This is a genomic window from Ornithinibacillus halophilus (assembly GCF_900129485.1).
Lineage (GTDB): Bacteria > Bacillota > Bacilli > Bacillales > Amphibacillaceae > Ornithinibacillus > Ornithinibacillus halophilus.
On record NZ_FQVW01000026.1, the window covers coordinates 1 to 43,546 of the forward strand.

Consider the following 43,546-nt stretch of genomic DNA (forward strand, 5'->3'; position numbering starts at 1 on the left):
CTCACAAACAGAAAAGTGGCTGGGCTACCAGGATTCGAACCTGGGAATCACGGGACCAAAACCCGTTGCCTTACCGCTTGGCTATAGCCCAACTTAATGGCGGTCCGGACGGGACTCGAACCCGCGACCTCCTGCGTGACAGGCAGGCATTCTAACCAACTGAACTACCGGACCTAACTATTCATTTTGTAAGTATATGACCCGTACGGGATTCGAACCCGTGTTACCGCCGTGAAAGGGCGGTGTCTTAACCGCTTGACCAACGGGCCATGTGAATGGCGGAGAAGGAGGGATTTGAACCCTCGCGCCGCTTACGCGACCTACACCCTTAGCAGGGGCGCCTCTTCAGCCACTTGAGTACTTCTCCGAATGGCTCCACAGGTAGGATTCGAACCTACGACCGATCGGTTAACAGCCGATTGCTCTACCACTGAGCTACTGTGGAATATTTTATGATAAATTACTTACCATTTATAAAACTTATCCGACGATAGTTACCCCTGCGTCTTCTAGCTTATTCGAGGATGTCCATTCCTCGGGGTTACTCGTAGCATATTCGGTGGGAGTAGTGCTCGTTGCTCTACCACTGAGCTACTGTGGAATAATAACTTGTCTTTCTTAGCGACAAGAAATATCATACAATAAATTAAAGACACTGTCAACAGCATTTTTAATTTATCTTTTAAATCTCTTTATGACTTACTTCATATGACTTTTTATAATTTACCACGAAACAATTAATTCGTCAATTCATTTTCAATGTCTCTTATTTCATTATCAAAATAAAAGAAAGCGTACTTTTGCAGAAACAAGACAAGAAACTTTTTTAAATTCTCAAGGTATTTTTGTCACTTCACTTAAATACGTACAGTTTAGGTAAAGGACTCTGGAATTAAACTATCTAATATGAACTAACTTCCCTTTACATTTACCACATCGGTATCGATTAATGTTAACCCTTTTTATTCTTTCATATATATAGTTACACTTTTCACACCTGTATATATGTTTGGTTCTATTAATAGAAGGAAGTGGTTTACAATGCCTTGGAGAACCCGTTTCTACTAATAGCTGTTTAAATTCCAAATCTCCATGTTTATAACCTTTTCCTTCTATATGAAGATGATAGTGGCATAATTCATGTTTTATAATTCCTTTAAATTCTTCTATGTCCATTTCGGTAACATATTTTGGATTTAGTTCTATCACATTTGTTTGCGGGAGATAGCGCCCTCCAGTCGTTCTCAATCTATGATTAAATTTAACATAATGTTTAAATGGTTTATGGAAGAATTCAATAGATAGCTGATTCACTAATTGAAATAATTCTTTTTCATTTATAGGATCCATTCTCAAAAACTCCTAATCTTTATTAATTCATTATTATATCATAGCAATTTAATTCATTAGAAATATAGGCTTATTTATTACCGAAATTAAAATAATTATAATTAAACATTGATTTTTATCTATGATGTTATATAATATATTTAGGTCATTTAATGACATTCTTTCCGTGCTTAATGGCATTAACTTATAGTTATACTTGTTATCAATGCTAGAGGTTAAATGAGAAGATAATCTATTACCTTAGCATAATTTGTTGTGTATAAGTTATTCATATTAGCCTTAGCTACGTTCGAAAGTCTAATACTATAGTAATCTCACAATTACTATTGTTATACAAAAATTAGGAGGGTTATTTTTATGAGTGAAGAAAACAAAAAGAAAATGACTACTGCCTTTGGTGCTCCAGTACCTAATGATGATGATTCAAAAACTGCTGGCCCAAGAGGTCCATTATTAATGGAAGATTTCTGGTTCCTAGAAAAACTTGCACACTTCGATAGAGAAGTAATCCCTGAGCGTCGTATGCACGCGAAAGGCTCTGGTGCTTATGGAACATTTACTGTAACAAACGATATTACTAAATATACAAAAGCAAGCCTATTCTCAGAAGTTGGTAAGAAAACTGATATGTTTATCCGTTTCTCTACTGTTGCTGGTGAACGTGGTGCTGCTGATGCAGAACGCGATATTCGTGGTACTGCAATGAAGTTCTATACTGAAGAAGGTAACTGGGATCTTGTTGGTAACAACACTCCTGTATTCTTCTTTAGAGATCCTAAGAGATTCCCAGATTTAAACCACGTTGTTAAACGTGATCCTAAAACAAACATGCATAGTGCCCAAGCTAACTGGGATTTCTGGTCTTCAATTCCTGAAGCACTTCATCAAGTAACAATCGTTATGAGTGATCGTGGTATTCCAGCTAGCTATCGTCACATGCATATGTTCGGAAGCCATACTTATAGCATGTTTAACGCTGACAATGAACGCGTTTGGGTTAAATTCCACTTCAGAACTCAACAAGGTATTAAAAACCTAACAGAGCAAGAAGCAGAACAAGTTATCGGTTCAGATCGTGAAAGTCATCAAAAGGATCTTTATGAAGCAATTGAGCGTGGAGATAATCCTAAATGGAAAATGTACATTCAGGTGATGACTGAAGAACAAGCAAGAAATTCTAAACACAACCCATTTGATTTAACAAAAGTTTGGTATAAAGAAGACTATCCACTTATCGAAGTTGGAGAAGTTGAATTAAATAGAAACCCTGAAAACTACTTTGAAGAAGTAGAACAATCAGCATTCGCTCCTACTAACATTGTTCCTGGTATTGGTTTCTCACCAGATAAAATGTTACAAGGACGTCTATTCTCTTATGGTGATACACAGCGTTACCGTTTAGGTGTTAACCACTGGCAAATCCCAGTTAACTACCCTAAAAACGCTAAAAACTTTAACCCTTATCACAGAGATGGTGGTATGAGAGTAATCCCACATGGTAGTCAAGTATCTTATTCTCCTAACAGTTATGGTGAATGGGAAGATAGCAAAGAACACCAAGAGCCTGCATTACAACTTGGTGCTGATGTAGACTACTTTGACTTCGATGCTGATGATGACTATTACTATGAACAACCAGGTAAGTTATTTAACTTAATGACTGCTGAAGAACAACAACGCCTTTTTGAAAATACTGCAGCTAATATGCAAGGTACTACTAAAGAAGTACAACTAAGACATATTAACAACTGCTATAAAGCGGATCCAGCTTATGGTGAAGGTGTAGCAAAAGCTCTAGGTATTGCATTGAGTGAAGTTGAAGCAGCAAGTGATAGCGAATAATTAGTTTGCTATATCATAAATTCAGAGCCATGTTCACAATTTGGAACATGGCTCTTTTTCTATATACGAATTATTATAAAGAGGTCGTGTCTGTATTAATTCGCGCTTTTCTACTAACTTTACAAACCACTCTCATCAAAGACCGGTGCAATGGGGGGATGATTATAAAAATAAGGTCCATAGTATTACGCAACGGTATTGGGCAAATAATTGGTTTATTTTTATGAACTCCTTTTAGAGTAAGTTTTGCCAAATGTTGAGGTGTCATCATTTTCTGTTTGCTTACTTGTTTTGAAATAACCTTCTTATCAATGTTGATGGCTTTTGCCCTGTCAAAAATAGGGGTATCGACAAAGGTCGGACAAAGAGTAGAAACTTTTACTCCGAATTGTTCAGCTTCGTAATGGAGAGATGTTGTTAAGCCAACGATTGCATGCTTAGTAGATGAATATGCTGAAGAAACAGGCGTTGGTCCTAATCCTGCTGCTGATGCCGTATTTATAATATGTCCGAAACCTTGTTCTTTCATTATCTTATACCCAACATTCGTACCATATATTACACTCCATATGTTAATATTAACTATTTCCTCCCAGTCATCTATCGACATATCAAATAACTCTCCATACATCGCAATTCCTGCATTATTAAACAGATAATCAATTCTACCAAATTCTTTATGAACATCAGTTATTAACGTTTCTACTCTCTCGAATTCTGTTACATCCGTATAAACGAATCTTGCAGTTACATTATCTTGATTTAATTCATTAGCTAAACCTACTCCATCTGCTTCGTTAATGTCAGCAATTATTACAAACACATCACTCCTAATCAATTCACAACATATCGCCTTTCCAATACCTGATGCTCCACCAGTTACAATAGCAATTTTCTTTTCCATCACCATCCCTCCTAGACTCAATTCAAACTTAATTATACGCTATCTATCATTCAATCTATATAATTGTTGAAAATATTCATGCTTTTGTAATAATTGTTATACTGGATACTAAACAACGAAAAGGACTATCACCTTAATTACAGATGATAGCCCCTTTAAAGTTATATAAGACAATGATTATTTATTATCATTAACCATTGATAGTGCAATTCTTCCTTTATTCACATCTACCTGTTCCACCCAAACTGTAACTACATCTCCAACAGAAGCAATATCCATCGGATGCTTCACAAACTTGTTAGACATTTTAGATATATGCACTAAACCATCTTGTTTTACTCCAATATCTACAAAGACACCAAAATCAACAACATTTCTAACGGTACCTTGCAATTCCATACCAGGTGTTAAATCCTCTAATGAAAGAACATTCTTTTTCAACAACGGTTGAGGAAAATCATCACGTGGATCTCTTTCCGGTCGACTAAGAGCAGACATAATATCCTCTAATGTCGGTAACCCAATTTCCAACTCACTTGCCGTTTCTGGTTTACTTAACTTACTTAATGATTCATTGAGCTTGTCCGTTCCAATGTCTCCTAATTTGCAATTAATCATCTTTAGCAATTTCTCTGTATGGCCATAACTTTCTGGGTGGATTGGTGTGCGATCTAATGGATGTTCCCCATCAATAATACGCAAAAATCCTATAGACTGTTCATATGTCTTTGCACCCAATCTTGGAATTTTCTTTAATTGTTTTCTATTAACAAACTTTCCATTCTCGTCTCTTTCTTTAACAATATTATTTGCTACTGTTTTACTTAAACCAGATACATATTGTAAAAGAGAACTTGAAGCAGTATTTACATTAACACCAACCTGGTTTACAGCAGTTTCAACCACAAATGTTAGTGATTCATTTAGAGCTTTCTGACTAACATCGTGTTGGTATTGACCTACTCCGATAGATTTTGGGTCAATCTTTACTAATTCTGCTAAAGGATCCTGTACACGCCTTGCAATGGATGCTGCGCTACGCTCCTCAACTTGCAGGTCTGGAAATTCCTCTCTTGCCAATTTTGAAGCAGAATAGACACTTGCACCCGCTTCATTTACGATGATATACGGAATATCAAGTTCATGTTTGGCAATTACATCGGAGATAAATTGTTCCGTTTCACGAGAAGCAGTTCCATTTCCAATGGCAATTAACTCTACATCATATTTACGGATAAATTCCATTACCGATTTCTCTGCTCCAACTACATCATTTTTCGGAGCAGTAGGATAAATGACACCAACTTGGTGCACTTTTCCTGTTTCATCAACCAACGCTAACTTACATCCCGTACGATATGCTGGATCTACTCCAAGTACAGTCTTCCCTTTTAATGGTGGTTGTAGTAATAGATTTTTCAGATTTGTAGAGAAAACCTCTATTGCTTGTTGTTCAGCCTTTTCAGTAAGAGAATTTCTTAATTCACGTTCAATGGACGGTTGAATCAAGCGTTTATAACTATCCTCTATAGCAGCTAATAAAACATCTTGATGATTTGCATTCCTTATTATTTTCTTTGTAAGGTAGTCCACAATTCGTTCGTAAGGGGATTCAATTGAAACTTTTAGAATCCCTTCTTTTTCGCCACGATTAACAGCCAAGATACGATGAGATACCATCGAACGTACGGATTCATTGTAATCATAGTACATTTCATAAACACTTTTCTCGTCTTTATCGGAATCTTTTACTTCCGTATGAACCGTTCCACGCTTATACGTCTCGTCCCGTATAAATTCACGATAAGTCGGATCGTCTGATACCCATTCTGCAATTATGTCATTTACACCACTCAGTACTTCTTCCACTGTATGTAGCTCATGTTCTTCCGATAAATATTTCGTTGCCTCTTGTTCTATATTCACAGGCTCTTGTTTCCACACCGATTCAGCTAAAGGCTCTAAGCCTTTTTCTTTTGCAATCGTAGCCTTCGTTCTTCGTTTTTGTTTATAAGGACGATACAGATCTTCTACTCGTTGAAGTTGTGTTGCCTGTTGAATCTCATTTCTTAATTCCTCAGTTAACTTCCCTTGTTCATCTATAAGACGAAGAACTTCTTCTTTTCTTTCTGCAAGATTTTTTGCGTATTCCCATTTATCTTGGATTAGTTTAATTTGTACTTCATCAAGGCCACCTGTCATCTCTTTACGATAACGTGCTATAAAAGGCACGGTATTCCCTTCATTCAATAACGTAATCACCTTTGTTACGATAGACGGTTTTACTTTTGCTTCTTTAGAAACCCATGTCACTAAATCTTGTTCTAATTCATTTGCCACAATACTTCCTCCTTCTATACTCCTCTATTCTACCAAAAATCAAATATCATTTCCTATAATAGAAAAATGCAGACACCAAACCAAAACTTATGAGTACATCTCTTAATTTGAACATAAAAAAACCCCGTACACCATACCCGTGTAACGGGATTAAATTATATTATTTTTTTTATATGAAAGACCTTTAGGTTTTTCTTTATATCGAAATGCAATAAGGGTTGTATCATCTTTTCTAGGAGTTTTATTCTGAAGGATAAATGATTGAATGACATCATTTACATCTTGATGTTGATAAAATTTGTTGGATAAATCAGTACTTGTTACACCATCGGAGAACATGATAAAGTTCATTTCTTTTTCTAGTACCTCTTCAACTACTTTAATGTCTTTCTTTCCACCAGACAAGTACCCTGAATTTGGAATTGTTCTTTTTTTACTTAAATCTTTTGAAATGGCAATCATGCCAATATTGCCTACTGATACAAAAGAGTATTTCTTAGTATGATAATCAATTTTAATAATTCCTAATACGACTCCACGCTTTCCTTGAAGCTGTTGATTGCATACTTTGACCATCTCTTTCATTGGTTTATTATAATTGCGTTTAATACTTTCTATTACAGCATCAGAAGACTCTCTTGCAAACGTACCACTGCCAAGTCCATCTGCAATCACACAAATAAACTTATCGTCGGTTTCAATGTAGTAATAACTATCCCCGCATAATTTATTCCCATCTTTAGCTTTTTGGTATACAGCTACTTCTACTCGATTCATTACACTCAATCTAAAACCTCCGTACTATCAGATTGGATTGCTTCACGGAGTTTCCTTAGTGCCCTACGCAACAGTCTAGACACATGCATTTGTGAAATATCTAAACGTTCCCCTATTTCTTTTTGGCTTAAATTCTCAAAGTACGTGTAACGGAGTATTTGTTGTTCCCGTTTTGTTAAAATAGGTAATATTTTTTCAAGTAATATTCTGTGATCCGTTTGTTGATATCCATTCTCTTGGTTCCCTATTAAATCTAATATAGTGATTGATTTCCCATCTGTGTTTGTATCTACTTTTCTATCTACCGACAAAGCATTATAACTTTGTCCCATCTCCATGGCCTCTAATACATCCTCTTCCGAAACATTTAGTTCATCGGCAATTTCCTTTACATTAGGGGCTTTCTGATTTTTACTAGTTAGTTCATCAACTGCTTTTTTAATTTTTGGCCCTAATTCTTTAATGCGTCTTGGGACATGTACACTCCACGTTTTATCTCTGATAAATCGTTTAATTTCTCCTATAATTGTCGGTATGGCAAAGGACTCAAATGTTTTACCAAATGAAGAATCGAAGCGATTAACGGAAGCTAATAAACCAATCATACCAACCTGAACCAGGTCTTCATGAATATCACTGTTCTTAGAATACTTCCTAGCAATGGTTTCTACCATGTCTTTGTACGCAATGACGATTTGTTGTTGTACTACTTCATCTTCAGGATTCTTTTGTAGTTGCTCTATCCATTGATAAATTTCGTCTCTCCCTTTATTATTTGGTTGAGACGCGGTCTTCATCAAAAGCCACCTCAATTCCATCCCTATATTTTGTCATTAGTACAACTACACCTGAATTATTATTAATTTCTACCTTATCCATTAACGCATTGATCAAGTGTAAACCAAAACCACCCGCACGTAAGTTATCGATAGAACTATCATCTTTATAAGGTCCAATGTCTGCTTTAACCTCATTTAAATTAAAACTCCCACCGTGATCTGCAACCATTACTTCTAATCGGTCCTCATACACTCCAAAACCTAATGTGATTTCCCCATTTTCATTTTCACGGTATGCATGTGTCACAGCATTAGTAATTGCTTCTGAAACAGCTACTTTTAAATCCTCAATATCTTCATATGAAAATCCCATACGGTTCGCAATACCAGATATACTTAATCTAACGACCCCTACATATTCTGCTTTTGCAGGAACCTTCATCTCTATAAAATCAAATGTTTCCATTACTTTATTCCACCTCTCATCACAGGATTAATATCCATAACTTCATCTAAGCCTGTAATGGTAAATATTCTATACACACGATCCTGCAAGTTGATAATCTTTATATGACTATTATTTACCTTTGTCGCTTTATAAGCGTTGATCAAAACTCCTAATCCTGTACTATCCATATAATTGACATCTTTAAAGTCAACAATTACTTCTGCATTCTCCGCGCTCACCAGTGGAATTATCTTTTCTTTTAATTGTGGTGCTGTAAAGACATCAATTTCTCCAGAAACATTTATAACAACTTTCTCATTTTCTTCCTTAACATTAATACTAATCTCCATATCTTAACTTTCCCCCTACTTATACTTATGTTTTGTTACTATGACACAGCATTGTAACTGTTCCATAAGAGAGAAATAAATAACCACTTTTAGAAAGTAATTTAGTTAAATATTCCTAGCCACGGCTATTTAAATGTCAAAAAAAAGCACAGATGTTACTCTGCTTCAAAAATGATTCTATTCTGCTATACCCCTTTTATAGAACGATTAAACTTTTTTCTCTAAAATTATTAATGTGAAATCGTCCTTTAAGTTAAAATCCTGAAGGTTTTCAAAATGTTTATATATCATCTCTGCTGCTTCTTGGGGAGGTAAATGTATGTACTGACGGATGATGTCTAGTGCTTCCTCTCTCTCTATAAATTTCTTTCCACCTCGGCACTCCGTAACTCCATCCGTTAACATAATCACTATGTCACCTTTATTCAATTGAAGTTCATATTGTTTATATGTAGAGTCTGAATTTATTCCAAGAACAAGCCCTCTAGCCTCAATATCCTGAAACTCCTTTGTTACTGCATTGTATAGAAAACCAGGCTCATGCCCAGCAGAAGAATAAAACAATTTTCCACTGTCTGGATCGAATTGAGCATAAAACATCGTTATAAACATACTCGGGTCTACGTTTCTTTCTACCACTCGATTCAAGTTTTCTAAAATAGAATTCGGTCGCATAAGCTGCTCTGGAAAACTGTCCATCGCATATTTAATCATGGACATACAAAGAGCTGCAGGAATTCCTTTCCCAATTACATCTGCAATCGCAATTCCAATACTTCCATCTTTCCCTTGAATGAAGTGATGATAATCTCCATTCATTTGATGCGCCGGAACGCTGATTACTCCGATATCGAGTTCATCTATTTGCGGTACTGTTGTTTTTAATAGAGTATCTTGAACATTTGCAGCAACAGATATTTCAGATTTAATTTGACTTTGTTTTTCACGCAAGTACTGATATTCTTGATGTGCTAATCCATAGGAAATCATCGTCTCTAATAAAAAGTTCATAGAATGCTTAAATTCTATAAGTAAATCTGGATATAGTTCTGTTAACGCCTGGATATGTAAATTTACAATTTCTTCAGGTAGAATATTATTCTTTATAAAAGTTTTAGTAATCTGTTCCGCGCCATATAATGATTGTTCATTTTGGGATTCAATATAACTTTTTAATAACATTTTATATTTCGAAGCGTCTATTTTAGTTGTATCCATGGGTTTCTCTCCAATCTTTCAGAGTTAGTATTTTTCTTTTTTTCTTTACCTCACCCATTTGATTGTATTTATTATTGTACCTTTACCTTCCTCAGAAGTAATATTAAACTCATCCATAAGTCGTTTGACACCTGGCAAGCCTGCTCCTAATCCTCCCGACGTTGAATATCCGTCTTCCATCACAAGACTAATATCAGGTATTCCTGGGCCATTGTCTTCTGCCACAATCCTTATTCCTCTACGTTCCATCTTTTCGATTGCCTCTATATAAATCTTCCCGTCAATTGCGTAAAGATAAATATTACGCGCTAATTCAGATACTGCTGTAGCTATTCTTGCCTGGTCAACCGTCCCTGCACCTAGCTTTTTTGACATATCCCTTGCTAGTTGTCGAGCAGCAACAATGTCCCATTCTTTATTTATATTTATATAAGATGGGGATGAATTCATCGATTATTCCCCCAATTCCTGGCGGAGTTTTACTAAGCCTTGCTCAAGATCTAAAGCAGTTGGTACATTTTTTAAGTGAATTCCCAACTCTATCAATGTCATAGCAACAGCAGGCTGTATTCCCGTAAGTACAACTTTCGCCCCCATTAAATCTGACATCGTAACTACATCACCTAGCACCTTGGCAATAAAAGAATCTATGATTTCAACTGATGTTAAGTCAATTACTACACCAGAGGAACCTGTTTTATGAATTTCATTTAATAAATCTTCTTGAAATTGAATAGCCGTTTGATCGTCCAATTCAGTTTGAACAGAGATTAAAAGATAATTATATAGTTTAAGAATAGGAATTCGCATATCTTCACTCTCCTTTTAAAGACTCAATGATATTTTTTGTGTGTTCTACTTTGGAATCTAGGTCAATTATTTTTCGATTTGTAATTTCAAGCGCTGTCATGAAGCCTTTCTTTAACGAGCTTTTTGTTGGAAAGTCTCCTAAATCAATTCCTAGGTTAACGATGGTTTGGGCAATCTCAGGACGAATTCCCACAACAATACATTTTGCCCCAATTAACCGCACAGCTTCTGCAGCTTGAATGATATGATGTGCTACCATTGTATCTACCACTGGAACTCCAGTTATATCTATTAGCACTACCTCCGAATTATGCTGCATAACTCCATCTAATAGGTTTTCCATAATTAACTTGGCACGTTCAGTATCTATTGTACCGATTAAAGGCATGACAGTTATTCCTTCCATTACTGGAATTAGAGGAGCCGATAGTTCTTGTAAAGCTACACGTTGTAAGGAAACAATATGTTCCCAACTCCCGGAATATTCATTTACTAACTCACGAATAATTGGTTCTATCCATAAGTCTACACTCTCTAGTATTGTTGAAAATTGATCCGTATCTACCTGCTCTGTATTTTTAAGAATAAAATCTATTGTAACTCGCCTAAACACTTGCAGGCCATCCGTGATATAACTTAATGGCCATCCCAATTTAATAATCTTCTCTGAGAATTTTTGAACCGTTTCCATAGATCCCTGATTTTTTAAACTAATAAAAATCACTTCTACAAATTCTCTATTGGTAACTTCAAAGGACTCTTTAGAAATACCTGCTGTGTGATTGTATTCTTTTAATAGGCTAATTTCCTTCAACCACATACTAACGATCGATTCGCTATTATCAATAACGATTCTCTTAAGGTTATTATCCAATTTATAGTACCCCCCAAATTTTAATTCACTTATGTCCATTTTCACATGAATGCTAATATTGCGCAAATAATCCGTATAATAACTATAAAATAATAATAAGCATTATTTTAACTGTTTCGTAAAGATTAATAGGCAAAATAAAAAACCCTCTGATTTCACGGTGTCCCAGGGGTTTTTCATTGACCATACATTTCTTTAAGTCCTAAACTTATTTCAAGTGCATGGTTTATCTTTTTCATCATTTCATTATCTAGTTTTGTGATTTTGTCCGTTAAACGCTGCTTATCTAATGTTCTTATTTGCTCTAATAAGATAACAGAGTCTCGGTCAAAACCATATTGTTTTGCATCAATCTCAACGTGAGTTGGTAGTTTTGCCTTTTGAATTTGTGCCGTTATCGCAGCAACAATAACTGTCGGACTAAATCGATTGCCTATATCATTTTGAAGGATCAATACTGGACGTATACCTCCCTGTTCTGATCCAACAACAGGGGATAAGTCAGCGAAATATACTTCGCCTCTTTGTACGATCAAATCGCTACACCCCGATCACAGTGCGCTCTAGAGTGATTTCAGCCTCCTCCTCAGCTTGAAAAGCTTCAGAAGCAATCGATAAGTTGATTCTTGCCATTTCTTGATAGCCTTTTTGCATGGATTCATAGAACTTCTGAATGTGTTCTTCTTTCTTCGTTTCCAAATAGGTTCTAGTAGCTTGACAAATAAAATCACTTAGATCTTTATTTTCATATTGCATTATTCCATCCACCTCATTTAACAGGTTTTTTGGTAGTCGCACCATAATCTCTTGTAAACTCTCTGACAAAACCATGCACCTCCGCCAACTGTTGAACGACCATATTAAAATTCATTCTAATAATATCATTGAAAAGACTATAATGCAAAGGTTTCTCGTAACTTTTTCGTAAATATATCGTCATTTTGTATTATATTTATCTATATTCACCAACTATTCCATTATTATCCTAATTTTTCATGATTCGTCCAATTCTACTACCCGGTTATTCTCATAATACACTCGAGGTACACGCTCATTAATCATGCATGGAATCTCATAATTGATTGTTTCTAGATAATCAGCAATCTCATCCACTTCGATGATTTCACCATTTTGTTCACCTATTAACGTAACCTTTGTTCCTATATCGTATTCTTTGTCCAAACGAATCATAAGTTGGTCCATACAAATTCGACCTATAATTGGCATTCTTTTTCCATCTACAAGAACACTAGCTCCTTGTAGTTTACGACTCCATCCATCTCCATAGCCAATAGGTACTGTTCCTATCCATTCTGTATCACTAGTAAAATACGTGTTCCCATAACTAATCGAGGCATTTGGTTCTACCTTTTTCACATGAATTAACCGACTATGCAAGGAAAACGACGACTTCAGTGACAAATGGTTTTCTTCTTTAACAGTTAGCGAGGGATACAACCCATACATGGATATGCCGAATCGAATATAATTATGCATTTTCTTAGGAAAACGTATGGAAGCAGCACTATTACCAGCATGAATCATGATTGGCTCTTCCAGTTGATCGTTTATTATCCCTAAGTACTCATTAAACCTTGAATTCTGATAATCATAATAATCCATAGTATCAGCATCAGCTGTAGCGAAGTGGGTATATGCTCCAGTTAAATATATGTTCTTTTTTCTGTTTAATTCCTGTAAAATGCTCTTTAGCTCTTCTTCGGAACGAACCCCAATTCTTCCCATTCCAGTATCTAGTTTCAAATGAATATTTAATTTTGATTTCAACGCACTATCATCTATTTTTTTTAACCACGATTGTTGAAAAACAGTTAAAGTAACATGATGTTGTGCCGCTAGATGTGCAAATGTTGAATCGACCCATCCTAAAACAAGTATAGGCACATCTATTCCAGCATCCCTTAATTCAATCGCTTCTTCCAACAAGGCAACTGCAAGTGCTTTTGCACCAGCCTGCAGTGCTTTCTTAGCAATCCGAATACTGCCATGTCCGTAGCCATTCGCTTTAACTACTGCCATAATATTACTAGTAGATGGGAGTATTTTCTGTATCTGGGTAATATTATATTCTACTGCATCTAAATTAACCTCTACCCATGTTGGCCGATAAAAGTCCACTAGCATGTCACCATTCCCTTTCTTCAATCACTAACAATCCGAACAATTCATATTACATATTATTAACTTTCTATAAACTGCTGTCAATAATGGTATATTTAATTCAACCAGATACAAGTATGAGTTCAAAAATAAAAGCAGACCCTTAAGTTTTGAGTCTGCCTGCATATATTTCAACTTATTTCCCTTCAACTGCTACTTCAATAGATTGTGCAACTTCGATTAATTCTGCCCTAGTTAATTCATCACTTGCTAGGAGAAAACTCATCCCTTCATAATCCCATTCAAGAGATCCTTCCGATAATACCCCGTGAGTATGACCTAAATTAACAATGTCACCTTCTACTACTTTTGGCGAAGATAGGGTTGGTACAACATCTAACTTCTCCTGAACCAAAGTGAAATTCTTTTCACCAGTATAAGTAGAAATAATTCTTTTCCCATTTTCTAACTCTTGCTCAATTCTCTCATTTAATTGAGCTCCAACAGTGTTCACTGGACTTAATACTGGCACTGCTGTTTCGGTTACATCACCTGATGCAGGCACATCATCTGGTCTTGCGTTTGCCATATTTTCTTCCATATCAAAATCTTTCTCACCAAAGCTAGGATTCATCTCAAATTTTGTGAAGCTTACCGTTACTCGTGTATTATCATCTTTATCAAGTACATTTATTAACACAGGTGCAAGAGATTGTTTATCTATATAAATTTCTTGATATGGAAGGTTACTATTACTTTGATAATTTGTTTTCGTTTTGAAGATATAATTATTATCGTCAGAAGTAAAAGTTGCTTCACTATCCTCTACAATGTCACCTACAAGTGATTCATATAAATATGGCTGACTACTGTTTTCAGGCCATTCTGATTGAAACTTGAAACTCTTGTTTAATTCAGGAGTTAAAACAAACACACCGTCTTCATTTTTTAAAATAATTTGACTTTCTTTTTCTGCTGATTCATTTGACAATGCAACACGGTAGAAATCTTCTTTTTTATGCCATACTTCAATACTAAATGCTTGTTCTTCTTGACCAGTATTCATTTTCATTTCCGCATTCGCTTTATAGCCACTAATTTCTTGAATGTTCTCCTGCAGCTCTTCTAATACATCCTCTTGAGACTTTTCTCCACAAGCAGAAAGTAAAAGTACTAAGCCGAAGACAATTATCATCCGTATACCAACTTTTTTAAACATGGACATATCTCCCTTGTCTTTGGTTCATTTACAAACCTAACAAAATTTAGGTTAAGTTTTATTCAGAAAGGGAACTACTAATCACCATGACGTTTTAGAACCGTATCTATTCAGTCCTAAATTGCACTTAAGCAAATGAGAAAATACTCCTTTTTCTATTTGCCTAGAAATGTACGATACACATCCGAGGTTCCTTGTATGACAACGGTTGCCATAAGGCCGTAATAAGAATAGCTTTTATCTATCAAGGTATCGGCAGCCATAGCATGGTGAATAAATTGGAATATCTTGCATGGCCTTGCAAAGGTTGTACCAGTCCATACATCGCCACTCCCAGATCTAGCAAGCTCAAGATTCCCTGTTTGATTGACAGTTTGCTTTCCTGAAGGGGCACGATATATATCTTCCTTTTAATACGAGTTAACTTGGTATCTTGCAGCTAATTCACTGGAAAAATAGAATGGTTTACGCATTAATTCTGAACTAGAAACACCTAAAATATTGTGATTTAAAAGATGTGGAGTGTTTACTTTTCATTCTACTCGCTCGTAAAAGGTACAACTGATTCTTAAGGTGATATAGGCCATCTGCATCGATGATAACTGGACACCTTGCATAATTAATAATTGAGAGAACTAGATCTTTAATTTCACTATTCCTATCTAAAACAACTCTCAATGCAATTTCATCATAGATATCCATCTCAATAGCCTGATTACCGACTAAGAATCCCTTCTTAGCTTCTAGACAGTTTGATGCTATTGAATGGATTACTTGTTTAGTATTCCTTGCAGTAATGTGACCTGCTGATTTAGTGCAGTTTTAGCACTCATTCCTACTGCTCCAAGCATTAAGTCATTACCGCCAATTACTAAACCTATTCCAAATTTTTCCTTATGGTCATCAAGGCCTCTTTCTGGGATTGATCGTTGAAAACTGTTAATTGATGATGTCCTCCGATTAGAAAATTGAGCGCACGGTAGGCTAGTCCAATAGGAACTAATCCCCATTCACCATAGTATGCTGATATATGTGTTAGAAAGACGCTCATCTTTGCAGCACCAATGGACTACTGTGTAATCAGCTTGTACAGCTTGAAAGCTTATGAATCCTTCATCTGCTTGTAAGCCTGAAGGAATATCAACCGAAATAACATAGGAGGCCGCTTTCTTAATCAATGAAACAATAGAGGTGATCGGTTCTCGAAGTTCATCCTTCACCCGATCCCTGAAATTGCATCAATAAGAAGAATTAAGAAAAATCTGCTAGTAATATTTGGCATCACCTTTGATTTTCTCATTGGGTACTACTTAAGTGATATACACATAGTGACCATCATTGAGCAATGTTCGGGCAATTACAAAACCATCTCCACCGTTATTTTCTGCACCTACAAATACTATGATTCGGCCACTTTTTGTAAGCTTATGATCGATTTTACACACACAGCCCTACCTGCATTTTCCATCAAGACCAACTTCGTTTATTGAATAACGATCAATATCGTACATTTCTTGTGCGGTGACAATATACACTTTGTTCCCTCCTACCCGCATTAAAAATATATGAGACAAGTTCTTTAAATATGCAGAGCTTCTAGTAAACTTATATCATTTTCTAGTTTAACAAGAAGACATTGAAATTATTTTAATATCCATTCCTATGTATTTTTGTTTATTTTTGTTCTAAAATCACTTGAGCAACTGCAAATTCTTTGCTATGGCTAATTGATACATGGATTTCATCATCCTTGTATTTTTCTACTATCATTATTGGTGCACCGTGTTCAGCATTTAGCACTTCAATATCTTGAAAACTAAGTTCACCTATCCCAGTACCTGTAGCTTTTGAGAATGCTTCTTTTGCAGCAAACCTTCCAGCAACAAATTCAACCTGTCTACTTTCTTGACGTAATAAGTAAAATTGTTCCCTTTCCTTTTCTGTTAAAATACGAATTAGAAAAGCCTCTTTCTTCATGCTTTTCTTGATACGCTCTAATTCAATGATATCTATTCCTATTCCTTTAATCATAATTTCTACTCCTATCGTTAGACACAACAAGCATTTAGTTGTAAAATAAACCACACTTTTAGTAATCTATTGATATTAATACTCTTATCATAACCGACAATAGTAATTGATAAAAACAAAGCATACCACAATCATTATAAAAATATTCTATAGAAGGGAGGATTTTTAATGTTTATTCGTACAGAAAAAAGTATAAAAGAATTTATGCACTATTATCCAATCGTTTCAGGATTAATCATTATACACTTAGCCCTTTGGTTACTAGATTTTTTCCTACCCGTTAATATATGGGGTGGTGGAAATACCTATTTAGTTAGCGAAGGCCAGTATTGGAGATTGGTAACCCCTATTTTCTTACACGTCGACTTAATGCATGCATTATTCAACTCATTTGCATTGGTATTGTTTGGACCTGCTCTCGAGCAGATGCTTGGAAAAGGGAAATTTCTATTCGCATACCTTGGTGCTGGAATTATTGGTAACCTGGGGACGCAATTAATTGAAGGAAGTACCTGGTATGGGCACGTTGGGGCCTCTGGAGCAATCTACGGATTGTTTGGAATTTATGTGTTTATGGTTGTTTTCCGGAAAGATTTAATTGATCAAGCAAATGCCCAAATTGTTGTTACCATCTTTATCATTGGGCTAATCATGACCTTTTTAACAGACAGAATTAATCAGTCTGGCCATGTTTTCGGATTCATTGGTGGTTTTGCTTTAGCACCAATCGTCCTGAGCAAGGCTCGAGCATTCTCGCATTGGCGTAACAGAAGACGAGTAGATGATGACCAAATATCATTTGATCCCAATCGTTGGAATAAAAGAAGAGTACCTAAAAACTTTAAGAAAAACATACTTTGGATAGTTCTTGGGGGGTTAGTACTCATTGGACTTTTGGCAAGGTTTCTTTGAGGGATTGTTGATTGATGTAGAAGGATGAACCACTAACTATCTTACAGTGGTTCATCCTTCTGTTAATTCTTCATTTTTTTAGTATCCATGATTATCTTAGAAGTGGATTTCCTCGTAAAATTGCTCAATCCTAGTTTGAATTCGCTCCTCGATATGATGATTGTGCTCCTCAACAAGGGAATCTTGCTCATCCATAATAGGAATTCGCTCCACTCCAGAGGGTTCTCACTCGTCTCCCTTGTGAATTCGCTCCACTCCATGAGGACCCGCTCCTAACCACGGCAAGCTCGCTCGGCTTCATTGAGTTTTCACTCCACAACAATGGACACCTAATCACACTGCATTGATTTCAATCCTTTTCTTACCTAGAATACACGCTACTCACGATACGAATACCAGCTAGATACTGAATTAGAATCTTCCTCATCGAGTTCTTTTAGTGTGAAGTGCTTTCCTGCCCCCATTATCCCAATAATCGATAACCTTATCGTAGCTAACTTCTCTTTTTTGTGTAGCTTGTGTTGTTTTCTATTAAATGATTGAATCCGCTTGTGATGCATTACCATAGTCACTTTACTCAACATCCGGTAGCGAATTGTTAATAATTTATCATCGATACGGTAACCTGCATCTTTTTGTCTTAATATCCCTAAATACATACTTCCAATTAATAAGACAATCGGAATCCAAATAAATTGAGGAATAAAGAAACCTACTCCCGCTAACATCACTATAAATGGAAGGACTGAGCGTACTAGATAATACTTTTTAGACCGTTTTGGAAGCTTATTCAGTTCCTGTCTTTCTGTTATAAACTCTGGTAAGAACTTTTGTAAGAAATCCTCTACCTCATTGGCCTTCATGATTGGGAATAATACAGTAGATAATTCTTCCCCTTTATCAATTGAACCTCCGGCAACTTCTGCAAAAACAGACACATATCCAAAAGGTTGTCTAATAATACTTTCCTCTACTCCAATTGCCTGAATTCTCTTAAGCGGAATGGTTAATTGCTTCTTCTCTAATAGACCTCTAGTAATAAGTAATTCTTCCTCATTTCTTGATATCGTAAAGTTACCATATTTGATCATCGTACCAGCTATTCCTAATACCCATAAAATCAGCAGACCCATGATTCCCAACACAATTAAAATTACTATACTCAAACTAACAATTAGTTCTAATGTTTCATCATAAAAATCATCAGGAATAAACTGTTCCAATTCTGAGAACCCAACTGCAGCTATTGCAGCAATAACCCCAATACTTCCTGATGTTGTTCCAGCCAAAAATAGACGCTTAACCGTTATTTTTTGGGAGATGACCGGAATTTCATTTTGTAATTCTTCTTCTAAATTCTCACCAGCCGAATCGTCCACTTGTTTCACATTTTTTAACTCGTTTCGAAGGGCTTCTCCATCTTTTAGTGATACAGCCTTCAATGAGGCCTCGGCTCCTGAACCACTACTTGCTGTCTCGATTTCTACTTTTACAAGCTTAAATATCCGGTGAAGCACACCAGCCGTTAAATCAATGGATTGAATTCTATTTTTGGATATGTACCTCTTTTTACGAATGAATATTCCATATTCGATACGAAGTTCATTATCCTCTATCCGGTACGTATATCGATACCATGATAAAATACTAAATACAATGATTAATATAAGAATGACACCTACCCCTAATAGGTACCATCCTAAGTAATCATCTTTAAAGGAAATAAATGTAATAATAATTAAAAACAATGACTCTCTTAATGTTTTAATAAAATTGAAAATAATCGCAGCTGGATGTAAACGACGGTGATCAGACATCATCTTCATCCACCCTTGCCAATGCTGAAATTCGGTCTCTTAATTCAGATGCATCCTCTTCTAGTAATGCTGGAATTTCATGTGTTGTTGCTGCAGTTGAAATCGTTACACTAGCCAATTGATATTTCTTTAAGATTGGCCCTTGCTTAGTATCAACATGCTGCACACGAATCATTGGCACTAAAGTTCTTGAAACGATAAAAATACCATGTTGTATGTAAATCTCTTGTTCAAAGACTTCATACCTCCATCTTCTCCATCTTAATTTTGGTAATATAAAAACAAAAATAATGGTCGTTAATAAGCTAATAATTGCTGCAACAATTGGTATCCATATAGAAAAATCAAAGATAACAGCTAAAACAAATAGCGTTATCGTAATCACCCATGCAATCGCCTCAGAAAGGATAGCAGAAATCCTCCAGGCTTTTATTGCATCAAGTGCAATCGTGTTACTAGGTGGTTGTCTCATGTTATATTCCCTCTCTTTCTATGTCTATAATAAAGTACGTTGAAAAACTAATAAAGTTTCAATAATATATGGTGTTGGGATTTGGGTTTAGAAATTAGTTCAGTTAATTTCTTTTATTAAAAAAGAAGGACCTAGAGATTTGTTCTCTAAGCCCTTACTTCTTATATTAGTCACGGTTTTTGCGGTTGAAGTTGCCTTTACGGTTTCTTCCACCTTGGTTTCTAGAACCTTGGCCTCCACGACCGCCCTGGCCACCACGGCCACCTTGGTTTCGCTTCCCATAAAAACGCTTATTATTAGAACGTCTCTTACCATCATTACTACGCTGTGCTTTTTTCACACTAATTGGCGCTACTGAAGATATGCTAACAGGCACATCTCTTCTTTCTTTCGTTAACATCTTCAGTGCTGCAGAAATAACAGTGATTGAATCATGTTCTTGCAATAACTCATTAGCTGTTTCATGGTAGGAACTAAGTTCACTCTTCTCAATGGTTTTCAAGATTTTTTCAACAGTCACTTGTTGCTGACCACGTTTTGCATCTTGATTTGATGGCGGCATCATACGTTTCATTTTACTTTTCGTTACTTTTTCAATTAATTTTAGATGAGCCATTTCTCTTGGTGTAACAAATGAGATAGCTTCACCTGCTCTTCCAGCTCTTCCTGTACGTCCGATACGGTGTACATAGCTTTCTGGGTCCTGTGGGATATCAAAGTTATATACATGAGTTACTCCTGAAATATCTAAACCACGAGCAGCCACATCTGTTGCAACTAAGACATCAACACGACCGTTTTTAAATTTATTTAGTACAGACATACGCTTCCCTTGAGTTAAATCACCATGGATACCTTCTGCACGAAAACCTCTTGCTTGAAGTCCTTCTGCAATTTCATCCACTCTTTTTTTCGTTCTACTAAATACGATAGAAAGATCAGGATTATTAATATCCAAATGATTTGTTAACGTATCAAACTTGAATTTTTCTGGAATTTCAACGAAATACTGATCGATATTTTCAACGGTCATTTCTTTCGCTTTTACTTTAACTTCCTTAGGACTCTTCATTAAGTTCGTTGCAATATCACGAATCTCTTTTGGCATCGTAGCTGAGAAAAGCAATGTTTGTCTTTCTTCAGGAATACCTTTTAAGATTTCTCGAATATCATCAATGAAACCCATGTTTAACATTTCATCTGCTTCATCTAAAACAGCTGTTTGAACATGATCCGTGCGAACAGTTCTTCTACGGAAATGGTCTAATAATCTTCCAGGAGTGGCAACGACGATTTGTGGACCATCTTTTAATGAACGAATTTGTCTGTCCATATGTTGACCACCATAAACCGGAAGTGCTCGAACACTTTTGAATTTTCCTAATCGGTTGATTTCTTCTGCTACTTGAATCGCTAATTCCCTTGTTGGAGCAACGACTAACCCTTGGATTTTTCTTTCCTTTGGATTAATCTTTTGTATCATTGGAATTCCGAATGCAGCCGTTTTTCCTGTTCCCGTTTGTGCCTGTCCGATCACATCATTTCCTTCTAAAGCTAACGGGATTGTTTCTGATTGAATTGGGGTTGCTTCCTCAAACCCCATTTTCTCAAGTGATTTCATAATAGGATCTGATATACCTAGTTCTTTAAATGTTGTCACGCTTATATTTCTCCTTTTTGTGTATATTTTCTCGCCTAAGCGCCTAGAACTTGCCGTGATGCTACCGATTGATACAGCACCGTTTTTGTACTTTATTTTCCAATAGAAATACACTGGATTTCCTTAACTATCATAAAAGGTTGTTTTTTATATGACTTCTTTCATTCACTTCATTCATGTAAAAAGATATCCAACTATGGTAGAAACCTAATTGATTTCTTGTAAGTAAACCTCAATTTCCGCCATCTACCATTAGAATTCTCCAAATTGTAATGGTTTATTACGGATTATAGCACCGTGGCAAATAACAGTCATTTTATAATAACATACCCTTGTTAAAGATATCTACTACTTTTGGAAAAGACAACCATTGCTTTCTTTAAATTAATTAGTCTGAAACATATATAGAAAAATGATTTTTCAATTATTGCATGGTAAAATAATGTCACTAAGCTAAACATAAGAAAGTGAAAATGTTATTCCTTCCAATTAAGGAGGACATTACAAAAAATATATAAGGAGGCTAATAATGAGACTACCTCCATTCAATCCATATATTGCTGTTGTGGTTGGAGTTATTTCCGTTTCAACATCTGCAGTTATCGTCAAACTAGCAAGTGGTGCACCTGCAGCAATCATTGCCCAATATCGACTGCTATTTGCTGTTTTATTAATGGCACCTATCGTCTTATTTAAATACAAACATGAATTCAAATACATAAAGAAAAAAGATTGGATCTTATCTACTTTTGCAGGTATATTATTAGCTTTTCATTTCATTTTGTGGTTCGAATCGTTAAACTACACTTCAGTGGCAAGCTCCGTTGTTTTAGTTTCCCTGCAGCCAATATTTGCCTTTTTAGGAACGTATTTATTTTTTAAAGAAAGATTTTCACCCGGAGCCATTATTAGTATGGTTATCGCACTATTTGGAAGCATTATTATAAGTTGGGGTGATTTTCAAATAAGTGGCTTAGCATTTTGGGGTGACATGCTCGCTTTACTTGGAGCAGTTGCTGTTACAGGGTATTTTTTGATGGGGCAAAACGTAAGAAAACGTCTTTCATTAATGACTTATACCTTTGTCGTATACGGCATAAGTTCTTTAACACTAATCATTTACAATCTCATTCTTCAAAATCCCTTTGTCGGATATCCAACAGATCACTGGCTACTGTTTCTCGCGTTAGCGATTTTCCCAACATTCTTAGGGCATACCTTATTTAATTGGGCCATCAAATGGTTGAGTACTTCCACCATTTCAATGGGAATCGTTTTTGAGCCAATTGGTGCATCCATTCTAGCTTATATTATCCTTGGAGAAAAGATTACTTGGGAGCAATGGTTAGGTGGAACAATTGTTATTTTTGGATTATTTTTGTTCATATTAAGTACAACAAAAAAATCGAAAGTTACTATATCACAGAAGAAATAATATATTAATAATTCATAACCTGTTATAATTAAAACTAATATTATTAATAAGAGTAGGTGAAAGGCATGCAAATTCAAATTATGACAGATGGTGCAGCAGATATACCTAAACGTTTATCTGATTCAATCAATATTAAAGTTGTACCACTATATCTCCATTTTAGGGATGAACAATACAAGACTGGAGTGACCATTGATACGAAAACATTTTATCAAAAAATACGAGAACTTAAAGAGTTACCTCGTTCATCGGCACCTAGTCCAAACGACTTTTATGAAGCATATAAGGAAATTGATTCAGAAATACCGATTATCATGCTTAGCCTATCTAAAGGTTTAAGTAGCACCTATGAAAATGCAGTTGCTGCCAAAAATATGCTCTTAGAAGAAGAACCGAATCGTAAAATTGAAGTTATCAATACAAAGACCGCATCCTGTGGACAAGCCCTATTAATACATGAGGCTAATAGAAAAATGGAAGAAGGCTATTCTTTTGATAAATTAGTAGCCCATCTTAACGAACGTGTGGAACAAACGACAACTTTATTCGTCTTAAAAACATTAGAGAACCTTGTCCTAGGTGGACGTCTCGACAGAGTTAAAGGAAAGATTGCAAAGACCCTTAATATTAAATTATTAATGAAAGCAAGTGATGAGGGAACAATTGAAGTTGTAGAAAAAGTTCGTGGCGATAAAAAATCAATTCGCCGTTTTCTAGATGAAATTGGAGCTTATACAAAACAAGTCGAAGAGAAAGTATTAATAATGACCCACTGCAATACGGAAGATCGAGCGCATTCTGTATTAAATGATATAAAAGATCAATATGGATTTAAAGATACATTCTTAACTGAAACTGGCCCACTAATCTCCACTTATGGTGGTGAAGGCGCATTAGTTATTTCGTTCTTTAAAGATAAAAAATAATATTAAAAAGGCTTCGGTTTACGACGAATGTTCCGAAGCCTTTTTTGATTCATTTCGTAAAAATTGATACACCATTCTGTTTAATGTATCCTTATCATTTCCCAAACAGATTAAATGACGGGACCGTTCAAAGAACACCACTTCTTTCTCATTTGAAGGTATTTCTTTATCCAAATGATAGGCAGTCCTGTATGGAACCATACTATCCATTTGACCTTGTGCAATGAGAACAGGGGAAGTGACATCTTTTAAAAACTTTCTAGTAAAACGGACTAGTTTTAAGAACTCTAAGTTTGCTTTAAAAGGAACAGAACCTAATTTCTTTTTATAATGTAAATACAATTTATTCTTGCTTAAATCTCCTTTGACACCATCCCTAAGAACCCCTCCAAAATCAACACCCATTTGCTTTAATGAAATATATTTTCGAGCAGTAGCTAACAGAACGAGTTTATCTACTTTATACTTTGCTGCTAAATAGGCAGCAATCATTCCACCCATAGAAAAGCCAATAACATATACTTTGTCATACCTTTGCTTCAACTCTTTTAAAGCCATTTCTGCTGTGGTAATCCATTTCTTATGGGAAACATTTTCTAATTCTAACTCTTCTCCATGTCCAGGTAAAGTTGGAATGGAAATATGCCAATCGGTGTGTTTCTTTAAATAGTCCGTTAATGGCTGTAATTCATACGGTCCACCTGTAAAACCATGTATCACTAAACACCCAATCATATTCATTCTCTCCTTCAGATTCCTACTCGCATTCCCTAATCTGAAGTTCTATGTTTATCATCTTTATATAAAACTTCTTTATCTCTTTTTTATCTTCTGCCACTTACACCAAAAAATACAGTTGAAAGCGCAGAACAAAATCATTTTTATTTTATCAGCTAACTAAATTCTAGCTATTAATTGTAGCGAAAATTTTTCAACAAGGAACTTACCTGTTTTACTATTGGCTGTACTTGATGATACGTGTTAGCCATTTGTCCGACGGTTGACAACATTTTATCTAAATTCATTTGTCCATTTTCGTCTTGAAATTGCGATAAAATACCTTGGCTGTAGTTAGAATAAGGTTGTTGTTGATGATTATATTGTTGATATGCTTGATTTTGGGCCATGCTATTAAACCAATCAGCTGGCTGTTTTGGCTTTTGGAACTGTTCAAATGGTGATTGCTGTTGAAAGTATTGCTCAGGCGGCTGTTGATAAGGGAAATTAGGTTGATGCATTTGATTTAATTGTTGATGATAAAGGGAATGCCCCTGATTGGATGGTGGGTAATTAGAATAAGGTCTATATTGCATCGCACACACATCCTTTAGATTCAGTCTATATAATAATTTATGCAATGACTGACACATGCGTGAGTTTATAAAAAGACGAAGTACATCTAACTATCGAGGTGGTAGGAGTTTGTGCTCTTGTCTTACCTAATAGAAAAAGGCGAAATGCCAAGAAGCATTTCGCCCATCATTGGGTACATACCAATGGATGTATAAGCCTACCGACTAGCTTATACAATTTTTATAAAGCAGAGACATCCCTATCCCAACTTCATAATAGCATTACCTAATTTGTTCGTCTGTGACATACGTCACATCTTTTTGATATTTTCTTATTAAAAATACTATGAGTAGTACTGTTAAGGATACAGTTGGAATACTCTCACTTATTACAATCAGAACCACACCGATAAAACCAATAACCTCTTCAATTTGAAACTTCTTATTTTCTTTTCTTAAAATTGAAATAGATTTGTTTACTTTAATATGATACGTAAGCAAGAAAGCTGAATAGATGAATACAAGCTGAATAGGTAACCACAAGCTATAATTTAAAATAAAGTAAGGGATAACCGGTAATACAATTGGGACTAAACCCATGTGTAACCATTTTATCAACGTTCTTTTATAACTATATAACTCCCACGGTAAAACCTCAATAATATCTGTCTTAAAGCGATTCACAAAGAAACTTGCTGCCAACGATGTAATGACATGAACAGCTACTGCAATACCAAGAAATACAAAGAAAGAATTAATAAAGACAAATATGATAAGCATGAGCAATAATGTTCCTACTACTTGTGATACAAGATCTAAATTCTTACTAAAATACACTTGCCACAAACGATGATAAATTGCTTTTTCTGTGTACCGAAAAGGTTTTTTTCGCTTTTTGGTATTTTGAAATATGCTATACCTTTTCTGTCTTTTTAGACGAGTATTTGAAGCTCTCTCAATTAATGGCATTGTCCAGATTTTAAAATCATTAAGTTCTGCAACTCTTCCCCAATGAATGAATTGGAATATACTAGGAATTAGCAGCATATTTATAAAAACAAGCAGTACAAGTGCAATAATCCCTATGTAATCTGCACTAGTCATGACGTTTACTATGTTCAATAACGCAACAACAAGCAAACATCCTACTTTGATATACCATTTCGACTGGAACAATTTCCATTGTGGTAGAGTCATGAGTAGACCTATTAGCCAAAGAGTGCCAGTATACGTTATGACAAATTCAAATGAAAGGGGTGTTACTAACACTACAAGCAATCCACTAAGAAGGTAAAAAAAGAAGCTTTTCACCCATTTTTCTAAAACACAATACAGCCAAATACGTTTTATTGAAAAAGTAAGGTAACTTAACTTCAATTCTGAACTTGTAAAAATGATCCCAGGATTTTTTATTGATTGAAATACATATGCCATTGGAAGTGCAGTTATAAGAAAACCAACACGTTCCATCGCTGCCTTCTCAAACGTTAGAAACATACCCTCATATTTATTAATCATATCGCCGAAAATAAAAATACTTGCAAAAAGATAACCACCTAAGACAAGTAAGTAAAAACCTGTTGTTTTATCTACCATTAATTGAAAAGCCATTTTTCTTAATTGGCGCTTTTTTCGTGCACGATTCCTTTTCAAGAAAAATAATACATTCCATAAACGGGGTTGATTACTCATTGTCCGTACCTCTCTTAATAGTATCGAACTCTTCTATACTACCTTTAGAAAGCAACTTACCTTGCTGTAGCAAAATGAAGAACCCAGCAATATCTTTTACCCTGTCAAGCTGATGAGTCGTTAATAATAAAGTTGTACCATCTTTAAGTTTTTCTTTTAACAATTCCTCAAAATAATCGATTGCATAAATGTCCAATCCCATAAAAGGCTCATCAATTAACATTAATGGAACATCTGGTAACATTGCACAAATCGTTTGTACTTTTTGTCGCATCCCTTTGGAAAGTGATTCCGGATATTCATTCAATTTATCTACCAAATCAAATCCCTTAACAAGTCGATCTACTTTACGATTTAATACATCCTCCTTGATCTGATAACTTTTTCCGTATAACTGAAAATGTTGCATGACGGTTAGTTCCGTTAGAAGCAATGGTTCTTCTGGCAAATAAGAAATCTGTTGTTTGAATGATAGGAACTCAGAGTCTTGGTCAATCTGCTCATTTATAATAATTTTTCCAGTAGTCTTTTCCATAACAGCTAAAATAGCCTTCATTAACGTTGACTTCCCTGCCCCATTATGACCTACAAGAGCAGTAACCGTCCCTTGTTCCAATTCAAATTGAATGTCATCTAGTAAGATTTTATCGTTCAACTTCAATGAAAGATTTTGTACTTGCAATGTTTTCAACATCATTCAACACCATCCTATATAAGAAAAGCGCAAGCGCCTTGGTCACCCCCGACAAGCTTAAGTCGAGCCTAGGCGTGGCGATCTTTGCCACAGAGAGGATTGACTTAAGACCTCGAGGGGGTAGGCGCTGGAGCTAGACATCTCTGAAATTTTATACTTTCTTATCCTATAAAAATATACGAGTTTTCGATAATAATAGTTTCATTTTATTAATTTTAAGATAAAAACCGAATGTTACACACTATTGGTAGCGTTGTCATTAAATTTTTTTGTAAATTCGAGGTAAATTTTTAATATTAGTCTAGCATTTTTTGTAGAAATAGTATTTAATAAGATAGAAAGATTTATTATTTCTAAAATTCTTAGGAGGGTCAAAATGAAGAAACTTTATAGTTTAGTACTTGTGTTAGGTTTATCACTTGTGTTAGCTGCATGTGGTGGAAATGACGCGTCAAATCCTGATACGTTAGTTATTGGATTTGTACCATCTCAGGATTCGGGTTCAATTGCTGATACTGTTGAACCATTAGCAGAAAAATTAGGCGAAGAATTAGGTAAAGAAGTCGATCCTAGAGTTATGCAAAACTACAGTGCTCTAGTTGAGGCAATGGGGTCTAACCAAGTACACATTGGATTCATTCCAGCATTTGGTTATGTACTTGCTAACCAAGAATATGACGTTGAAGTAATCTTAAAATCCATTCGCTATGGTTCTGGTACATATAAAGCTCAATATCTAGTACGTTCTGATTCTGGTATTGAAAGCTTAGAAGATTTAGAAGGAAAAGTTTGGGCTTATGGTGATCAATTATCTACTTCTGGATACCTATTCCCAGCTAACCAATTAATGGAAGAATTCGGTTATGAATCTGCTCCAGAATTAGAAAGTGAATTTTTCTCTAACACAGTTCAAACTGGTGGACATGATAACTCAGCTCTTGAGGTTTATAACGGAGAAGCTGATGTAGCTACAACATTTGATGATGTTCGTACAGAGCTTGAAGAAGAATATCCAGACATTATGGATAAATTAACAGTTCTTACTCATACTGATGAAATTCCGAACGATACAATTTCTGTAACTAGTGAATTAGATGATGAATTAGTTCAAGAAATTAAAGATATCTTCTTGTCTTTCAATGATGATGAAGAGATGATTCAAATCATGGATGAAGTATACAACTGGGATGCTATTGATGAAGCAACAGATGAAGAATATCAAGTTGTAAAAGATACTTATCAAAAATTCAGAGACAATATTACAATCGATGATCTATAAGAAATAGGTGTAAGCGTCTTGGCCTGCCTCAGGCATAGCCTTAAACCTCGAGGGAGTAGGTTGCTTTCGCTAAAATTAATAGCAATAAAGAGGGAAGGGTAATTAACTTCCCTCTTTATTGCGTATACATCATGAAAACGAATTGAAAATTATATGCCTGTAATGGAGGATTTATATAATGATAGAATTTAAAGATTTAGGGTTAGTATACCCGAATGGGACAGAAGGATTGAAAAATATTAATGTAACGATAAACGACGGTGAATTTGTAGTAATCGTAGGATTGTCAGGTGCTGGTAAATCAACATTTATCCGGAGTATCAACCGATTGGTAACTCCTACATCAGGCGAATTATTAGTAGATGGGGAAAACATTCTTCCATACAAGGGGAAGAATTTACGCCAATTACGTACTAAAGTTGGTATGATTTTTCAAAACTATAATCTAGTTAAACGTTCGAATGTATTAAAAAATGTTTTAGCTGGACGTCTTGGTCACACAGGCACATTACGTTCTATTACTAACTTATATAAAAAAGAAGATATTGCGTTAGCTTATGAAAGCCTACAACGTGTTAATATAGACGAGAAAATTTATAATCGTGCAGACGAACTAAGTGGTGGTCAGCAACAACGTGTTAGTATTGCACGTGTTTTAACTCAAAAACCTGATTATATACTAGCAGATGAACCAGTTGCATCACTAGATCCACCAACTTCTCATCAAGTAATGCAGTATTTAAAGAAGATTAATAAAGAAGATAATATCACTACAATCGTTAACCTCCACTTTATTGATATGGCAATGGAATATGCTGATCGTATTATTGGCATGCGAGCAGGTGAAGTTGTTTTTGATGGTCCCGTATCCGAAGTATCAGAAAAAACATTCGAAGAAATTTATGGCCGTTCTATACGTGAGGATGACTTGCGTGGGGGGGCTGACGAGTCGTGACAAAAGAGAAGAAAACAATAGATTCTAAGCTATCCATTTATCCTGCAAAGACGAAAAAGCAAATAACGATTATTTTTGCAGCAGTCCTTGGGATGTACCTATTTAGTATGTTCTGGACACAACGAGATATGGCAGGTGGATTTGGCGGAGCTTTAGGTAATATGTATAGGGTTATTGAAAAGTTCTTCCCACCTAATTTTGCTGTTCTACCAGCTCTTGTTGACCCTATAGCGGAAACCATTCATATGGCTATTATAGCAACAACGATTGCAACTATCCTTACCGTTCCATTAGCCATTCTTTCCGCACAAAATGTAACAACATTTAAACCTTTGTACTATCTTACAAGAACATTTCTTAATCTATTACGTACGATTCCGGATTTAGTGCTAGCAGTAATTTTTGTAGGATTATTTGGTATAGGTGTATTCCCAGGTATTCTAGCTTTAGCCGTATTCTCACTAGGAATTTTAGCAAAATTAATCGGGGAAACCATTGAATCAGTTGATATGAATCCAATGGAAGCAATGCGTGCATCTGGTGGTAATGTATTTCAAGTAATCTGGTATGCTTTGATTCCACAAATTTTACCGCAATTTACATCTTTTGTATTGTATGTGTTCGAAATTAACATACGTGCTTCAGTTGTATTAGGGTATGTGGGTGCTGGTGGTATTGGGTTGATTCTTAACCAACAACTAGGTTTCTATAATTATCCGAATGCTATGGCTGTTATTATTGTAATATTTGTTGTTGTTATAGCTATTGAATATGTAAGTAATAAAATAAGGGAGGCATTAATATAATGGCAAGTTATACACTTCCTCCTAAACCAAAGAATTCTCTTTATAAAAAAGTAAAAAGAATTGTTATTACACTTCTTGTAATTGCTTTATATGTATGGACTTTTACTAGTATTGATATTGACTGGCAGAATGCAATGGACCGTTTTGTTCAAAACTATAACGTACTTATTCCTATGTTATTTAGTCCTGATTGGTCAGCAACTGGTGAAGTTGCACTTAAGATGTTAGAAACAATCTTCATCGCATTTGCTGGTTCATTAATGGCAGCAGTATTAGCCATTCCACTATCATTTATGGCAGCTAATAATATGATGGGTGGTAAAATTGCTGCAACAGTTGGTAAATGGATTTTATCTGCTGTACGTGCATTCCCAGATATTATTTTAGCTATTCTTTTCGTAGTTGCCGTAGGTCCGAATGCGTTTGCCGGTGTTCTAGCAATAGCAATTGGTTCTACAGGTATGTTAGGGAAAATGTTCTCTGAAATTATTGAATCGATAGATATGCAAGTTGTTGAAGCGATGCAAGCCAATGGCGCTAATAAAATTCAGATTCTTTTTTACGCGGTAATGCCACAAGTTATTCCAGAATTCCTATCTTACGCTATTTATCGCTTTGAAGTAGATATTCGTGCTTCATCCATTTTAGGTATTGTAGGTGCTGGTGGTATTGGTACAATGGTTATGTTCGCATCCCAAAACCGCGAATGGAATGAAATGGGAACAATTTTACTTGGTATCATTATTGTAGTAACAATTATCGACTTTACATCTGCAAGAATAAGAAAGAAAATTGTATAATAAAACTAGAAGGAACGAAATTAAGGATTTATCTTAATTTCGTTTCTTTATTAAAAAGCTGTAATTCAAGCTGTCTAGCGTTCAGAAAGGATGTACTTTTTTGAGTAATTCAACACGTATTAAACTATTATATACAAGTGATGTTCACGGCAATGCTATGCCAGTTCTATATGGTACGAATGAGCCTGCTGAACTGGGCCTTAGTAAATATGCAACAATTGTAAAAAAGTCTAGAAAAGAAAACGAAAATGTCATTGTTATTGATAATGGAGATTTAATTCAAGGTACACCTTTGATGACACATTATGTTAAAGAACATAGTCATAAAGAAAATCCTATGGTTGGGATTATGAATCACCTTGAAGTTGACGCTGGGGTGATTGGGAACCATGAATTTAATTTTGGCAAAAAGATTTTAGATGATGCCATCTCTCAATCTACCTTTCCGTGGCTTTCTGCCAACATTGTAGATAAAGAAACTGGTGAACCTTATTTCGGGATCCCTTATAAGATTGTAACAGTGAATGAAATTAAAGTTGCAATTGTCGGGGTTACGACACACTATATCCCGAACTGGGAATCACCAGAACATATTAAAGGTCTACAGTTTAAAGATGCATGCAAAACATTAAAACAATGGGTTGAAAAAGTACATGCAACAGAAAATCCTGATGTATTAATTGCTTGTTACCATGGTGGATTTGAAAGAGATATCGAAACTGGACAAGTAACCGAAAACTTGACTGGTGAAAATCAAGGGTATGAAATGTGTCAAAATATAGATGATATCGATGTACTTTTAACAGGCCATCAGCATCGAATACTAACAGGTAAAATTAACGATGTATTAATTGCACAGCCTGGGAATAACGGAAAAATGTATGGTGAAATCAGTATAGAATTACAAAAACAAGATGGAACATGGTCCATTACAGATAAAAGTGCTTCCATACATACGTTGGAAGGGGTAAACCCAGACCCAGCAATAATGAACTATATGAAAGAAATAGAAACGTCTACACAGGAATGGCTTGACCAACCAACTGGTCACATTGATGGAGACATGACGATTGAAAACCCATTACAAGCAAGAATAGAAAAGCACCCTTTTATTCAATTCATTCAAAATGTACAAATGGAGGCCAGCGGAGTAGATATATCCGTAACATCCCTTCTTAATAACGAGTCAAAGGGATTTCAGCCAGTGGTCACAATGCGTGATATCGTTGCAAACTATATGTATCCTAATACTTTAGTAGTACTGGAATTAACGGGTAGAGACATTCTAGAAGCATTAGAGAAAAGCGCAGAGTATTTTGTCCTTCAAGATGGTGAAATTGCTGTTAATCCAGCCTACATCGAACCAAAGCCCCAGCACTATAATTATGACATGTGGGAAGGAATTGAATATACCATAAATGTGTCCAAGCCTTTTGGTGAGCGTATTGAGGATGTAACATATAAAGGTCATCCACTAAATAACGATTCAATTTACCATGTTGTATTAAACAATTACCGTGCTAGTGGTGGTGGAAATTATGATGTATTTAAAAATAAACCTGTTGTCAAAGAAATCCAAAAAGATGCTGTAGAATTGATTCATTCTTATTTTGAAAAACATAAAGTCGTAAAGGCCGATGTATTTAGAAATTTCGCAGTTACTACTAATAATTAAATAACTTATTTACTTTTTTGATGAATCCTCATTCCGTTATTTACTTGAAAACACCTGGTTTAGGCATATTGATGAATCCTCATTCCGTTATTCATCTTTTTTCACCTTATTTTCGGCGATTTCTGAAGTATAACGGAACCAGGATTCATTTCAACCTTTTTTATGCTGTCTTTCTGGAGTATAACGGAACCAAAATCCGGATGCTTTTAATCCTCTTTCCGTTTTATTTAATTAGTCATCGTTATCGTCGTCATCATCGTCATCGTCGTCATCATCGTCTTCGTCATCGTCAAAATCTGCATCAATTGATATTACAATGATTTCACCAGTAAATGCATCGATTTCAATCTCAGCCTCGCCCCTTGATGACTCAACTTCTATTTCGTAAATTAGACGTCCATCATCTTCATCTAATTCTAAATCTGTCACTTTTCCAGCATACTGACCTAAAGCTATTTTTTTAGCAGCTTCAGCACTTATTGTAGTTTTCTTTTTATTGGTATCTTTTTGCTTACGATCATCTGCATCGTCGTTATCATTCTTGGTTTTTTCAGACTTTGGTTTTTCTTTTTTTACGTTGTTATCTTGTTTTTTATTATCATCATTCGATTTATTTGTGTTGCGGTCATCTGCATCGTCATCATCTTTTTCAACTTCTTTTTCTTTCATTTTTACTGGCTCTTCAGAGGAATCCTTGTCAGCTACTGCTTTATTAGTAGAATCTTCTTCTTTATTCTTTTTACCGATAATGGTTTTTTCTTTTAGCTTAAGTATTTCACCTGAGGTTGCATCCATTTTTAGTTCATATTCTTTTTCATCATTTTTTACTTCGACTTCATAAACTGCTTTATTTTTTTCTCTCTCTAATTCAATCTCAGTCACTGTACCCGGATATTGTGATAATACCATTGTACGAATTTCCTCAGTAGTTAAGATATTCCCAGAATCAGATGCATTGGAATGATAAATACCAAGCCCAAAGACTGCCGTTAATACTACTGCTCCAATCGTAATCATTAATTTTTTGTTCATAACAATTACCTCCTTCTCTTTATACTTTCATCTTACACATCAAGAATGAAAGAACTCTGTGAGGAAGATTAGAATTTGATGAGAAATTATTAAAATGCTACTCATATAGGAAGACATATGGTAAATGTAGACCCTTCACCAATGGTACTCTCCACTGTTAAAGACCCTTTATGAGATTCTATAATAGTTTTAGCAATGGCTAAACCAAGACCTGTTCCTCCAGTGTCCCTGCTTCTAGCTTTATCTACACGATAAAAACGATCAAAGATACGAGATTTATCTTCTTCACGAATCCCTGGTCCAAAGTCAGTAACCATCAATTTAACCATTTTTTGCTCTTTCTCCAATTGAACTAGAACTCGATCATTACTATATTTAAGAGCATTATCAACTAATATATATAAGACCTGTTTTATCTGATTCATATTTCCTTCAATAAGAATCTTTTCATCAGTTCTAACTAACTCAATTGTACGGTCATAAGCACCTTTAAAGGCTGTAGTAACATCTACACATACAGAAGCAAGATTAAACTGTTCCATCTCGGCTTCCTCTTTATTTTTAGCTAATGACAGCATTTGCTCCACTAATTTTTGCATTCTGTCTGCCTCTGAACTTATTGCCTCTACTGATTCACTTATCAATTCTGGATTCTCACTGCCTCTTCTTTTGATTAAGTCTGCATAACTCTTCACAATTGATATTGGTGTTTTCAATTCATGGGATGCATCAGAAACAAATATTTCCTGTTTTTCATAATTCTCTTTTAGCTTATCAATCATATTATTATAAGCCTTCTCTAATTCATGAAGTTCATCTTTTGATTGATTATCTACGTCAATCTTTTCCCATTTAGCATGTCTAGTGTTTTCATTCATTGCACGATTAAGTGCTTGAATCGGTTTTAAGAGAAAACGACTTAATACATTTCCAGCAATAACTGTTGGGATTAAAATAATTAGTGATGCGAGAACTAAAACATAAAAAAGAACTCTCATATTTTCTGATAAAGTAGCAAGATTTTTAGATACTTGTAAAGTTACTACTTCACCATTCATCCATATGATCGGTTTTGTTATTACAGCAAATATTTCACCATTCTCTAACGTAACAATGGACTGTGTCTCACCTACATGATATTCAGCTGGCAATTCAAAAAAGGCTTTATCCCGAGAATGAACTTGTGGATCACCAACTTCAGGAATCACTCGAATCATTCCATCAATTGGTAAAAACGCTTTGAGAAACTCATCTTCTGCGATTGATGGATTATCATTTAGCGAGGTTACAATCGTATCTGTTTGGTCCTTCAATTCCTCTAATTCACTATCTGTTGATAATTTATAGAAAAGAAAATAAACCGACGTATTAATAATTAAAATTAAAATAACCATAAATAAGCTAGAGAATAACTGAATTTTTGTTTTTAGTTTCATTGCACTCAATCCTTAATGGTATATCCAACACCACGTACGGTTTGGATATAAACTCTTTCAAACCCTTTATCAATTTTTTGACGTAAGTACCGGACATACACATCAACTACATTTGTTTCACCAAAATAATCATAGCCCCATACCTTCTCAATTAATTTCTCTCGGGTCATGACAATGTTTTTATTTTCTAAAAGACACACAAGTAAATCATATTCACGCGGAGTTAAATCAATGGTCTTATCTCCACGATACACTTCCCTGCTATCTAGATTTACTACTAAATCACCAACAGAAAGTTCATTGCTTGGTTTTACTGTTGTGATTGGTTTTCTTAAATGGGCACGAATCCGAGCTAATAATTCTTCAATTTGAAACGGTTTTGTTACATAATCATTTGCTCCTAAATCAAGCCCACTTACTTTATCATGAACTTGATCACGTGCTGTGAGTAAGATGATAGGTGTCGCATCATCATTTCTTCGTACTCTTCTAAGTACTTCCAAACCACTCATTTCTGGAAGCATAATATCTAATAAAACGAGATCCCATTGTTTATCAATCATCATTCGCAATGCTTCTTTTCCATTATCAGCTATCTCTGTATCATAATTTTCATAGCTTAGCTCTAATTGTAATACACGGCTAAGTTTTTTTTCATCTTCTACAATCAATATTGATGGATTAGATTCACTCATAGTACTCCCCAATCTTTCATGTTTTTGTTTATAGATTCATTTAGTTAGTTTCTAATAATATAACAGAATAATTAAGTAGATGTAACGAAAATAAAAAACATAATCAAACATTTTGCAAATAAGATAGTCAAAAGTAGATAATAGTATTATCTAAACGGAATATTAACGAAGGGAGTGATTGAATTGCTAGCTTTAGATCATATCGTATTTGCTGGTAAAAACGCAGAAGAAGCAAGTCAAAGATACGGAAGCAAATTTGCGATTAAAGCAATTAAAGGTGGCGAACATGAAAATTGGGGGACTTATAACTATTTGGCGTACTTCTCTAATCATAGTTATATCGAATGGATGGGGATTCAAAATGAAGAGGTTGCTGAAAATAGCAACAACCCACTTATTCAACATCTAATACATCATATCAAGAATGGAGAACCTGGTCCATTTCAAATTGCTCTTAGAACCGATCAAATGAATGATTACATTAATCATTTTAAAAAGAACAATATCGCCTTTAAAGGGCCTTTTGAAGGACATAGAATTAGACCAGATGGTACAGAGTTAAAATGGCGAATGCTATTTCCTAGTTATGACTATACAAAGGAAATGCTACCATTTCTAATTGAGTGGGATGAACCAATTCGATTAACTGGACCAAATGTTGCCAGTTTATCGAATCCTCAAGCAATTACTGATATTTATTATGGTGGTGTTGATAAAGAAGTCTTTGCTCACATATATCAATTAAAACCGAGACGCTTACTAAAAAACCAGTTAACAATTCAAAATACAAAGATACATTTTAACAAGGAGCGATTACTACAATTCCATTTAGCTTAATGGGGTGCAGGGAAAGTTGCTTGTCCCAGGTGGGGCGCGGGGACAGGTTCCTGTCCCAAATAAGTATAAGTTGCTTGTCCCAGCGTTCTATATTGGTATGTAGTGCTAGGATCTTCGTGTTCTAGTGCTTTTTCTTGCAAAATAGAGGAATGTCGTTCCACCTTATAATCCAAGCGGTCCATGGTTCCTCTATTTCTCCAAAAAGCGCCTTTTTCATGGTGCAAAGGGGCCCTCATTCCCCTATTCCTCAATTTCCCTGCTTTTTTACACCGAAATCAGCAAATAGCGGAACCACAATCCCTTTCCTTTACTTTTTCCTGTGTTTTTTTAAATAAAGGAATGTCGTTCCACCTCAAAATCCAAGCGACCATGGTTCCTTTATTTCATCAAATGTAGTAACAGTTAGCCCCCTATAAAGCTCAAACCAGCCTATTCTCCGTATATCCTTTGACATTCAAACCATCACTTGAATATACTTTAATCAAACAGGTATTTGAATGAGGGGAGTTTTTTTATAGATGGCCAAAGATATTTGTGAAGTAACTTGTATTCACACTGATAAAGTAGATCAGGTGAAAAAGCAGTTAGGTAAGTTACCAATTCTTAAAATTTCTGCATTATATAAGCTGTTAGCTGATCCAAACCGCTTGCAAATTGCATATGCACTAACCCTGGAAGATGAGTTATGTGTATGTGACATTGCAAATATTATTGGGGCTACAACAGCGACCACATCACATCATTTGCGACAATTGCACAAAGCAGAGATTGCTACCTATCGAAAAGAAGGGAAACTTGTATACTACTCTTTATCCGATTCAACAACAAAACTCCAAATATTAAATACGATTAGGCAGTTAAAGGGGATTACAAATTATGCAGGATAACAGTCAGCAAAAAGTATTTCAGGTCCAAGGAATATCATGTGCTAACTGCGCTAAAACCTTTGAGAAAAACATTCAACGTATGGAAGGTGTGCGAGAAGCGGAGGTCAATTTTGCTGCATCTAAGGTCACCGTATTAGGAGAGGCAACGGCAAATGATATTGAAAAAGCTGGGGCCTTCGAAAATATAAAAGTAGTTCATGATGATTTAGAAGACACCGGAAAGAAAGAGCCTTTTTTCATTCGCTACGATCGCCTAATCTTGGCTAGTATACTAATAATCTTTGGCATTGTAGCTATAAATCTATTCGACGGATCCCACTATTTAACTATTTTGCCATTTGCATTATCCATTCTAATTGGTGGAATTAAGTTATTGCGGGCTGGTTTGGTGAATTTAACTCGATTACAGTTTGACATGAAAACCCTTATGACCATTGCAGTTATTGGAGCGGCCATTATTGGAGAATGGATGGAAGCTGCAATTGTCGTCATATTATTTGCTATCAGTGAAGAACTTGAAACCTACTCCATGGATAAAGCGCGTGCCTCTATCCGATCACTTATGAGCATAGCGCCAAAAGCTGCTACTATTATTAGAAATGGTCAAGAGCAGAAACTCCATATTAAGGATATTTTGATAGGTGACATCATGCTAGTCAAACCTGGGGAAAAACTTGCTATGGATGGAGTAGTTATTAAAGGTACCTCATCCATTAATCAAGCTCCTATAACGGGGGAATCAATTCCAGCTGAAAAGCACATCAATGATGTAGTATATGCTGGAACAATCAATCAAAATGGCTTTCTAGAAGTCAAGGTTACTAAAAGGTCAGAAGATACAACCATTGCTAAAATCATCCACTTAGTGGAAGAAGCACAGGGAGAAAGAGCACCTTCTCAAGCCTTTGTCGACCGTTTTGCAGCATATTATACACCGATTATTATGGGAATTGCATTACTAGTTGCCATCACTCCTCCACTGTTCTTTGGAGGTTTGTGGGAAACTTGGGTTTATCAAGGTCTAGCTGTACTAGTTGTTGGTTGTCCATGTGCACTAGTCATCTCAACACCAGTTGCAATTGTAACGGCAATTGGTACAGCCGCAAAAAACGGGGTTCTCGTAAAAGGTGGCGTCTATCTTGAACAAATTGGTGCATTAAAGGCAATTGCCTTTGATAAAACAGGAACATTAACAGAAGGGAAACCTGTTGTAACAGATATCAAATTCTTTAAGGATAACCAAGAAGAAACCCTTCAGATCTTAGCTGCGCTAGAAAGTAAATCACAGCACCCACTGGCTGAAGCAATTATCAACGAGGTGCAAAATAGAAATATTTCTTATCAACATCTTGTCATTAACAATTTTGAAGCCATTCAAGGAAAAGGGATACAAGGGGAAATAAACGGAAAGCAATATTATTTAGGTACACCGAAGTTATTTAATACGATTGAAGATGATATTGAGAATGTTATCCACCGATTTCAGCAATCTGGTAAAACCATCATGATCCTTGGTACAGATCAAGAAATTTTTGCATTTGTTGCTTTAAGAGATGAACCTAGAGATGAAAGCAAAAACGTGATTCAACACCTTCACCAATTAGGTATACATCATTCGGTTATTCTCTCAGGTGACCATCCAGAAACAGCTCGTGCATTAGGAAAAGAACTAGCAGTAACTGAAGTTAAAGGTGGCTTATTACCAGAAGATAAACTTCAATATATTAAGAATTACCAAAATCAATATGGAAATATTGCGATGATTGGTGATGGAATGAATGACACCCCTGCTCTAGCTACTTCAAATGTTGGAATTGCTATGGGGACTGCAGGAACAGATAGTGCATTAGAAACGGCAGATGTTGCCCTTATGGGGGATGATTTAAGAAAACTTCCTTTCACGGTGAAACTAAGCAGAAAAGCACTTTCCATTATCAAACAAAATATCACCTTCTCTATAGGAATTAAGTTATTCGCACTTCTTCTAGTCATTCCAGGATGGCTAACCCTATGGATTGCAATTTTTGCAGATATGGGAGCAACACTATTAGTAACGCTAAACGCATTACGATTATTGAATGTGAAAGAGTAGAGATAATATATGTGGTGTTGTGGAGGAACCCATGAATATCTGAAAGGACATTTATTCCTCTATTTTTATCTTTTTGCTACTTTTTACATTTTTTGGGACATATATTCCTTTATTCCTTATATATTGTGGCCTTTCAGGTTAGTTTTCATGAATTAACGGAACAATTGTCCAATGCACTAGTAATTTCAATGTTCTTGGCAAATTAACGGAATAATTGTCCGAAACCCGTTGTTAGTGGACTTTCAGGCTAGTTTTCATGTTTAAAAAGAAGCGCCTAATATTTAATAGGCGCTTCTACTTTATCCTAATTGTTGGTGTAAGAATTCTGTAACGGAATCAGGAGTCTTTGTGTAAGCACTATGTTGGTGTGCTTTCTTTTCTCCATTTTGGAAAATTAAAATGCCAGGGATTCCCATTACTTCATACTTTTCAGCAATCCCTTTAATTTCATCGCTGTTTACTTCATACCATTTATAATTATTAAATTCTTCTAAGATGCCATCAATAAACATGTTCATTCGTTTACAGTCAGGACACCAATCAGCATAAAATTTTACGATGACTGGCTCTTCGCTATTTATGATTTCATTAAACTGTTCTTCCGTTTGAATATGTTCCATCCTTCAACACTCCCATCTATTTTATCCTTATTGTATCGATTATTCCCATACTTGTCTTATAGTTTGCTTATTCCTTATACTCCACTTTTCCCAACACATAAGCAACAAATAATCCAATGGCAAACGTTGCCACACTAAAACCTACAATAGTCATTTCTGTTGGCCATCCAGGGAAGATAGCAAATACCGAACCAATAACTAGACCTATTATCATCGCAAATGTACCTGTATGATAATTCGTTAAAAAGAAATTAATAATCTTACTCATAGAAAGAATACCAAAAAGAATCCCAAAACCGACAACGATAATGATGTCTAACTGCAAGTCACTTATGGCTGCGATAACCGTATAATAAGCACCCATTACTAGTAAAAGGAAAGCACCACTGATTCCTGGTAAGATCATCGCAGCACTAGCTATAAACCCTGAAAAGAATAATAATAGATATGTTTTTAAAGTGAAGTCTTGGATAACTGCTTCTTCTGCTTCTTGTAAAAAACCAATGGAAGCAACAATGCCAGTACCAATGATTAGGAGGACAATATGTTTCCATTTAAATTTTCTTCTAGCATCTGCTTGCTGAAATAAATGTGGTAAAATCCCTAAAATTAATCCCAAAAAGAAAAAATTCGTAGGAATTGGATAGTTATCAAATAAAAACTTAATCAATTTTGCAAGTGAAAAAATGGCAATAACTACACCTATCCCTAATGGAATTAAGAAACTAAGATGTTTTTTCCATTCCCTGCTAAATATACCGTTGATAGCAGCTATCAAACGATCATAAATACCTAATAATACAGCAATTGTACCTCCACTTACACCCGGGATCGTATCACTAGCTCCCATCAATATTCCTCGATAAATATTTTTCCATTCCATTTTTTTATCTCCTTCTATTGTTAACTAACTGTAAGTCATACGTTTGGTATGTATTTCTAAACTTGTCTTTCTTACTCTATGTAAAATGCTACAACTAATATTACCAAAATTCACTTGCAATTTATAGTCAGAGTTCTATATAATAGATATAAGCTACTTTGCATTACAAGGTAGCTGTTATTTTAAGAATGTATCTTGCATTACAAGGTAGGTATGGAAATGTCATTACGAAGCCAGTTACTTAAAGGGATATTAGAAGGGTGCATACTCGCTATTATTAATCAGCAAACTGTATATGGTTATGAATTATCTGTAAAGCTCCAACAGTTTGGATTAACTGATGTAAGTGAAGGATCCATTTATCCCATTCTCCTTCGTTTACAAAAGGAGAAGTTAATTGAAGGTACTTTAAAAGAGTCTCCATCAGGACCTAAACGAAAATACTATCACCTAACTAAAGAAGGTCAAGAGGCACTGAAAGAATTTATCATTCAATGGGATTCTGTAAAAATCCCCGTAGACAACATTCTAGAAAAGGGAGGGAATTAAAATTGCATTCTAAAGAAATTATCGAATTAAACAATCATTTACGTGAAGAACTTACTGAAGAGAATAAAAAGCTCTACGAAAATATGATTATTTATATCCGTACAACTTCTAACAAATCGGAACAACAAACCGAAGAAGTATTACTAGAAATACTAGAACATTTTGTTCAAGCGCAGAAAGATGGTAAAACTGCTTCTGAAATCTTCGGAAACAATATAAAAGAATATTGTGATGAAATTATTCATGAGATTCCTGGTGAGAAACGCAACAAGAATATAAAATTTGGATTATTCATTGGCATTCAGTATCTAGCCTTAATTAGTTTCATTTTCGGAGTGACTAGTTTTGGAATCAACTACTTCTTTGATCTAGGATCGAATGTTCTTACTTTTTCCGTCGGTTCCGGGCTTGTTGTAATCGGATGTTATTTATTATTACTATATCTTTTAGTAAAAATAATCTTTAAGATGATTCAAAAAACAACCTTTCTAAACATTAAAAAATGGGTAGAGTTTTTACTGACTTGGTTGTTTTTAACTGCATATATCACATTATTCTATTTCATTCCAAAACTTATCCCATCATTTGGAACAACCCTGTCTATCCCAATCATTGCATTAGGGGTAATAGGTGGAGTTCTATATCTGGGTACTATTGTTGTAGATAGGAAATTACGATTCACTAAATAGAGGTTGGGACATAACTAAAAAGTCATTGCCAAAGACGAACAATTTGCTAGCTAAGCGGAGGGAATATACGTAGACTCCTGTGGGAGCAAAGGCATCGGTGAGACCCCACAGTGCGATAGCACGAGGAGGCTCACCAGCCGCCCACGGAAAGCGAAGTATATTTCCGTAGCGATGATTTTTACCAAACATAACATTGTTCGGGTTTGTGCTTTATTAGAATACTTTTGTCCCAGCCTCTTATCCTTCTATAAACTCCAATTCTGGCAACCATTGCGCCATGTGTTCCTTAATTTCCTCATAGTGATAGCTTGCATTCGGTAAGTCACTTTCTGTTAGTTGGTACATTGG

Annotated in this window: 45 protein-coding genes and 5 tRNA genes; 14 read left to right on the forward strand and 36 right to left on the reverse strand. The window is 35.3% G+C overall.

What is annotated here, in order from left to right:
- Positions 1 to 16 precede the first annotated feature (16 nt).
- The 6 genes from BUB12_RS10895 to BUB12_RS10920 all read right to left on the reverse strand — a co-directional run bounded on the left by BUB12_RS10895 (position 17) and on the right by BUB12_RS10920 (position 1,350).
- Positions 17 to 91 (reverse strand) — tRNA-Gln (locus tag BUB12_RS10895).
- A 6-nt stretch (positions 92 to 97) separates the two neighbouring features.
- Positions 98 to 174: transfer RNA gene (locus tag BUB12_RS10900), tRNA-Asp, on the reverse strand.
- Between the two features lie 23 nt (positions 175 to 197).
- A tRNA-Glu gene (locus BUB12_RS10905) sits at positions 198 to 269 on the reverse strand.
- Between the two features lie 7 nt (positions 270 to 276).
- Positions 277 to 367 (reverse strand) — tRNA-Ser (locus BUB12_RS10910).
- Positions 368 to 370: 3 nt separating this feature from the next.
- Positions 371 to 445 (reverse strand) — tRNA-Asn (locus tag BUB12_RS10915).
- 452 nt (positions 446 to 897) lie between these two features.
- Positions 898 to 1,350, reverse strand: a complete 453-nt coding sequence (locus BUB12_RS10920; RefSeq protein ID WP_072890851.1) for a SprT family protein — start codon at positions 1,348 to 1,350, stop codon at positions 898 to 900.
- A gap of 357 nt (positions 1,351 to 1,707) precedes the next feature.
- Between BUB12_RS10920 and BUB12_RS10925 the strand changes: the two genes are divergently transcribed.
- Complete coding sequence (locus tag BUB12_RS10925; RefSeq protein ID WP_072890852.1) at positions 1,708 to 3,192, forward strand: catalase; 1,485 nt, start codon at positions 1,708 to 1,710, stop codon at positions 3,190 to 3,192.
- A gap of 73 nt (positions 3,193 to 3,265) precedes the next feature.
- On the opposite strand, the gene BUB12_RS10930 is transcribed toward BUB12_RS10925, so the two are convergent.
- The 18 genes from BUB12_RS10930 to acpS all read right to left on the reverse strand — a co-directional run bounded on the left by BUB12_RS10930 (position 3,266) and on the right by acpS (position 17,063).
- The gene (locus BUB12_RS10930; protein ID WP_407668446.1) at positions 3,266 to 4,102 is read right to left on the reverse strand and encodes an SDR family NAD(P)-dependent oxidoreductase; all 837 of its coding nucleotides are present in this window, start codon (positions 4,100 to 4,102) and stop codon (positions 3,266 to 3,268) included.
- 171 nt (positions 4,103 to 4,273) lie between these two features.
- Entirely contained in the window at positions 4,274 to 6,436 is a 2,163-nt protein-coding gene (locus BUB12_RS10935; RefSeq protein WP_072890855.1) for a Tex family protein, read from the reverse strand.
- Positions 6,437 to 6,586: 150 nt separating this feature from the next.
- Complete coding sequence (locus BUB12_RS10940; protein ID WP_072890918.1) at positions 6,587 to 7,213, reverse strand: SpoIIE family protein phosphatase; 627 nt, start codon at positions 7,211 to 7,213, stop codon at positions 6,587 to 6,589.
- A 5-nt stretch (positions 7,214 to 7,218) separates the two neighbouring features.
- Positions 7,219 to 8,010, reverse strand: a complete 792-nt coding sequence (sigB, locus tag BUB12_RS10945) for an RNA polymerase sigma factor SigB (protein ID WP_072890856.1) — start codon at positions 8,008 to 8,010, stop codon at positions 7,219 to 7,221.
- Positions 7,985 to 8,458, reverse strand: coding sequence for an anti-sigma B factor RsbW (gene rsbW, locus BUB12_RS10950; RefSeq protein ID WP_072890858.1), 474 nt, complete (start codon positions 8,456 to 8,458; stop codon positions 7,985 to 7,987). The genes sigB and rsbW overlap by 26 nt, the downstream gene beginning before the upstream one ends.
- Positions 8,458 to 8,790 (reverse strand): STAS domain-containing protein, encoded by a 333-nt coding sequence (locus BUB12_RS10955; RefSeq protein WP_072890859.1) that lies wholly within the window; start codon positions 8,788 to 8,790, stop codon positions 8,458 to 8,460. The genes rsbW and BUB12_RS10955 overlap by 1 nt, the downstream gene beginning before the upstream one ends.
- A 207-nt stretch (positions 8,791 to 8,997) precedes the next feature.
- Complete coding sequence (locus BUB12_RS10960) at positions 8,998 to 10,008, reverse strand: PP2C family protein-serine/threonine phosphatase (protein WP_072890861.1); 1,011 nt, start codon at positions 10,006 to 10,008, stop codon at positions 8,998 to 9,000.
- A 45-nt stretch (positions 10,009 to 10,053) separates the two neighbouring features.
- The gene (locus BUB12_RS10965; protein WP_072890862.1) at positions 10,054 to 10,458 is read right to left on the reverse strand and encodes an anti-sigma regulatory factor; all 405 of its coding nucleotides are present in this window, start codon (positions 10,456 to 10,458) and stop codon (positions 10,054 to 10,056) included.
- A 3-nt stretch (positions 10,459 to 10,461) separates the two neighbouring features.
- Positions 10,462 to 10,818, reverse strand: a complete 357-nt coding sequence (locus tag BUB12_RS10970; RefSeq protein WP_072890864.1) for an STAS domain-containing protein — start codon at positions 10,816 to 10,818, stop codon at positions 10,462 to 10,464.
- 4 nt (positions 10,819 to 10,822) lie between these two features.
- Positions 10,823 to 11,692, reverse strand: a complete 870-nt coding sequence (locus tag BUB12_RS10975) for an RsbT co-antagonist protein RsbRA (RefSeq protein ID WP_200801057.1) — start codon at positions 11,690 to 11,692, stop codon at positions 10,823 to 10,825.
- Between the two features lie 176 nt (positions 11,693 to 11,868).
- Positions 11,869 to 12,228, reverse strand: a complete 360-nt coding sequence (locus BUB12_RS10980; RefSeq protein ID WP_072890867.1) for a type II toxin-antitoxin system PemK/MazF family toxin — start codon at positions 12,226 to 12,228, stop codon at positions 11,869 to 11,871.
- 4 nt (positions 12,229 to 12,232) lie between these two features.
- Positions 12,233 to 12,517 carry a CopG family ribbon-helix-helix protein gene (locus BUB12_RS10985; protein ID WP_200801058.1) on the reverse strand — a complete coding sequence of 95 codons (285 nt, stop codon included), beginning with the start codon at positions 12,515 to 12,517 and terminating at the stop codon, positions 12,233 to 12,235.
- A 168-nt stretch (positions 12,518 to 12,685) separates the two neighbouring features.
- Positions 12,686 to 13,858 carry an alanine racemase gene (alr, locus tag BUB12_RS10990; RefSeq protein WP_327196144.1) on the reverse strand — a complete coding sequence of 391 codons (1,173 nt, stop codon included), beginning with the start codon at positions 13,856 to 13,858 and terminating at the stop codon, positions 12,686 to 12,688.
- Positions 13,859 to 14,009: 151 nt separating this feature from the next.
- Positions 14,010 to 15,032, reverse strand: coding sequence for a LolA family protein (locus tag BUB12_RS10995; protein WP_072890871.1), 1,023 nt, complete (start codon positions 15,030 to 15,032; stop codon positions 14,010 to 14,012).
- A gap of 770 nt (positions 15,033 to 15,802) precedes the next feature.
- Positions 15,803 to 16,042 carry a hypothetical protein gene (locus BUB12_RS11000; protein ID WP_072890873.1) on the reverse strand — a complete coding sequence of 80 codons (240 nt, stop codon included), beginning with the start codon at positions 16,040 to 16,042 and terminating at the stop codon, positions 15,803 to 15,805.
- Positions 16,043 to 16,252, reverse strand: a complete 210-nt coding sequence (locus BUB12_RS11005) for an NAD(P)H-hydrate epimerase (RefSeq protein WP_072890874.1) — start codon at positions 16,250 to 16,252, stop codon at positions 16,043 to 16,045. It abuts the gene before it with no gap.
- Positions 16,253 to 16,342: 90 nt separating this feature from the next.
- On the reverse strand, positions 16,343 to 16,477 hold the full coding sequence (locus BUB12_RS18265; RefSeq protein ID WP_084063306.1) for an NAD(P)H-hydrate epimerase: 135 nt from the start codon (positions 16,475 to 16,477) through the stop codon (positions 16,343 to 16,345).
- 229 nt (positions 16,478 to 16,706) lie between these two features.
- The gene (gene acpS, locus BUB12_RS11015) at positions 16,707 to 17,063 is read right to left on the reverse strand and encodes a holo-ACP synthase (RefSeq protein WP_072890876.1); all 357 of its coding nucleotides are present in this window, start codon (positions 17,061 to 17,063) and stop codon (positions 16,707 to 16,709) included.
- A gap of 168 nt (positions 17,064 to 17,231) precedes the next feature.
- Between acpS and BUB12_RS11020 the strand changes: the two genes are divergently transcribed.
- Positions 17,232 to 17,975, forward strand: a complete 744-nt coding sequence (locus tag BUB12_RS11020; protein ID WP_072890877.1) for a rhomboid family intramembrane serine protease — start codon at positions 17,232 to 17,234, stop codon at positions 17,973 to 17,975.
- Positions 17,976 to 18,352: 377 nt separating this feature from the next.
- On the opposite strand, the gene BUB12_RS11030 is transcribed toward BUB12_RS11020, so the two are convergent.
- The 3 genes from BUB12_RS11030 to BUB12_RS11040 form a co-directional block, all read right to left on the reverse strand.
- Positions 18,353 to 19,792 carry a PH domain-containing protein gene (locus BUB12_RS11030; protein WP_072890922.1) on the reverse strand — a complete coding sequence of 480 codons (1,440 nt, stop codon included), beginning with the start codon at positions 19,790 to 19,792 and terminating at the stop codon, positions 18,353 to 18,355.
- The gene (locus BUB12_RS11035; RefSeq protein WP_072890881.1) at positions 19,785 to 20,264 is read right to left on the reverse strand and encodes a PH domain-containing protein; all 480 of its coding nucleotides are present in this window, start codon (positions 20,262 to 20,264) and stop codon (positions 19,785 to 19,787) included. Before BUB12_RS11035 ends, BUB12_RS11030 begins: the two co-directional genes overlap by 8 nt.
- 166 nt (positions 20,265 to 20,430) lie before the next feature.
- Positions 20,431 to 21,924, reverse strand: coding sequence for a degradosome RNA helicase CshA (locus tag BUB12_RS11040; RefSeq protein WP_072890883.1), 1,494 nt, complete (start codon positions 21,922 to 21,924; stop codon positions 20,431 to 20,433).
- A gap of 529 nt (positions 21,925 to 22,453) precedes the next feature.
- On the opposite strand from BUB12_RS11040, the gene BUB12_RS11045 reads away from it, so the two are divergent.
- The gene (locus BUB12_RS11045) at positions 22,454 to 23,359 is read left to right on the forward strand and encodes a DMT family transporter (RefSeq protein WP_072890885.1); all 906 of its coding nucleotides are present in this window, start codon (positions 22,454 to 22,456) and stop codon (positions 23,357 to 23,359) included.
- Between the two features lie 65 nt (positions 23,360 to 23,424).
- Positions 23,425 to 24,285 carry a DegV family protein gene (locus BUB12_RS11050; protein WP_072890886.1) on the forward strand — a complete coding sequence of 287 codons (861 nt, stop codon included), beginning with the start codon at positions 23,425 to 23,427 and terminating at the stop codon, positions 24,283 to 24,285.
- Between the two features lie 18 nt (positions 24,286 to 24,303).
- Here BUB12_RS11050 and BUB12_RS11055 read toward each other — a convergent pair whose 3' ends face one another.
- The 4 genes from BUB12_RS11055 to BUB12_RS11070 form a co-directional block, all read right to left on the reverse strand.
- Entirely contained in the window at positions 24,304 to 25,020 is a 717-nt protein-coding gene (locus tag BUB12_RS11055; RefSeq protein ID WP_072890888.1) for an alpha/beta hydrolase, read from the reverse strand.
- A 176-nt stretch (positions 25,021 to 25,196) separates the two neighbouring features.
- Positions 25,197 to 25,598, reverse strand: a complete 402-nt coding sequence (locus BUB12_RS11060) for a YppG family protein (protein WP_072890890.1) — start codon at positions 25,596 to 25,598, stop codon at positions 25,197 to 25,199.
- A 261-nt stretch (positions 25,599 to 25,859) separates the two neighbouring features.
- Complete coding sequence (locus BUB12_RS11065) at positions 25,860 to 27,269, reverse strand: hypothetical protein (protein WP_072890891.1); 1,410 nt, start codon at positions 27,267 to 27,269, stop codon at positions 25,860 to 25,862.
- On the reverse strand, positions 27,262 to 27,966 hold the full coding sequence (locus BUB12_RS11070) for an ATP-binding cassette domain-containing protein (RefSeq protein WP_234982670.1): 705 nt from the start codon (positions 27,964 to 27,966) through the stop codon (positions 27,262 to 27,264). The genes BUB12_RS11065 and BUB12_RS11070 overlap by 8 nt, the downstream gene beginning before the upstream one ends.
- 373 nt (positions 27,967 to 28,339) lie before the next feature.
- Here BUB12_RS11070 and BUB12_RS11075 point away from each other — a divergent pair, with 373 nt between their 5' ends.
- The 5 genes from BUB12_RS11075 to BUB12_RS11095 all read left to right on the forward strand — a co-directional run bounded on the left by BUB12_RS11075 (position 28,340) and on the right by BUB12_RS11095 (position 33,478).
- The gene (locus BUB12_RS11075; protein WP_072890893.1) at positions 28,340 to 29,242 is read left to right on the forward strand and encodes a phosphate/phosphite/phosphonate ABC transporter substrate-binding protein; all 903 of its coding nucleotides are present in this window, start codon (positions 28,340 to 28,342) and stop codon (positions 29,240 to 29,242) included.
- 178 nt (positions 29,243 to 29,420) lie between these two features.
- The gene (phnC, locus tag BUB12_RS11080; protein WP_072890895.1) at positions 29,421 to 30,197 is read left to right on the forward strand and encodes a phosphonate ABC transporter ATP-binding protein; all 777 of its coding nucleotides are present in this window, start codon (positions 29,421 to 29,423) and stop codon (positions 30,195 to 30,197) included.
- On the forward strand, positions 30,194 to 31,003 hold the full coding sequence (phnE, locus tag BUB12_RS11085) for a phosphonate ABC transporter, permease protein PhnE (protein ID WP_072890897.1): 810 nt from the start codon (positions 30,194 to 30,196) through the stop codon (positions 31,001 to 31,003). Before phnC ends, phnE (BUB12_RS11085) begins: the two co-directional genes overlap by 4 nt.
- Positions 31,003 to 31,803 (forward strand): phosphonate ABC transporter, permease protein PhnE, encoded by an 801-nt coding sequence (phnE, locus tag BUB12_RS11090; protein WP_072890899.1) that lies wholly within the window; start codon positions 31,003 to 31,005, stop codon positions 31,801 to 31,803. The genes phnE (BUB12_RS11085) and phnE (BUB12_RS11090) overlap by 1 nt, the downstream gene beginning before the upstream one ends.
- Before the next feature lie 100 nt (positions 31,804 to 31,903).
- A complete protein-coding gene (locus BUB12_RS11095) occupies positions 31,904 to 33,478 on the forward strand; it encodes a bifunctional metallophosphatase/5'-nucleotidase (RefSeq protein WP_072890900.1) in 1,575 nt (524 codons plus the stop codon).
- 231 nt (positions 33,479 to 33,709) lie between these two features.
- Here BUB12_RS11095 and BUB12_RS11100 read toward each other — a convergent pair whose 3' ends face one another.
- From BUB12_RS11100 to BUB12_RS11110, 3 genes are all read right to left on the reverse strand, one after another.
- Positions 33,710 to 34,510, reverse strand: coding sequence for a PepSY domain-containing protein (locus BUB12_RS11100; RefSeq protein ID WP_072890902.1), 801 nt, complete (start codon positions 34,508 to 34,510; stop codon positions 33,710 to 33,712).
- Positions 34,511 to 34,611: 101 nt separating this feature from the next.
- Entirely contained in the window at positions 34,612 to 35,946 is a 1,335-nt protein-coding gene (locus tag BUB12_RS11105) for a HAMP domain-containing sensor histidine kinase (protein WP_072890903.1), read from the reverse strand.
- Positions 35,947 to 35,951: 5 nt separating this feature from the next.
- Complete coding sequence (locus tag BUB12_RS11110) at positions 35,952 to 36,641, reverse strand: response regulator transcription factor (protein ID WP_072890905.1); 690 nt, start codon at positions 36,639 to 36,641, stop codon at positions 35,952 to 35,954.
- Positions 36,642 to 36,824: 183 nt separating this feature from the next.
- On the opposite strand from BUB12_RS11110, the gene BUB12_RS11115 reads away from it, so the two are divergent.
- From BUB12_RS11115 to BUB12_RS11130, 3 genes are all read left to right on the forward strand, one after another.
- On the forward strand, positions 36,825 to 37,478 hold the full coding sequence (locus BUB12_RS11115) for a VOC family protein (RefSeq protein WP_072890906.1): 654 nt from the start codon (positions 36,825 to 36,827) through the stop codon (positions 37,476 to 37,478).
- Positions 37,479 to 37,996: 518 nt separating this feature from the next.
- Complete coding sequence (locus BUB12_RS11125) at positions 37,997 to 38,365, forward strand: ArsR/SmtB family transcription factor (protein ID WP_072890909.1); 369 nt, start codon at positions 37,997 to 37,999, stop codon at positions 38,363 to 38,365.
- Positions 38,355 to 40,457, forward strand: a complete 2,103-nt coding sequence (locus BUB12_RS11130; RefSeq protein ID WP_072890911.1) for a heavy metal translocating P-type ATPase — start codon at positions 38,355 to 38,357, stop codon at positions 40,455 to 40,457. The genes BUB12_RS11125 and BUB12_RS11130 overlap by 11 nt, the downstream gene beginning before the upstream one ends.
- 299 nt (positions 40,458 to 40,756) lie before the next feature.
- Here BUB12_RS11130 and BUB12_RS11135 read toward each other — a convergent pair whose 3' ends face one another.
- Together BUB12_RS11135 and BUB12_RS11140 are read right to left on the reverse strand one after the other, a co-directional pair.
- On the reverse strand, positions 40,757 to 41,077 hold the full coding sequence (locus BUB12_RS11135) for a thioredoxin family protein (protein ID WP_072890912.1): 321 nt from the start codon (positions 41,075 to 41,077) through the stop codon (positions 40,757 to 40,759).
- A gap of 67 nt (positions 41,078 to 41,144) precedes the next feature.
- The gene (locus BUB12_RS11140; RefSeq protein WP_072890914.1) at positions 41,145 to 41,960 is read right to left on the reverse strand and encodes a DUF368 domain-containing protein; all 816 of its coding nucleotides are present in this window, start codon (positions 41,958 to 41,960) and stop codon (positions 41,145 to 41,147) included.
- Between the two features lie 219 nt (positions 41,961 to 42,179).
- On the opposite strand from BUB12_RS11140, the gene BUB12_RS11145 reads away from it, so the two are divergent.
- The gene (locus BUB12_RS11145) at positions 42,180 to 42,509 is read left to right on the forward strand and encodes a PadR family transcriptional regulator (protein ID WP_072890915.1); all 330 of its coding nucleotides are present in this window, start codon (positions 42,180 to 42,182) and stop codon (positions 42,507 to 42,509) included.
- Positions 42,510 to 42,511: 2 nt separating this feature from the next.
- On the forward strand, positions 42,512 to 43,198 hold the full coding sequence (locus tag BUB12_RS11150; RefSeq protein WP_072890917.1) for a DUF1129 family protein: 687 nt from the start codon (positions 42,512 to 42,514) through the stop codon (positions 43,196 to 43,198).
- The last annotated feature ends 348 nt before the right edge of the window (positions 43,199 to 43,546 follow it).

What these genes read in the sequence shown, in the direction of transcription:
- BUB12_RS11000 (WP_072890873.1), bottom strand. Translation starts at nt 16,042, where the DNA reads ATGGGGATTAGTTCCTATTGGACTAGCCTACCGTGCGCTCAATTTTCT.
- BUB12_RS10955 (WP_072890859.1), bottom strand. Translation starts at nt 8,790, where the DNA reads ATGGAGATTAGTATTAATGTTAAGGAAGAAAATGAGAAAGTTGTTATA.
- BUB12_RS11065 (WP_072890891.1), bottom strand. Translation starts at nt 27,269, where the DNA reads ATGAGTAATCAACCCCGTTTATGGAATGTATTATTTTTCTTGAAAAGG.
- BUB12_RS11020 (WP_072890877.1), top strand. Translation starts at nt 17,232, where the DNA reads ATGTTTATTCGTACAGAAAAAAGTATAAAAGAATTTATGCACTATTAT.
- BUB12_RS11125 (WP_072890909.1), top strand. Translation starts at nt 37,997, where the DNA reads ATGGCCAAAGATATTTGTGAAGTAACTTGTATTCACACTGATAAAGTA.
- BUB12_RS10965 (WP_072890862.1), bottom strand. Translation starts at nt 10,458, where the DNA reads ATGAATTCATCCCCATCTTATATAAATATAAATAAAGAATGGGACATT.
- BUB12_RS10930 (WP_407668446.1), bottom strand. Translation starts at nt 4,102, where the DNA reads ATGGTGATGGAAAAGAAAATTGCTATTGTAACTGGTGGAGCATCAGGT.
- BUB12_RS10995 (WP_072890871.1), bottom strand. Translation starts at nt 15,032, where the DNA reads ATGTTTAAAAAAGTTGGTATACGGATGATAATTGTCTTCGGCTTAGTA.
- BUB12_RS11100 (WP_072890902.1), bottom strand. Translation starts at nt 34,510, where the DNA reads ATGAACAAAAAATTAATGATTACGATTGGAGCAGTAGTATTAACGGCA.
- BUB12_RS11105 (WP_072890903.1), bottom strand. Translation starts at nt 35,946, where the DNA reads ATGAAACTAAAAACAAAAATTCAGTTATTCTCTAGCTTATTTATGGTT.
- BUB12_RS10925 (WP_072890852.1), top strand. Translation starts at nt 1,708, where the DNA reads ATGAGTGAAGAAAACAAAAAGAAAATGACTACTGCCTTTGGTGCTCCA.
- BUB12_RS11130 (WP_072890911.1), top strand. Translation starts at nt 38,355, where the DNA reads ATGCAGGATAACAGTCAGCAAAAAGTATTTCAGGTCCAAGGAATATCA.
- BUB12_RS11055 (WP_072890888.1), bottom strand. Translation starts at nt 25,020, where the DNA reads ATGATTGGGTGTTTAGTGATACATGGTTTTACAGGTGGACCGTATGAA.
- rsbW (WP_072890858.1), bottom strand. Translation starts at nt 8,458, where the DNA reads ATGGAAACATTTGATTTTATAGAGATGAAGGTTCCTGCAAAAGCAGAA.
- sigB (WP_072890856.1), bottom strand. Translation starts at nt 8,010, where the DNA reads ATGAAGACCGCGTCTCAACCAAATAATAAAGGGAGAGACGAAATTTAT.
- BUB12_RS10920 (WP_072890851.1), bottom strand. Translation starts at nt 1,350, where the DNA reads ATGGATCCTATAAATGAAAAAGAATTATTTCAATTAGTGAATCAGCTA.
- BUB12_RS11110 (WP_072890905.1), bottom strand. Translation starts at nt 36,641, where the DNA reads ATGAGTGAATCTAATCCATCAATATTGATTGTAGAAGATGAAAAAAAA.
- BUB12_RS10940 (WP_072890918.1), bottom strand. Translation starts at nt 7,213, where the DNA reads ATGAATCGAGTAGAAGTAGCTGTATACCAAAAAGCTAAAGATGGGAAT.
- BUB12_RS11070 (WP_234982670.1), bottom strand. Translation starts at nt 27,966, where the DNA reads ATGATGTTGAAAACATTGCAAGTACAAAATCTTTCATTGAAGTTGAAC.
- BUB12_RS11145 (WP_072890915.1), top strand. Translation starts at nt 42,180, where the DNA reads ATGTCATTACGAAGCCAGTTACTTAAAGGGATATTAGAAGGGTGCATA.
- BUB12_RS11075 (WP_072890893.1), top strand. Translation starts at nt 28,340, where the DNA reads ATGAAGAAACTTTATAGTTTAGTACTTGTGTTAGGTTTATCACTTGTG.
- BUB12_RS11030 (WP_072890922.1), bottom strand. Translation starts at nt 19,792, where the DNA reads ATGTCTGATCACCGTCGTTTACATCCAGCTGCGATTATTTTCAATTTT.
- BUB12_RS11140 (WP_072890914.1), bottom strand. Translation starts at nt 41,960, where the DNA reads ATGGAATGGAAAAATATTTATCGAGGAATATTGATGGGAGCTAGTGAT.
- BUB12_RS11135 (WP_072890912.1), bottom strand. Translation starts at nt 41,077, where the DNA reads ATGGAACATATTCAAACGGAAGAACAGTTTAATGAAATCATAAATAGC.
- BUB12_RS11035 (WP_072890881.1), bottom strand. Translation starts at nt 20,264, where the DNA reads ATGAGACAACCACCTAGTAACACGATTGCACTTGATGCAATAAAAGCC.
- phnC (WP_072890895.1), top strand. Translation starts at nt 29,421, where the DNA reads ATGATAGAATTTAAAGATTTAGGGTTAGTATACCCGAATGGGACAGAA.
- BUB12_RS11050 (WP_072890886.1), top strand. Translation starts at nt 23,425, where the DNA reads ATGCAAATTCAAATTATGACAGATGGTGCAGCAGATATACCTAAACGT.
- phnE (WP_072890899.1), top strand. Translation starts at nt 31,003, where the DNA reads ATGGCAAGTTATACACTTCCTCCTAAACCAAAGAATTCTCTTTATAAA.
- acpS (WP_072890876.1), bottom strand. Translation starts at nt 17,063, where the DNA reads ATGATTAAAGGAATAGGAATAGATATCATTGAATTAGAGCGTATCAAG.
- BUB12_RS10960 (WP_072890861.1), bottom strand. Translation starts at nt 10,008, where the DNA reads ATGGATACAACTAAAATAGACGCTTCGAAATATAAAATGTTATTAAAA.
- BUB12_RS10970 (WP_072890864.1), bottom strand. Translation starts at nt 10,818, where the DNA reads ATGCGAATTCCTATTCTTAAACTATATAATTATCTTTTAATCTCTGTT.
- BUB12_RS11060 (WP_072890890.1), bottom strand. Translation starts at nt 25,598, where the DNA reads ATGCAATATAGACCTTATTCTAATTACCCACCATCCAATCAGGGGCAT.
- BUB12_RS11045 (WP_072890885.1), top strand. Translation starts at nt 22,454, where the DNA reads ATGAGACTACCTCCATTCAATCCATATATTGCTGTTGTGGTTGGAGTT.